The sequence below is a fragment of the Teichococcus rhizosphaerae genome (assembly GCF_002631185.1).
GTDB classification, from domain to species: domain Bacteria; phylum Pseudomonadota; class Alphaproteobacteria; order Acetobacterales; family Acetobacteraceae; genus Pseudoroseomonas; species Pseudoroseomonas rhizosphaerae.
On sequence record NZ_PDNU01000030.1, the window covers coordinates 1 to 54766 of the forward strand.

General features: G+C 72.9%; 51 protein-coding genes and 1 pseudogene (1 of these 52 cut by a window edge). 26 read left to right on the plus strand and 26 right to left on the minus strand.

From position 1 onward, the window contains the following. The first annotated feature begins 561 nt into the window (after window positions 1-561). Entirely contained in the window at window positions 562-1299 is a 738-nt protein-coding gene (locus tag CR162_RS14465; RefSeq protein WP_245870376.1) for a maleate cis-trans isomerase family protein, read from the plus strand. A gap of 134 nt (window positions 1300-1433) precedes the next feature. Beyond that, window positions 1434-2927, plus strand: coding sequence for a DUF4403 family protein (locus CR162_RS14470; protein WP_099096248.1), 1494 nt, complete (start codon window positions 1434-1436; stop codon window positions 2925-2927). A gap of 16 nt (window positions 2928-2943) precedes the next feature. Here the strand turns inward: CR162_RS14470 and CR162_RS14475 are convergent, their stop codons facing one another. The 3 genes from CR162_RS14475 to hydA all read right to left on the minus strand — a co-directional run bounded on the left by CR162_RS14475 (window position 2944) and on the right by hydA (window position 6272). Further along, entirely contained in the window at window positions 2944-3735 is a 792-nt protein-coding gene (locus CR162_RS14475) for a DUF3750 domain-containing protein (RefSeq protein ID WP_099096249.1), read from the minus strand. Between the two features lie 133 nt (window positions 3736-3868). Beyond that, window positions 3869-4684, minus strand: a complete 816-nt coding sequence (locus tag CR162_RS14480) for an SH3 domain-containing protein (RefSeq protein WP_099096250.1) — start codon at window positions 4682-4684, stop codon at window positions 3869-3871. 106 nt (window positions 4685-4790) lie between these two features. After that, window positions 4791-6272, minus strand: a complete 1482-nt coding sequence (gene hydA / locus CR162_RS14485; RefSeq protein WP_099096251.1) for a dihydropyrimidinase — start codon at window positions 6270-6272, stop codon at window positions 4791-4793. Window positions 6273-6462: 190 nt separating this feature from the next. Between hydA and CR162_RS14490 the strand changes: the two genes are divergently transcribed. Then, window positions 6463-7896: a M20 family metallopeptidase gene (locus tag CR162_RS14490; protein WP_099096252.1), complete on the plus strand. Its 1434-nt coding sequence runs from the start codon at window positions 6463-6465 to the stop codon at window positions 7894-7896. A gap of 3 nt (window positions 7897-7899) precedes the next feature. Here the strand turns inward: CR162_RS14490 and CR162_RS14495 are convergent, their stop codons facing one another. From CR162_RS14495 to nikA, 5 genes are read right to left on the minus strand one after another with little or no spacing between them, the layout of a single operon-like run. Continuing rightward, on the minus strand, window positions 7900-8685 hold the full coding sequence (locus tag CR162_RS14495; protein WP_099096253.1) for an ATP-binding cassette domain-containing protein: 786 nt from the start codon (window positions 8683-8685) through the stop codon (window positions 7900-7902). Next, window positions 8682-9464 (minus strand): ATP-binding cassette domain-containing protein, encoded by a 783-nt coding sequence (locus tag CR162_RS14500; protein WP_099096254.1) that lies wholly within the window; start codon window positions 9462-9464, stop codon window positions 8682-8684. The genes CR162_RS14495 and CR162_RS14500 overlap by 4 nt, the downstream gene beginning before the upstream one ends. Before the next feature lie 11 nt (window positions 9465-9475). After that, window positions 9476-10291 (minus strand): nickel ABC transporter permease subunit NikC, encoded by an 816-nt coding sequence (gene nikC, locus CR162_RS14505; protein ID WP_099096255.1) that lies wholly within the window; start codon window positions 10289-10291, stop codon window positions 9476-9478. Further along, complete coding sequence (nikB, locus tag CR162_RS14510; protein ID WP_099096256.1) at window positions 10288-11226, minus strand: nickel ABC transporter permease subunit NikB; 939 nt, start codon at window positions 11224-11226, stop codon at window positions 10288-10290. The genes nikC and nikB overlap by 4 nt, the downstream gene beginning before the upstream one ends. A gap of 6 nt (window positions 11227-11232) precedes the next feature. After that, entirely contained in the window at window positions 11233-12810 is a 1578-nt protein-coding gene (nikA, locus tag CR162_RS14515) for a nickel ABC transporter substrate-binding protein (RefSeq protein WP_099096257.1), read from the minus strand. Window positions 12811-13344: 534 nt separating this feature from the next. On the opposite strand from nikA, the gene CR162_RS14520 reads away from it, so the two are divergent. Genes CR162_RS14520 through CR162_RS14535 form a run of 4 tightly spaced genes read left to right on the plus strand, consistent with a single transcriptional unit; the run spans window position 13345 to window position 21756 of the window. Further along, window positions 13345-16914, plus strand: coding sequence for an indolepyruvate ferredoxin oxidoreductase family protein (locus tag CR162_RS14520; RefSeq protein WP_099096258.1), 3570 nt, complete (start codon window positions 13345-13347; stop codon window positions 16912-16914). Window positions 16915-16938: 24 nt separating this feature from the next. Next, window positions 16939-18099 (plus strand): isovaleryl-CoA dehydrogenase, encoded by a 1161-nt coding sequence (locus tag CR162_RS14525; protein WP_099096259.1) that lies wholly within the window; start codon window positions 16939-16941, stop codon window positions 18097-18099. Between the two features lie 10 nt (window positions 18100-18109). Continuing rightward, window positions 18110-19717, plus strand: coding sequence for a carboxyl transferase domain-containing protein (locus CR162_RS14530; protein ID WP_099096260.1), 1608 nt, complete (start codon window positions 18110-18112; stop codon window positions 19715-19717). Between the two features lie 11 nt (window positions 19718-19728). Continuing rightward, window positions 19729-21756 (plus strand): acetyl/propionyl/methylcrotonyl-CoA carboxylase subunit alpha, encoded by a 2028-nt coding sequence (locus tag CR162_RS14535; protein ID WP_099096261.1) that lies wholly within the window; start codon window positions 19729-19731, stop codon window positions 21754-21756. Here CR162_RS14535 and CR162_RS14540 read toward each other — a convergent pair. After that, window positions 21728-22699 (minus strand): LysR family transcriptional regulator, encoded by a 972-nt coding sequence (locus CR162_RS14540; protein ID WP_099096262.1) that lies wholly within the window; start codon window positions 22697-22699, stop codon window positions 21728-21730. The genes CR162_RS14535 and CR162_RS14540 overlap by 29 nt on opposite strands. 108 nt (window positions 22700-22807) lie before the next feature. Between CR162_RS14540 and CR162_RS14545 the strand changes: the two genes are divergently transcribed. The 7 genes and pseudogenes from CR162_RS14545 (at window position 22808) to CR162_RS14575 (ending at window position 28639) form a co-directional block, all read left to right on the plus strand. Then, the gene (locus CR162_RS14545) at window positions 22808-23215 is read left to right on the plus strand and encodes a cupin domain-containing protein (protein ID WP_099096263.1); all 408 of its coding nucleotides are present in this window, start codon (window positions 22808-22810) and stop codon (window positions 23213-23215) included. Further along, window positions 23212-24249 carry a Bug family tripartite tricarboxylate transporter substrate binding protein gene (locus CR162_RS14550; protein WP_099096264.1) on the plus strand — a complete coding sequence of 346 codons (1038 nt, stop codon included), beginning with the start codon at window positions 23212-23214 and terminating at the stop codon, window positions 24247-24249. Before CR162_RS14545 ends, CR162_RS14550 begins: the two co-directional genes overlap by 4 nt. Before the next feature lie 44 nt (window positions 24250-24293). Next, a pseudogene (locus tag CR162_RS14555) lies at window positions 24294-25354 on the plus strand (CaiB/BaiF CoA transferase family protein). Continuing rightward, window positions 25354-26520 carry an acyl-CoA dehydrogenase family protein gene (locus CR162_RS14560; protein ID WP_099096265.1) on the plus strand — a complete coding sequence of 389 codons (1167 nt, stop codon included), beginning with the start codon at window positions 25354-25356 and terminating at the stop codon, window positions 26518-26520. Before CR162_RS14555 ends, CR162_RS14560 begins: the two are co-directional and overlap by 1 nt. A gap of 18 nt (window positions 26521-26538) precedes the next feature. Next, the gene (locus CR162_RS14565) at window positions 26539-27003 is read left to right on the plus strand and encodes a MaoC family dehydratase (protein ID WP_099096266.1); all 465 of its coding nucleotides are present in this window, start codon (window positions 26539-26541) and stop codon (window positions 27001-27003) included. Then, a complete protein-coding gene (locus CR162_RS14570; protein WP_099096267.1) occupies window positions 27000-27872 on the plus strand; it encodes an HpcH/HpaI aldolase/citrate lyase family protein in 873 nt (290 codons plus the stop codon). Before CR162_RS14565 ends, CR162_RS14570 begins: the two co-directional genes overlap by 4 nt. After that, window positions 27869-28639: an SDR family NAD(P)-dependent oxidoreductase gene (locus tag CR162_RS14575; protein ID WP_099096268.1), complete on the plus strand. Its 771-nt coding sequence runs from the start codon at window positions 27869-27871 to the stop codon at window positions 28637-28639. The genes CR162_RS14570 and CR162_RS14575 overlap by 4 nt, the downstream gene beginning before the upstream one ends. A 63-nt stretch (window positions 28640-28702) precedes the next feature. Here the strand turns inward: CR162_RS14575 and CR162_RS14580 are convergent, their stop codons facing one another. The 4 genes from CR162_RS14580 to CR162_RS14595 all read right to left on the minus strand — a co-directional run bounded on the left by CR162_RS14580 (window position 28703) and on the right by CR162_RS14595 (window position 34326). After that, entirely contained in the window at window positions 28703-29665 is a 963-nt protein-coding gene (locus tag CR162_RS14580) for a tripartite tricarboxylate transporter substrate binding protein (protein WP_099096269.1), read from the minus strand. Window positions 29666-29756: 91 nt separating this feature from the next. Further along, the gene (locus CR162_RS14585) at window positions 29757-30908 is read right to left on the minus strand and encodes a 2-methylaconitate cis-trans isomerase PrpF family protein (protein ID WP_245870378.1); all 1152 of its coding nucleotides are present in this window, start codon (window positions 30906-30908) and stop codon (window positions 29757-29759) included. Further along, a complete protein-coding gene (gene acnA / locus CR162_RS14590; protein ID WP_099096270.1) occupies window positions 30905-33544 on the minus strand; it encodes an aconitate hydratase AcnA in 2640 nt (879 codons plus the stop codon). Before acnA ends, CR162_RS14585 begins: the two co-directional genes overlap by 4 nt. After that, window positions 33541-34326, minus strand: coding sequence for a GntR family transcriptional regulator (locus tag CR162_RS14595; RefSeq protein WP_099096271.1), 786 nt, complete (start codon window positions 34324-34326; stop codon window positions 33541-33543). The genes acnA and CR162_RS14595 overlap by 4 nt, the downstream gene beginning before the upstream one ends. A gap of 192 nt (window positions 34327-34518) precedes the next feature. Here CR162_RS14595 and CR162_RS14600 point away from each other — a divergent pair, with 192 nt between their 5' ends. From CR162_RS14600 to CR162_RS14610, 3 genes are all read left to right on the plus strand, one after another. Next, window positions 34519-35904, plus strand: coding sequence for an ABC transporter substrate-binding protein (locus CR162_RS14600; RefSeq protein WP_245870379.1), 1386 nt, complete (start codon window positions 34519-34521; stop codon window positions 35902-35904). A gap of 65 nt (window positions 35905-35969) precedes the next feature. Further along, complete coding sequence (locus CR162_RS14605; protein ID WP_099096273.1) at window positions 35970-37142, plus strand: CaiB/BaiF CoA transferase family protein; 1173 nt, start codon at window positions 35970-35972, stop codon at window positions 37140-37142. A 231-nt stretch (window positions 37143-37373) separates the two neighbouring features. After that, window positions 37374-38297, plus strand: coding sequence for a dihydrodipicolinate synthase family protein (locus CR162_RS14610; protein ID WP_099096274.1), 924 nt, complete (start codon window positions 37374-37376; stop codon window positions 38295-38297). A 19-nt stretch (window positions 38298-38316) separates the two neighbouring features. Here the strand turns inward: CR162_RS14610 and CR162_RS14615 are convergent, their stop codons facing one another. Together CR162_RS14615 and CR162_RS14620 are read right to left on the minus strand one after the other, a co-directional pair. Then, window positions 38317-38883 carry a Uma2 family endonuclease gene (locus CR162_RS14615; protein WP_099096275.1) on the minus strand — a complete coding sequence of 189 codons (567 nt, stop codon included), beginning with the start codon at window positions 38881-38883 and terminating at the stop codon, window positions 38317-38319. An 84-nt stretch (window positions 38884-38967) separates the two neighbouring features. Beyond that, the gene (locus CR162_RS14620; protein WP_099096276.1) at window positions 38968-40035 is read right to left on the minus strand and encodes an alkene reductase; all 1068 of its coding nucleotides are present in this window, start codon (window positions 40033-40035) and stop codon (window positions 38968-38970) included. Window positions 40036-40129: 94 nt separating this feature from the next. Between CR162_RS14620 and CR162_RS14625 the strand changes: the two genes are divergently transcribed. Beyond that, a complete protein-coding gene (locus CR162_RS14625) occupies window positions 40130-40450 on the plus strand; it encodes an ArsR/SmtB family transcription factor (RefSeq protein WP_099096277.1) in 321 nt (106 codons plus the stop codon). 63 nt (window positions 40451-40513) lie between these two features. On the opposite strand, the gene CR162_RS14630 is transcribed toward CR162_RS14625, so the two are convergent. Beyond that, entirely contained in the window at window positions 40514-40858 is a 345-nt protein-coding gene (locus CR162_RS14630) for a RidA family protein (RefSeq protein ID WP_099096278.1), read from the minus strand. A 310-nt stretch (window positions 40859-41168) separates the two neighbouring features. Between CR162_RS14630 and CR162_RS14635 the strand changes: the two genes are divergently transcribed. Continuing rightward, window positions 41169-42173 carry an MBL fold metallo-hydrolase gene (locus CR162_RS14635; RefSeq protein WP_099096279.1) on the plus strand — a complete coding sequence of 335 codons (1005 nt, stop codon included), beginning with the start codon at window positions 41169-41171 and terminating at the stop codon, window positions 42171-42173. 163 nt (window positions 42174-42336) lie between these two features. Here the strand turns inward: CR162_RS14635 and CR162_RS14640 are convergent, their stop codons facing one another. From CR162_RS14640 to CR162_RS14650, 3 genes are all read right to left on the minus strand, one after another. Further along, the gene (locus tag CR162_RS14640; RefSeq protein WP_099096280.1) at window positions 42337-42999 is read right to left on the minus strand and encodes a 3-oxoacid CoA-transferase subunit B; all 663 of its coding nucleotides are present in this window, start codon (window positions 42997-42999) and stop codon (window positions 42337-42339) included. Then, window positions 42996-43673 carry a 3-oxoacid CoA-transferase subunit A gene (locus CR162_RS14645; protein ID WP_099096281.1) on the minus strand — a complete coding sequence of 226 codons (678 nt, stop codon included), beginning with the start codon at window positions 43671-43673 and terminating at the stop codon, window positions 42996-42998. Before CR162_RS14645 ends, CR162_RS14640 begins: the two co-directional genes overlap by 4 nt. A 61-nt stretch (window positions 43674-43734) precedes the next feature. Next, window positions 43735-44196 (minus strand): PaaI family thioesterase, encoded by a 462-nt coding sequence (locus CR162_RS14650; RefSeq protein WP_176559860.1) that lies wholly within the window; start codon window positions 44194-44196, stop codon window positions 43735-43737. Window positions 44197-44385: 189 nt separating this feature from the next. Between CR162_RS14650 and msrB the strand changes: the two genes are divergently transcribed. Together msrB and CR162_RS14660 are read left to right on the plus strand one after the other, a co-directional pair. Then, window positions 44386-44793 (plus strand): peptide-methionine (R)-S-oxide reductase MsrB, encoded by a 408-nt coding sequence (gene msrB, locus CR162_RS14655; protein ID WP_099096283.1) that lies wholly within the window; start codon window positions 44386-44388, stop codon window positions 44791-44793. Window positions 44794-44876: 83 nt separating this feature from the next. After that, window positions 44877-45842, plus strand: a complete 966-nt coding sequence (locus CR162_RS14660) for a tripartite tricarboxylate transporter substrate binding protein (RefSeq protein ID WP_218014904.1) — start codon at window positions 44877-44879, stop codon at window positions 45840-45842. 173 nt (window positions 45843-46015) lie between these two features. On the opposite strand, the gene CR162_RS14665 is transcribed toward CR162_RS14660, so the two are convergent. Both CR162_RS14665 and CR162_RS14670 read right to left on the minus strand, forming a co-directional pair. Next, entirely contained in the window at window positions 46016-46204 is a 189-nt protein-coding gene (locus CR162_RS14665; RefSeq protein WP_099096285.1) for a hypothetical protein, read from the minus strand. A gap of 228 nt (window positions 46205-46432) precedes the next feature. Continuing rightward, window positions 46433-47224, minus strand: coding sequence for an IclR family transcriptional regulator (locus CR162_RS14670; protein ID WP_099096286.1), 792 nt, complete (start codon window positions 47222-47224; stop codon window positions 46433-46435). A gap of 96 nt (window positions 47225-47320) precedes the next feature. Between CR162_RS14670 and CR162_RS14675 the strand changes: the two genes are divergently transcribed. The 4 genes from CR162_RS14675 (at window position 47321) to CR162_RS14690 (ending at window position 51479) form a co-directional block, all read left to right on the plus strand. Beyond that, complete coding sequence (locus tag CR162_RS14675; RefSeq protein ID WP_099096287.1) at window positions 47321-48085, plus strand: SDR family NAD(P)-dependent oxidoreductase; 765 nt, start codon at window positions 47321-47323, stop codon at window positions 48083-48085. A 64-nt stretch (window positions 48086-48149) separates the two neighbouring features. Then, on the plus strand, window positions 48150-48980 hold the full coding sequence (locus tag CR162_RS14680; protein ID WP_099096288.1) for a polysaccharide deacetylase family protein: 831 nt from the start codon (window positions 48150-48152) through the stop codon (window positions 48978-48980). Beyond that, entirely contained in the window at window positions 48967-50394 is a 1428-nt protein-coding gene (locus CR162_RS14685; protein WP_245870381.1) for an amidase, read from the plus strand. Before CR162_RS14680 ends, CR162_RS14685 begins: the two co-directional genes overlap by 14 nt. Window positions 50395-50489: 95 nt before the next feature. Continuing rightward, the gene (locus CR162_RS14690; protein ID WP_099096289.1) at window positions 50490-51479 is read left to right on the plus strand and encodes a Bug family tripartite tricarboxylate transporter substrate binding protein; all 990 of its coding nucleotides are present in this window, start codon (window positions 50490-50492) and stop codon (window positions 51477-51479) included. Between the two features lie 41 nt (window positions 51480-51520). Here the strand turns inward: CR162_RS14690 and CR162_RS14695 are convergent, their stop codons facing one another. Beyond that, a complete protein-coding gene (locus CR162_RS14695) occupies window positions 51521-52384 on the minus strand; it encodes a fumarylacetoacetate hydrolase family protein (protein ID WP_099096290.1) in 864 nt (287 codons plus the stop codon). A gap of 151 nt (window positions 52385-52535) precedes the next feature. On the opposite strand from CR162_RS14695, the gene CR162_RS14700 reads away from it, so the two are divergent. After that, complete coding sequence (locus CR162_RS14700; protein WP_099096291.1) at window positions 52536-53246, plus strand: metallophosphoesterase; 711 nt, start codon at window positions 52536-52538, stop codon at window positions 53244-53246. Between the two features lie 43 nt (window positions 53247-53289). On the opposite strand, the gene mnhG is transcribed toward CR162_RS14700, so the two are convergent. The 4 genes in view from mnhG to CR162_RS14720 are tightly spaced (each overlapping or abutting the next) and all read right to left on the minus strand, a layout consistent with a single transcriptional unit that may run on beyond the window. Beyond that, a complete protein-coding gene (gene mnhG, locus CR162_RS14705) occupies window positions 53290-53664 on the minus strand; it encodes a monovalent cation/H(+) antiporter subunit G (RefSeq protein ID WP_099096292.1) in 375 nt (124 codons plus the stop codon). Further along, a complete protein-coding gene (locus tag CR162_RS14710; protein ID WP_099096293.1) occupies window positions 53661-53942 on the minus strand; it encodes a K+/H+ antiporter subunit F in 282 nt (93 codons plus the stop codon). Before CR162_RS14710 ends, mnhG begins: the two co-directional genes overlap by 4 nt. Then, the gene (locus CR162_RS14715) at window positions 53939-54424 is read right to left on the minus strand and encodes a Na+/H+ antiporter subunit E (protein ID WP_099096294.1); all 486 of its coding nucleotides are present in this window, start codon (window positions 54422-54424) and stop codon (window positions 53939-53941) included. The genes CR162_RS14710 and CR162_RS14715 overlap by 4 nt, the downstream gene beginning before the upstream one ends. Then, window positions 54421-54766, minus strand: the 3' end of a protein-coding gene (locus CR162_RS14720) for a monovalent cation/H+ antiporter subunit D (protein ID WP_099096327.1). Its footprint extends 1268 nt past the window's final position; only the last 346 of its 1614 coding nucleotides appear in the window; its start codon lies beyond the right edge, outside the window; its stop codon occupies window positions 54421-54423. Before CR162_RS14720 ends, CR162_RS14715 begins: the two co-directional genes overlap by 4 nt.

Below are 54766 nucleotides of genomic sequence, written 5' to 3' on the forward strand. Positions count from 1 at the left end.
ACCAGGCAGCATGCCGCCCTCTCCCAGGCCCTGCTGCCTTACCCTAACTTGGTGCTTTCGTGCTCAGAGCCCGTTTGAGAATGGTATCGCGGCACAAGATGCCGCGCATACTGGCACAGTGGCACCACTATCCCTTGGGCTCTCGGTCTATTCTTAAAAGGTATTTAAGTGTATACAGCTTCTCCGATGATAGGGTTATATTTGGTCTTGGTGTATTTATCGCTCATCTGTCCGTCCTTTACCAAGCGCAGCTTGCCGCCTTCTTTTCATGGCTCCACAAAGGTCTCTGCGGCTCTCCACGCTCAGGTTAACGCCTCATGGAAGATCCTCAATCTCTGATTGAAATCGGGCAGGGGCCAAAACGCTTTCCCCCCGCATGATCCCGCCAATGCGGGTGGTGTCGCGCGGCGGCAGCATGGCGCACCACCTGCCCCGGCTCCGCGCGATGCCGGTCGTCGCGTTCCAGCCTTCCGGTTCCGTCCCCGTGGCCGGAGCAGGGCGGCGGATTGCCAGGGCGCGCTTTGTCCTGTCTTCTGCCGCGACAAGAGCCGGGGACAAGCGATGACGGTGAGCGAGCGCATCCTGCTGGGCATGCTGACGCCTTCCTCCAACACGGTCCTGGAGCCGGTGACGCAGACCATGACCGCCGCACTGCCGGAGGTCTCGGCGCATTTCGGCCGCTTCCGGGTGACGGAGATCGCCCTTTCCGACCAGGCGCTCGGGCAGTTCGACGACAGCGAGATCCTGCGCGCGGCCGAGCTGCTGGCGCAGGCCAGGGTGAACGTCATCGCCTGGAACGGCACCTCCGCCGGCTGGCTCGGCTTCGAGGCGGATGAGCGGCTGTGCCGCCGCATCACCGGGGCCACCGGCATCCCGGCCACCACCTCGATGCTGGCGCTGAACGAGATCCTGGCCCGCACCGGCGTCAGGCGCCTCGGGGTGGTGACGCCGTATCTCGACGACGTGCAGGCACGCATCATCGCGAACTATGAGGGGCTCGGCATCGCCTGCGCGGCGGAGCGGCATCTCGGCCTGCGCGACAATTTCTCCTTCTCCGAGGTTTCCGCCGCCACGCTGCGCGGGATGGTGCGCGAGGTGGCGGCCGCCGGTCCGGAGGCGATCGCCGTGGTCTGCACCAACCTGCGCGCCGCGCCGCTGGTGGCGGAGTGGGAGGCGGAGACAGGCCTGCCCGTCTACGACACCATTGCAACCGTGGTCTGGAAGAGCCTGGTCATGGCGGGTGCAGATCCGGGCCGGGTGCAGGGCTGGGGCCGGCTGTTCCAGGCATTGCGGGATTGAGCGGGGGCGGGGGCAGGGGCGTGCCTCGCCGCGCCCATGCGAAGCCCTCCCGCATTGCGCCGGCCGCGCGGCTTTCCTAAGGAGGCGCGCGCCGGGGGCGGGGCCAGAGGCCTGAAGCAGGGAGGCGAGAGGGAATGGCGAAGGCCCGGCGGAGGCTCGGGGCCGTGCGGGCGGGGGTGGCCGTGCTGCTCGGGGCGCTGGGGCTGGGCGCGGCCGGCATGGGCGTGCTCTGGGTGCAGGAGCGCGAAAGGCTGCTCGGCGAGGAGCCGCCGCGCCGCTCCTCCACCCTGGCCCTGCCGGAGCGCGAGAGCCGCGTCGTGCTTCGGCTCGACCTGCCCTTCGCCCTGCTGCGGCGGGCGGCGCTGGAGGCGGTGCCGGAGAGTTTCACCCAGCGCAGCCCGCCCGGCGCCGCCACGCGGCACGAGGTGACCATCCGCCGGGTGGGCGACCTCGCCCTCTCGGCCGCCGGGAACCGCCTGCGGGTGACGGCCGCCCTCGCCGTGGAGGGCGATGTGGGGCTGGGCGGCGCGCTGGCCGACCTGCTCTCGCTCGGCCGCAAGAACATCGACGCGGCGGCCGAGGTGCAGGCCGATCTCGGACTGACGCTGGACGATGGCTGGTGCCCGGCCTGGAGCGTCGCGGTCACCTATCGCTGGCTGCGCATGCCGCGGCTGGAGGTGATCGGCGGCGTCTGGGTGGGCATCGAGGAGCAGGTGCGGGCCCAGGCGGAGGCGGCGCTGCGCGACCTGCCGGCGCAGCTCGCCGCCCTGCTGCCCTGCCGGACGGTGCGGGAGCAGGCGCTGGCGCTGTGGCAGCCGCGCAGCGTCGCGGTGCAGCTTCCCGCCGCGCCGCCGCTGCACCTGACGGTGCGGCCGCAATCCATCGGCCTGTCCGAGATCGCCGCGGCGCCCGGCGCGCTGAACGTGATGCTCGGCCTGCGCGCCGTCACCGCCATCACCTCGCGACGCCCGCCGGAGGCGCCGCCCGCCTTCCTGCCGCCGCTGCACGCCCTGCCCGAGCGCTGGCAGGAGCGGGACGGGCGGCTGCGCGTGGCCATTCCCGTCCGCGCCGGCTACGACATGATCCGCGACTGGCTGATGCGGGAGTTCGGCGGGCGGGACATGCCCTTCGAGACGCCGCTCGGGACGGTGCGCCTGCGGGTGCGGGAGATCTTTCTCTATCCCAGCGATCCGGCGCTGGCGATGGCCGTCACCTTCGATGCCAGCCTGCCCGGCCTGCTGCCCGACACCACGGGGCGGGTGGTGTTCTCCGCCCGGCCGGTGCTGGGCGCCGGTGGCACCAGGGTCGGGCTGGAGGATCTGCGTTTCGTGCGCGACCTGGACAGCCGGGTCTGGTCGCTGGCGACGCTGGTGTTCGAGCGGCAGATCCGCGAATGGCTGGAGGGCATCGCTGTCTATGACCTGCGCGAGGTGATGGACGGGGCGCTGGAGGCGCTGCGCGAGCTTGCCGCCGACCCCGCCAACACCGGCGGGCTGCGCGTCACGCTCACGCGCCCGGAGCTGCGGCTGGAGCGGCTGGTGCCGGAGCTGGACGCGCTGGCCGTGCTGGGCAGCGCCGAGGCCGGCGTGGAGGCCGAGCTGACCTCGCTGCCGCTGCCGCTGCCCTGACCGGCAGGCAGGCGCCTCAGCCGGCCGCGGCCGTCCGGTGCGGCGCGGCCGGCGTTTCCAGCGTCTGGCCCGGCATGCCGAAGCGCCCGAGCCCCGGCAGCTTGATGGCCGGCCGGCGCAGGTCCAGCCCCGCCACGGCGCCTAGCAGGTTCAACTCGATCCCTTCCACCCAGCCCAGGGTGATCCCCGCATAGCCGCCCAGCGTCAGGGAAACGCCGGTGCCCGAGCCCGTGCGGCGCAGCCAGCGCCCGTCCCAGGGAAAGTCCTTGCCGATGGCGGTGGGCGGCAGCACCACCCCCAGCCCCGGCACCGCGCCCATCACCGCCGAGACGAAGGTGTTGGAATTGGGCCCCGGCCAGGCGCGGTAGTGGCCGCGCTCGCGCCAGGCATAGCCGGCGATGGCCTGTTGCAGCGCCGGGATCATCGCCGCCGCCTCCGCGCCATCAAGCGCGAACACCGTCTCGGGCGCATGGCCGAACCAGCGGCCATCGGCCTCGAAGCCGTTCATGCGGATGGGCTCGCCCCAGGCGGTGTAGTCGTAGCGGGTGTAGCCGGCGGCGCCTTCCGGCTTGAAGACGATCCAGCAATGGGTGGCGAAGATGCCGCGCCAGCGCACCGTCTGGGCGGCGAAGACGCGCACCAGGGCGGGGCGGTGCGTGGCGGCGGGCGGCAGCAGGCCGGCGCTGGAGCGGTCGGCGATGCGCCAGCCGGCGCCGCTGCCGCTGCTGAGGTAGAGGGCTGCCGAGATGGCCAGCGGCAGAAGATAAGCCAGGAGGAAGAACCACAGGAAGACACGAAGGGCGAGCATGGAGGGTCCCTGCCGGGGCCCCCGCCGGCGCGGGGACCAAGCCACAAAGAGCAAGGGATGGGGGCGCCGCCCGCCTCCCGCAAGGCTTCGCCGCCGGACGCGGCGGGGAGGCCCGCCCCGCTCGCTGCCTGGCTCAGCGGCCCAGCACGGATTGGTGCACCCAGCCAAGGGGGGTGTCCTCGCCCACCTGGAGCCAGCCGCCCGGCGCCTCGTCGAAGACGCGCAGCGCGGTGGACCTGGGGACCACCCGCACCACCGCCCCCCCGCCGCCCGGGTGGCTGCGGATGTTGACGGGATGCGCCGGGGTGGTGGTGACGGTGCGGCCGGGCGCCTGCGCCGCGGGGGGGCGGGAAGCGGGCGGCGCTTGCGGGCCTGGTGCCGCCGCGGGCGGTGCGGCCGCGAGGGGCGCCGCCGGGGCGGGTTCCCCTGCTGGCATGGGCTGCCCCGGCGCCGCCGGCATGGGGGCGGGGCCGGACTGCCGCATCAGCGCCGTGTCGGAGGGCAGCGGGGGCAGGGCGCCCAGCGACTGGCCCTGGCCGGGGCGGGGCCCGCCGCCCTCGAAGCAGCGCTCGGTGCTCTCGATGTAGACGCGGCTGGCCTCGACATTGGACAGGCCGATGACGAGGTCGGCGCGGAGGGGCTTGCCCTCCTGCGCCGTCACCACCGAGACCCAGGGGATGTAGGGGTCGCTCAACGCGCCGGTCGGGTTCACCTGGCCGCAAACGGCATAGGTGCCGGCGACCTGCTGGCCATAGACCTGAACGGCGCGCAGCCGCATCTCGCCCGTGGCGCGCAGCCGGGCGCGCACCTGTTCCTCGGCGGCGCCGCGCAGGGCGGCGAGGTTGGCGTCCTGGCCGGCGGATGCCTCGCTCGCCTTCTGGTCGCTGTCGTCGCAGCCGGCGAGGCCGAGCAGGGCAAGGAATGGAAGCGGGGCGAGGAGCTTAAGCATCACAGCATCTTACCATGCGCGGCGCGTCCGACGAAGCGATGCGCGACGGCGCCCGGGCCGGCATGCCGGCCGGGCGCGCGCCGCGTGGAGGCGCGGCGGCTTCCGCTCAGGCCAGGGCGGCGTCGAAGCCGTCCGGCACCACGCCACGGCCCCTGGCCAGCGCATAGGGCCCGCGCGGGAGGAACCGGCCGGAGCCGGGCGGCGCCAGCACCTCGCCCTCCCGCACCGCCACCTCGCCACGGCGGATGGTGACGCTTGGCCAGCCCTTCACCGGCATCCCTTTCCAGGGCGTGTAGTCGATGGCGTGGTGCAACCCGTCATTGCGGATGACCCGCTCCGCGTCCGGGTCCCACAGCACGAGGTCCGCGTCGGCGCCGGGGGCGAGGCTGCCCTTGCGGCCGGCGAGGCCGAACAGCGCCGCCGCGTTGGCCGAGGAAAGCCGCACAAAGGCCGGCAGGTCGATGCGGCCCTTCGAGACACCCTCGGAGAACAGCACGGGAAGCCGCGTCTCGATGCCGGGCACGCCGTTGGGGATGGCGTTGAAGGCCGGCATGCCGTCCGGCCGCCGCACCGCCGCGCCGGTGCCATAGGCGCTGCCGCCGGCCACCCGCTTCTGCGTGGCGAAGGAGAAGCCGCAATGGTCGGAGGTGACGACATCCAGCGTGCCGTCCTGGATGCGGCGCCAGATGCGCGCATTCTCGCCCGCCTCGCGCAGGGCGGGGGAGCAGACCGCCTTGGCGCCGGCGAAATCCGCGCCCGTCAGGTCCTCGTGGCTGAGGGTGAAGTATTGCGGGCAGGTCTCGCCCCACACCTTCAGGCCGCGCGCCCTGGCGCGCGCGATCTCGGCCGCCGCCTCCTCGCAGGAGACGTGGAACACCTGGATCGGCTGGTCCACCAGCTCGGCCAGCGCGATGGCGCGGTGCGTTGCCTCGCGCTCCACCACGGGCGGGCGGGACCAGGCATGCTGCAGCGGGTCGGTCAGCCCCGCCTTCAGCAGCGCCTGGATGCGCCAGCCGATGGCGTCGTAATTCTCGCAATGGACGGTGACAAAGGCGTCGAGGCGCCTCGCGGATGCCAGCACCTCGAGGAACTGCGCGTCGGTCAGGCGCAGCGGGTCGTAGGTGAGGAAAACCTTCAGGCTGCGGATGCCGCGCGCGACAAGGGCGGGCAGCTCCTTCTCCATCACCTCCGGCGTCGGGTCGGTGATGATCTGGTGGAAGGAGTAGTCGGCGCGGGAGGCGGCGGCGCGCGCCTCGTAGCCGGGCGCCGAGGCGGCCAGGCTGTGCCCCTTCCATTGCGGCAGGAAGCAGATGAAGGAGGTGGTGCCGCCCGCCAGCGCCGCCGCCGAGCCGCTGGCGAAGCTTTCCTCGTGCACCGTGCCGTCCTGGCCCATCTCCTCCAGGTGGCAATGGGAGTCGAGGCCGCCGGGCGTCACGATCATGCCCTTGGCCGGGATCTCCTCGCGCCCCCGGCCGAGGCCATGGCCGAGCGCGGCGATACGCCCGCCCCGGATGCCGATATCGGCCTCGAACACTTCCGCCGCGCTGGCCAGGGTGCCGCCACGCACCACCAGGTCGAATTCTTCCATCTGTCTTTCCTTCCGCGCCGGCTGGCGGGCTCCACGGCGTGGCCCTGGCCAGGCGGCGCTCACGGGTGAAAATCTGCGGCCGCCGCCGCGATCCGTCCATGGCGATGACGCGTGGCCCTTCCGCTTCCGCGCGATCCAGGGGAAGGATGCGGGCCAGCACTCCCTCCACGACCGAGAGGCCCCGCACCCCATGACACGAGACGCCGCCATCGCCGCCGCCCGCCAGACGCTGGAGGACGGCTCCCTGCTGGAGACCCTGGCGCGCCGCGTGGCCTTCCCCACCGCCAGCCAGGACCCGGCGAGCGGCCCGCACCTGTGGGGCTATCTGGAGCGGGAGATCGCCCCGGACCTGGAGCGGATGGGCTTCTCCTGCGCGATCCACCCCAACCCCGCCGGGGAGGGCGGCCCCTTCCTGATCGGCCGCCGCATCGAGGATCCGGCCCTGCCGACGCTGCTCACCTATGGCCATGGCGACACGGTGCTGGGCATGGAGGGGCAATGGCTGGAGGGCCTTTCCCCTTGGGTGCTGACGCAGCGCGGGGAGCGGCTCTACGGGCGCGGTATCGTCGACAACAAGGGCCAGTTCACCAGCAACCTGGTGGCGCTCGACGCGGTGCGCCGGGTGCGCGGGCGCCTCGGCTTCAACGTGGTGGTGCTGCTGGAAACCAGCGAGGAGGTGGGCTCCCCCGGCATCGACGCGTTCTGCCGCGCGCATCGCGAGGCGCTGGCGGCGGATGTGCTGATCGCCTCGGACGGGCCGCGCCTGGTGCCGGAGGTGCCGACGCTGAGCCTCGGCACGCGCGGCGCCATCAGCTTCGACCTGCGGGTGCGCTACCGCGAGGGCGGCCACCATTCCGGCAACTGGGGCGGCATCCTGGCCAATCCGGGCGTGCGGCTGGCGCATGCGCTGGCCAGCATCATCGACCGCGACGGCAAGGTGCTGGTGCGCGAGCTGGTACCGGAGGGCATCTCCGACAGCATCCGCCGCGCCCTGGCCAAATGCCGCGTCGATGGCGGGCCGACGGGGCCGAAGGTCGACCCCTGGTGGGGCGAGCCGGGCCTCTCGGCGGCGGAGAAGGTGTTCAGCTGGAACACCTTCGAGGTGCTGGCCTTCAGCACCGGCAACCCGCTGGCGCCCGTCAACGCCGTGCCGCCCGAGGCCTTCGCCCGCTGCCAGATCCGCTACACGGTGGACCGGCCGGTGGAAAGCTTCGTGCCCGCCATCCGCCGCCACCTCGCCGCCCAGGGCTTCGACGACGTGGTGGTGGAGGAGGTGAAGGAAGGCGCCGACTGGGCCGCCACCCGCATGGACCCCGAGGGACCCTGGCCCACCCTCGTCGCCGCCTCGGTGGAGCGCAGCCTGGGCAAGGCGCCGATGATCGTCCCCAATGCCGGCGGCTCGCTGCCGAATGACAGCTTCGCCCTCACGCTGGGCCTGCCCACGGTCTACATCCCGCATTCCTACAGCGGCTGCTCGCAGCACGCGCCGAACGAGCACGCGCTGCTGCCGCTGATGCGCGAGGCGCTGGAGATCGGCGCCGGGCTGTTCTGGGACCTGGGCGAGCAGCCCTGGCCGGGGCGGCGGGGGGCGCTGCCGGCCTTCGCGCCGGAAGGGGCGGGCTGAGCCTCAGCCCGGGCGCCACGCCGGCCGGGCGGGCAGGATGGCATCGCGCAGCGCCGCCATGGCGGGCGGCAGCGGGCCATCCCCGAACGGCTCCGCCACCTCCACCGGCCGGCGGTCCTGCATCACGTAGCAGCGGCCGGCGAAGCCGCGCACCAGCCGCAGGTCGTGGGTGACGAACAGGTAGGCCACGCCCGTCTCCCGCCGCAGCCGGGCCAGCAGCGCCAGGATGCGCGCCTGTGTCTCGAGGTCCAGGCTGTTCACCGCCTCGTCCAGCAGCACGAGGCGCGGGCCGGGTGCGAGGGCGCGGGCGATGCAGAGGCGCTGCAACTGCCCGCCGCTCATCCGGTGCGCCAGGCGGTCCATGACGGCGGGATCGAGCCCCACCGCCCGCATCAGGCCAGCGACGCGCGCACGCAGGGCCTCGCGCGGCAGGCGCGCGGCCAGCAGCGGCTCGGCCATCACCGCGAAGGCGGACAGGCGCGGGCTGGTGGCACCGAACGGGTCCTGGAACACCGCCTGGATGGCCCGCCGGTCGGCCGGCGCCACGCGGCCGCGCGCATCGCGCAGGGGGCGGCCCTCGAACAGCACCGTGCCGGCATCGGGCGCCTCCAGGCCCAGCATCAGGCGGCCCAGCGTGCTCTTGCCCGAGCCGGTGGGCCCGAGCAGCGCCACGCATTCGCCCGCCTCGATGCGGAGCGCCGCCGCCTCCAGCACCGGCAGGCGGCGGCGGGCGAGCAGGCCGCCCTGGCGATAGGCGTGGTGGATGCCCTCCATGCGCAGCAGGCTCATGCCGGCGCCGCCTCGCCGTAGAGGGCGAAGTGCGTGGCCAGCAGGTTCTGGCTGTGCGGGTGGCGCGGGGCGTCGAAGAAGTCGTGCACCGGCTGCTCCTCGACCACGCGGCCCGCCTGCATCACCGCCACCCGCCCGGCCAGCCGCGCCACCACGGAAAGGTCGTGCGTCACCAGCAGCAGGCCGAGGCCGCGCCGCGCCACCAGCCGCTCCAGCAGGCCGAGGATCTGCGCCTGGACGATGAGGTCGAGATCGGTGGTGGGCTCGTCGACCAGCAGGAAGCCAGGGTCCCGCGCAAGGGCCAGGGCCAGCATGGCCCGCTGCAGCATGCCGCCGCTGAGCTGGGAGGGGTAGAGGCCGAGCAGGGCGGCGGGCTCGGCGAAGCCCACCTCCCGCAGCAGGCTTTCGGCCCTGGCCGTGGCGGCGCCGCCGCGCAGCCCGTCGCAGGCCAGCGTCTCGCGGAAATGCCGGCCGATGCTGACCAGCGGGTTGAAGCCGCCGCGCGGCGCCTGCTGCACGAAGCCGATGCGCCGGCCGCGCAGCGCCGCCTGCCCGGCGGCATCCAGCACCGCGCCATCCAGCCGCAGCACGCCGGCCGCGCGCCGCACCCCCGCCGGCAGCAGGCCGAGCAGCGCCAGCGCCGTCAGGCTCTTGCCGCCGCCGCTGGTGCCGACGAGGCCCAGCACCTCGCCCCGGCGCAGCGCCAGCGAGACGCCATCGACCAGCACCCGGCCGCCGGCTTCCAGCCGCAGCCCCTCCAGGGCCAGCCCTCCCGCCATGAACCCGGCGCTCAATGCGCGTGCCCCCGCAGCGCCGGGTCCAGCCGGTCGCGCAGCGCGTCGCCCAGCAGGTTGAAGGCCATGACGGTGAGCAGGATGGCGGCCCCCGGCAGCAGCACCAGCATCGGCGCCGTGCGGAAGAAGGGCCGGGCGTCGTTGATCATGATGCCCCATTCCGGCGCGGGCGGCGCGAGGCCAAGGCCAAGGAAGGAAAGCCCCGCCAGGTGCAGCATCCAGTGGCCGAGGTCGAGGCTGGCCAGCACGGCGAGCTGCCCGGCCAGCACCGGCAGCACGTGCCGCCGCAGGATGGCGAGGCGCGACAGCCCCGCCACGCGGGCGGCGAGGATGTGCTCCCGCTGGCGCAGCGACAGGGTGAGGCCGCGCACCAGCCGCGCATACCAGGCCCAGTGGGACAGGGCGATGGCCACCACCACATTGGCAATCCCCGTGCCCAGCGCGCCGATCATGAACAGCGCCAGCACCAGGGTGGGGACGGTCATGAAGGCGTCGCAGACGCGCATCAGCACGGCGTCCACCACGCCGCCCGCCATGCCGGCCAGGGTGCCCACGGCGCAGCCCAGCGCCAGCACCAGCACCAGGATGGCGGCCACGGCGCCGAAGGAGGCGCGCGCGCCCCAGAGCAGGCGGGACAGCAGGTCCCGCCCCAGATGGTCCGTGCCGAGCCAGTTGCCGGCGGAGGGGGGCAGGAGGCGGCGGGCGATGTCGGTGGCCTCGGGGTCGTTCGGGGCGATCCAGGGCGCCAGCAGCGCGGCGCCCAGCAGCAGCGCAACCAGCGCCACGGCCAGCGGCAGCAGGATGCGCCTCACGCCGCGCGCTCCAGCCGGATGCGCGGATCGAGCCAGGCATAGGCGAGATCGACCAGCAGGTTGCCGAGCACGAACACCAGGGTCAGCACCATGACGAAGCCCTGCAGCACCGGGTAGTCGCGGTTGGCGATGGCCAGCAGCGCCCAGCGGCCGAGGCCGGGCCAGCCGAACACCGTCTCCACCACCATGGCGCCGCCGATCAGCTCGCCCAGGTGCAGCCCCATGGCCGTGAGCGGCGGCAGCATGGCGTTCAGCACCACATGCCGGCCGAGCAGTGTGCGGCGCGGCAGGCCGCGCGCGGCGGCGAAGCGCAGATGCGGCTCCCCCAGCGCGCCGAGCACCGAGGCGCGCACCAGCCGCAGCATGACGCAGGCCGACATGGCGGCGGTGGCCAGCGCCGGCAGCACCAGGCTCGCCGGCCCCTCGCGACCCATCGCCGGCAGCCAGCCCAGCGTGACGGCGAAGAGCAGCACCAGCAGGAAGGCGAGCCAGAAATTCGGCACCGAGACGCCCAGGAAGGCGATCAGCCGCGTCGCGTGGTCCGGCCAGCGGTCGCGCCGCAGCGCCGCCCACAGGCCGAGCGGGATGCCAAGCGCCAGCGTCACCAGCATGGCGGTGCCGGCCAGTTGCAGCGTGGCCGGCAGGAACTGCGCGATCTCCTCCGCCACGGGGCGGCGGGTGAACCAGGAGGTGCCGAGATCGAGCCGCAGGGCATCCCACAGCCAGGCGCCGTACTGCGCCAGCAGCGGCCGGTCGAGCCCCAGCTCGGCGCGGGCGGCGGCGAAGGCGGCATCGGTGGGCGGGACCTGGGCGAGGCGGAGGTAGTCCAGCGCCGGGTCGCCCCGCCCCAGCCGCAGCATGGCGAAGAAGCCGAAGGACACCGCCAGCAGCAGCGGCGGCAGCGACAGCAGGCGGCGCAGCGCGAAACCCGTCATCGTGCCTCAGCCGTGCGGCCGGATACGGTCGAAGGGAATCTCGTAGCGCGTGCCGCCAAAAGGTACGGCACCCAGATCCGCGCGGTGGACGAGCTTGTTGGTGAGGAAGGAGATGGGGAAATACACCGCCTGCTCGTGCAGGGTGGTCAGCAGCCAGCGATATTCCGCGGCGCGCTTCTCCTCGTCGGTGGTGGCCAGCACGGCGCCGATGCGGCGGTCGACCTCGTCCTTCATCGGCAGGCCGCGCTGTGCCTGGTAGTCGGCATGGGCGGGCTGGCGCATGGAGCCCAGAAAGGCGTGCGGGTCGTAGGGCGCGCCCCAGGTGTCGGCGAAGATCATGCCGAACTCGCCGGATTTCTGGCGGCCGAGATAAGTGGCGCTGTCCTCGCCCAGCAGCCGCGCCCCGATGCCGATGCGCGCGAGATCGCCCTGCATGGCCTCGGCCAGCGCCTTCTGCAGGGCGTCGCCGCCGGTGAAGCAGAGGTCGAGGACCAGCTCGCGCCCTTCCCGCTGGCGCAGCCGCGCCCCGGGAGGCAGGTGCCAGCCGGCCTGCTCCAGCAGCGCCACGGCCGCCGCGCGGTCAAAGGCGGGGGCGCGGAGGCCGAGGCCGGTATAGGGGAAGTTCTCGGCGAACAGCGTTCCGGCCGCCGGCTCGGTGTCCAGCAGCACATGCCGCACCAGCGCCGCCCGGTCTATGCCGTGGGCGATGGCGCGGCGCACCGCGGGATCGTCGGTCGGGAAGCGCGCCGAGTTCAGCGCCACCAGCCGCGTGGCGAGTGGCGGCGAGATGGCGGTGGTGAAGCGGCGGTCGGCGGCGAAGCGGCGGAAGGTGTCGGCATCGAGCTGGTCGGTGCCGTAGACGAGGTCGATCTCGCCGGCTTCCAGCGCCAGGGCGCGCGTGTTGCTGTCGCTCACCACCCGCACCATGACCTGCTCCAGCGCCGGCGGCTCGCCCCAGTAGCCGGGATTGCGGCGGAACAGGTCGTGCTGCCCGGGGTGCGTCTCGGCCAGCAGCCAGGGGCCGGTGCCGATGGGAGCGTCGACGCCGCCATCCGGCCGCAGCACCGCCGGCGAGGCGAAGCGGAGCGGCCGGATCAGCGCCAGCTCCATCAGCGCCGGGTGATAGGGGCCGCGCAGCCGGAGGCGCACCGTGCCGGGATCGACGGCCTCGACATCCTCGATCTGCGCCACCAGCTCCAGCCAGTTGTGCCGGCTGGGCTGCGCCAGCAGGGCGCGGATATTGGCCACCACCGCCGCGGCATCGAAAGGTGCCCCATCCGTGAAGCGCAGGCCGGGGCGCAGGGTGAACACGTAGCCCCGCCCGTCATCCTCGCGCTCCCAGGCGGTGGCCAGGGCGGGGGCGAGCCGGCCGCCCTCCATGTAGCGGACCAGCGGCTCGTAGAGCATGGCCTGGGCATACATCTGGTTCGGCGCGTAGCGGTGCGGGTGCAGGGGGCCGGCATTGCCGGCCCAGGAGAAGCGCAGCGTGCGGGGCAGGGGCCTGGACGCCGCCGCCGCGGGGCGCGGCAGGACTGGCAATCCGGACAGCGCGGGCAGGGCCCGCAGCAGGGAGCGGCGTCGCATCGGGCCGGCCTCGCAGCATGGGTGTATGAGATTTCCGTGAAATCCTCATACGATCGCGGGGCCGGGGCTGTCCAGTGCGGGGGCGGAGGAAGGAGCGCGTCCCGCCCGGCCGGCCGCCTCCGGGTGCCTCGTGCCTGGCACGGGGTTGCCGAGATCACCGTGGCGCGGAAGATTGTTTCGGAGCCGGGCGGTGTTCCGGAACGGAAATGCGCCGGGGGCGGTGGCCGCGCAGCAAAATGCGCCCTGTCGTTTTCCGCGTGATTTCGCCGGAAAGCTGGTGGAAGCTTTCCGTGCAGGACCGGAAAACCGGCCTGGAAGGCGCGTGCGGCATGGCGCGCGCCCAGGGAAGGAGGGACGCGCATGGGCCAGCCGGCAGCACCGCATTCCACGCAGCGGCACTGCGTGCCGCCTTCCGCCGGCGGTGCCGCGGCACCGCCCGCAACGGGTGGGAGCTGACGCGCCGCCGGGCCCGTCCTCCCGCTTGCCGCCATCGCCTCATGAGCAGCGCCGCGGGCGCTGACGGAGCCGCTCGCCATGGCCAACCCCATTCTGGTGCATGCTGAGTCGAACCGCTTCTTCCTGACGGGCATCCAGGCGCTGGTGCATCTGCCCATGCTGCAGCGGATGCGCGATGCCAGGGCCGGGCTGAACACCGCCGGCTTCATCTCGGGCTACCGGGGATCGCCGCTCGGCAGCCTCGACCAATCGCTGTGGCGGGCGCAGGCACGCCTGGCCGAGCACCGCATCCACTTCGAGCCCGGCGTGAACGAGGAGCTCGCCGCCACGGCGGTCTGGGGCACGCAGCAGAACAGCCTCGACCCGGCCAGCAGGTATGACGGCGTCTTCGCCCTATGGTACGGCAAGGGCCCCGGCGCCGACCGCAGCCTCGATGCCTTCAAGCACGCCAACGCCGCCGGCACGGCCCGGCATGGCGGCGTGCTCGTGGTGGTGGGCGACGACCACGGCGCGAAATCCTCCTCCCTGCCGCACCAGAGCGACCACATCTTCACCGCGGCGATGATCCCGGTGCTCAATCCGGCCACCGTGGCGGAGCTGCTCGATTTCGGCCTGCATGGCTGGGCCATGTCGCGCTACTCGGGCTGCTGGGTGGCGATGCGCGCCATCGCCGACACGGTGGAGACATCCTCCGCCGTGGCGCTCGACCCGTTCCGCGTCGAGACGCGCCTGCCGGACGACTTCACCCTGCCGCCGGGCGGCCTTTCCATCCGCTGGCCGGACCCGCCGCTGGAGCAGGAGTGGCGGTTGCAGCGCTACAAGGTCTATGCCGCCATGGCCTATGCGCGGGCCAACGGCCTCAACCGCGTGGTGATGGACAGCCCGCGCGCGCGGCTCGGCATCGTCACCACCGGCAAGTCGTATCTGGATGTCCGGCAGGCGCTGGACGCGCTCGGCATCGACGAGGGCTGCGCCGCGCGCATCGGGCTGCGGCTGCTCAAGATCGGCATGACCTGGCCGCTGGACGCGGATTGCGTCCGCCACTTCGCCGAGGGGCTGGAGGAGATCCTGGTCGTCGAGGAGAAGCGGCAGAACATCGAGTACCAGCTCAAGGAACAGCTCTACAACTGGAACGAGAACGTCCGCCCGCGCGTGACGGGGAAATACGACGAGACGGGGGAATGGGACCACCCCGACCACGACTGGCAACTGCCTGCCGCCGGGGAGCTGAACCCGGCGCTGATCGCCCGCGTGCTGGCGCGCCGCATCGGCCGCTTCCACCAGAGCGAGCGCATCGGGGCGCGGCTGGCGCTGCTGGAAGCGCGCGAGGGCGCCGCGGCCGCGCCGGGCGCCGGCACGCCGCAGCGGCTGCCGCATTACTGCCCGGGCTGCCCGCACAACACCTCCACCCGCGTGCCCGAGGGCAGCCGCGCCCTGGCCGGCATCGGCTGCCACTACATGGCGCTGTGGCTGAACCCCGAGCAGACGCGCACCTTCAGCCAGATGGGCGGGGAAGGCGTGGCCTGGGTGGGGCAGGCGCCGTTCACTGCCACCCGCCACGTCTTCGCCAATCTCGGCGACGGCACCTACGCGCATTCCGGCCTGCTGGCCATCCGCCAAGCCGTGGCGGCGCGGGTGCCCATCACCTACAAGATCCTGTTCAACGACGCGGTCGCCATGACGGGCGGGCAGCCCGTGGAGGGCGCGCTCACCGTGCCGCAGATCGCCCGCCAGGTGGCGGCGGAAGGCGTTTCGCGCATCGTCGTCGTCACCGACGATCCGGCGCGCCATCCGCCCGGCACGCTGCCCGAGGGCGTGCCGGTGCATCACCGCCGCGCGCTCGACGCGGTGCAGCGGGAGCTGCGCGACCATCCGGGCGTTTCCGTGCTGATCTACGACCAGACCTGCGCCGCCGAGAAGCGCCGCCGCCGCAAGCGCGGCGCCATGCCGGACCCGGCCCGGCGCGTCTTCATCAACGACCGCGTCTGCGAGGGCTGCGGCGATTGCAGTGCCAAGTCGAACTGCATGTCCGTGGTGCCGGTGGAAACCGAGTTCGGGCGCAAGCGGGAGATCGACCAATCCTCCTGCAACAAGGACTTCTCCTGCCTGGAGGGCTTCTGCCCCAGCTTCGTGACGGTGGAGGGCGGCAGGCCGCGCCAGGCGAGGGCGCTGGCCGGCGCAGCGGCGGAGGACGAGGCGCTGCTGCCGGAGCCGCCCCTCGTCGCGCTCGACGCGCCCTATGGCATCCTGGTGGCCGGCGTCGGCGGCACCGGCGTGGTGACGATCGGCGCCCTGCTCGGCACGGCGGCGGCGCTGGAGGGCAAGGGCGTCACCGCCCTCGACATGGCCGGGCTGGCGCAGAAGGGCGGGCCGGTCTGGTCGCATGTCCGCATCGGCGCGCGGCAGGAGGAGCTGCACGCGGCGCGCATCGCGACGGGCGAGGCGGGGCTCCTGCTGGGCTGCGACATGGTGGTGGCCGTGGCGCGGGACTCGCTGTCCAAGCTGCGGCCCGGGCATTCCCATGCCGTGGTCAACCGCGACGTCTCCGTCACCAGCGATGCCGTCCGCCGCTTCGCCGCCCAGGCGCGGACGGGCGACGCGGCGCGGCTCGCCGATCCGCTGTTCCCCATCGGCGCGATGGAGACGCGGATCGCCGATGGCACCGGCCCGGGCCGCGCGCATTTCGTGGCGGCCACCCGGCTGGCAACCGCGCTGCTGGGCGATTCCATCGCCGCCAACCTCTTCCTCGTGGGCTATGCCGCGCAGAAGGGGCTCCTGCCCGTCTCGCCGGCCTCCATCCTCCGCACCATCGAGCTGAACGGCGCGGCGGTCGAGCTGAACCGGCGCGCCTTCACCTGGGGCCGCCGCTGCGCGCTGGACCCGGAGGCGGTCGGGCGGCTCGCCCTGCCGCCGGAGGCGGAGCCGGCCCATCGCCGGCTGTCCACGACTCTTGAGGCGGTGATCGAGCGGCGTGCGGCGGAGCTGGCCGCCTATCAGGACGCCGCCTATGCGGAGCGCTACCTGCGCATGGTGCGGCGCATCCGCGAGGCCGAGGCGGCGGTGCTGCCGGGCTCTGCCTCGCTGACGGAGGCCGTGGCGCGCGGCTACCACAAGCTGCTGGCGGTCAAGGACGAGTACGAGGTGGCCCGCCTCCACGCGGAGACCGACTTCCTGCCGCGCCTGAGGCAGCGCTTCGAGGGCGATTTCCGCCTGGTCTTCCACTTCGCGCCGCCCCTCTGGTCGCGGCCCGACCCGCGCACGGGGGAGCCGGCGAAGCGGGCCTTCGACGGGCGCTGGGTCATGCCGGCGCTGCGGCTCCTGGCGCGGCTGCGCGGCCTGCGCGGCACTTGGCTCGATCCCTTCCGCTTCTCCGAGGACCGCCGGCTGGATCGGCGCCTGCTCGCCGACTACGAGGCCGCGCTCGAGGAAATCCTGGCGGTTCTCGATGCCGCCAACCATGCCGAGGCGGTGGAGCTTGCCGCCCTGCCGGAGCTGATCCGCGGCTACGGCCCGGTGCGGAAGCGGCATGCCGAGCACGCCACACGCCGCCGCGCCACCTTGCTGGAGGCGCTGCGCGGCCATGCGGCGCCTCCTGGCGCGCAGGGCGCGCAGGGCGCGGCGGCGCCGGCCGGCGCCATGGCGCATTGAGGAAGTGGGGCAGGGAAGGGGCAGATGATGACCGGACTGGATTTCGGCCTGGGCGAGACGGCGGACGCGCTGCGCGAGCAGGTCGTGGCCTTCGCCGCCGCGGAGGTCGCCCCGCGTGCCGCGGAGATCGACCGCGGCAACGCGTTCCCGATGGATCTCTGGCGCAAGATGGGCGCGCTGGGGCTGCTCGGCATCACCGCGCCGGAGGAATATGGCGGCGCCGCCATGGGCTATCTGGAGCATTGCGTGGCGATGGAGGAGCTGAGCCGCGCCTCGGCCAGCGTGGCGCTGTCCTATGGCGCGCATTCCAACCTCTGCGTCAACCAGATCAGCCGGAACGGCAGCGAGGCGCAGAAGCGCCGCTACCTGCCGCGCCTGATCGCGGGCGAGCATGTCGGCGCGCTGGCGATGAGCGAGCCGGAGGCGGGCTCGGACGTGGTGGGCATGCGCTGCCGCGCCCGGCGCCAGGGAGACCGCTACATCCTCGATGGCCGGAAGATGTGGATCACCAACGGGCCGGATGCCGACGTGCTGGTGGTCTATGCCAGGACGGAGCCCGAGGCCGGGCCGCGCGGCATCACCGCCTTCCTTGTCGAGAAGGGCTTCGCCGGCTTCTCCACGGGGCGGAAGCTGGACAAGCTCGGCATGCGCGGCTCCAACACCTGCGAGCTGGTCTTCGAGGATTGCGCGGTGCCGGCGGAGAACGTGCTGGGCGCCGAGGGACGGGGCGTGAACGTGCTGATGAGCGGCCTCGACTACGAGCGCGCCGTGCTGGCCGCCGGCCCCACCGGCATCATGCGCGCCTGCCTCGACGTCGTGCTGCCCTATGTGCATGACCGGCGCCAGTTCGGCCGCCCGATCGGCGAGTTCCAGCTCATGCAGGGCAAGCTGGCCGACATGTACACGGTGACGAATGCCGCCCGCGCCTATGTCTATGCCGTGGCGCGCGCCTGCGACCAGGGCCGGACCACGCGCAAGGACGCCGCCGGCGCCATCCTCTTCGCCGCCGAGCGCGCGACCTGGATGGCGCTGGAGGCGATCCAGTGCCTCGGCGGCAATGGCTACATCAACGACTATCCCACGGGGCGGCTGCTGCGGGACGCCAAGCTCTACGAGATCGGCGCCGGCACCAGCGAGATCCGCCGCATGCTGATCGGCCGCGAATTGTTCGCCGAGACGGCCTGAGGGCGCCGCCATGCCGATCCTCGAGACGGAGCTGGACCTCCGCGCGCCCGACGCGCTGCGCAACGCCGAGGCCTCGCGCGCCCTGGTGGCCGATCTGCGGGCGACCGTGGAGCGGATACGCCAGGGCGGCGGCGAGGCGGCGCGCGCACGGCACCTCGCGCGCGGCAAGCTGCTGCCGCGCGACCGCGTCCGCGCGCTGCTGGACCCGCTTTCGCCCTTCCTGGAGATCGGCCAGCTCGCGGCGCATGGCCTGTATGGCGGCGAGGTCCCGGCGGCCGGGCTCGTCGCCGGCATCGGCCGCGTGGCGGGGCGCGAATGCATGGTCGTGGCCAACGACGCCACGGTGAAGGGCGGCACCTACTTCCCCCTGACGGTGCAGAAGCACCTGCGGGCGCAGGAGATCGCGGAAGCGAACCGCCTGCCCTGCCTGTACCTCGTGGATTCGGGCGGCGCCCACCTGCCGAGCCAGGACGAGGTGTTTCCCGGGCGTGACCATTTCGGACGCATCTTCTACAACCAGGCCAACATGTCGGCGCAGGGCATCGCGCAGATTGCCGTGGTCATGGGCTCCTGCACCGCGGGCGGCGCCTATGTGCCGGCGATGTGCGACGAGAGCATCATCGTGCGTGGGCAGGGCACCATCTTCCTCGCCGGCCCGCCGCTGGTGAAGGCGGCCACGGGCGAGGTGGTCTCCGCCGAGGAGCTGGGGGGCGCCGAGCTGCACAGCCGCGTCTCCGGCGTGACCGACCACCTGGCGGAGAACGACGCGCATGCGCTGGGCATCGCCCGCCGGATCGTCGCCGGCCTCGGCCACGCGCCGCGCGCGCCGCTGCCGCTGCGCACGCCCCTGCCGCCGCGCCATGCGGCGGAGGAGCTCCACGCCCTGGTCCCCGCCGACCGCCGCACGCCCTTCGAGGTGCGCGAGGTGATCGCGCGGCTGGTGGACGACAGCGCCTTCGACGAGTTCAAGCGGCTCCATGGCCCCACCCTGGTCTGCGGCTTCGCGCATCTCTGGGGATATCCGGTGGGCATCGTCGCCAACAACGGCATCCTGTTCTCGGAAAGCGCGCGCAAGGGCGCGCATTTCATCGAGTTGTGCGCGCAGCGCGGCATCCCGCTCATCTTCCTGCAGAACATCACCGGCTTCATGGTCGGGCGGAAATACGAGGCGGGCGGCATCGCCAGGGACGGCGCCAAGATGGTCACCGCCGTGGCCACGGCGGCGGTGCCGAAATTCACCGTCATCATCGGCGGCAGCTTCGGCGCCGGCAATTACGGCATGTGCGGCCGCGCCTATTCGCCCCGCTTCCTGTGGATGTGGCCCAATGCCCGCATCGGCGTCATGGGCGGCGAGCAGGCGGCGGCCGTGCTGGCCACGGTGCGGCGCGACGGCATCGAGGCCCGGGGCGGCCAGTGGACGGCGGGGGAGGAGGAGGCCTTCAAGGCGCCCATCCGCGAGCGCTACGAGGCGCAGGGCCATCCCTACTACGCCAGCGCCCGGCTCTGGGACGACGGGGTGATCGACCCGGCCGACACGCGGCGCGTCCTGGCGCTGGCCCTGTCCGCCAGCCTGAACGCGCCCATTCCGCCGACGCGCTTCGGCCTGTTCCGGATGTGAGGGAAGGGCCGATGGACGCCACCCCGCCATTCCGCAAGATCCTCGTCGCCAACCGGGGCGAGATCGCCTGCCGCGTCATGGCCACCGCCCGGCGCATGGGCATCGCCACCGTGGCCGTCTATTCCGAGGCCGATGCCCGGGCGCGGCACGTGTCAATGGCCGACGAGGCCTGGCCGGTCGGTGCCGCGCCGGCGCGGGAGAGCTACCTTTCCGTGCCGGCGATCCTCGACGCCGCCCGGCGCTCCGGCGCCGAGGCGGTGCATCCCGGCTATGGCTTCCTGTCGGAGAACGCCGACTTCGCGGCGGCCTGCGCGGCGGCGGGCCTCGTCTTCATCGGCCCGCCGGCCGCGGCCATCCGCGCCATGGGTTCCAAGGCCGGGGCCAAGGCGCTGATGGGACGGGCGGGGGTGCCGCTGGTGCCCGGCTATCACGGAGCGGACCAGTCGCTGGAGCGGCTGGCGGCGGCGGCGGCGGAGATCGGCTACCCCGTGCTGGTCAAGGCCTCGGCCGGCGGCGGCGGCAAGGGGATGCGGGTGGTGGAGGCGCCGGAGGGGCTGGCCGATGCCCTCGGCGGCGCGAGGCGGGAGGCCCTGGCCGCCTTCGGCGACGGCCGGCTGCTGATCGAGAGATACCTCTCCCGCCCCCGCCACATCGAGATCCAGGTCTTCGCCGACCGGCACGGCAACACCGTCTCCCTGTTCGAGCGCGACTGCTCGATCCAGCGGCGCCACCAGAAGGTGATCGAGGAGGCGCCGGCGCCCGGCATGGACCCGGCGCGCCGGCAGGCCATGGGCGAGGCCGCCATCGCCGCCGCGCGGGCGGTGGGCTATGTCGGCGCCGGCACGGTGGAGTTCATCGCCGAGGACGGGGCCTTCTTCTTCATGGAGATGAACACCCGCCTGCAGGTCGAGCACCCGGTGACGGAGATGGTCACGGGGCTCGACCTGGTGGAGTGGCAGATCCGCGTGGCGTCCGGCGAGCCCCTGCCCGCCATGCGGCCCGGCCTGCGGGGCCACGCCATCGAGGCGCGGCTTTACGCCGAGGACCCCGCGCGGGGCTTCCTGCCCGCCACGGGCGTGCTGCGGCACCTGCGGCAGCCCGTGCCGGTGCCCGGGCGCGTGCGGGTGGACACGGGCGTGCGGGAGGGCGACGCCATCACCCCGCATTACGACCCGATGATCGCCAAGCTGGTCGTCTGGGGCGAGGACCGCGCGGCCGCCCTGCGGCAGCTCCGGGCCGCCCTGGCGGAATACGAGGTGTCCGGGCCGCGGACCAATCTCGGCCTGTTGCGCGCCATCGCCGCGCATCCCGCCTTCGCCGCCGCGGCGCTGGATACGGGCTTCATCGCCCGCCACGCCGCCGCGCTGCTGCCCGCGGCCGAGGAGGAGGCGGGCCCCGCCATCTGGGCCGCCGCCGCCCTCGCGGTGCTGCGGGCGCTGGAGGAGGAGGCCGCCGCGCAGGCGCGCGCCTCGGCCGATCCCTGCTCGCCCTGGGCGGTGGCCGATGCGTGGCGGATGAACGGCACGGGGGAACAGGCGCTGATCCTGCGGGCGGGGGAAGGGCCGCCCGCCACGGTGCGGGCGGCGCCGCTGCCGGAGGGGGGCTTCCGCCTCCTCCTGCCCGTGGGCGGAAGCGTCCGGGCCGCGCTGGCGGAGGATGCGGAGGCGGGCCAGCGCCTGCTGATGGACGGGGTGTGGCGGCGCCTGCGGGTGCTGCGCCAGGACCGGGCGCTCACCGTGACGCTGGACGGGCGCGACCACCGGCTGAGCTGGGAGGACCCGCTGGCCGCGCCGCGCGCGGAGGGCGGGGCCCAGGACCATCTCCGCGCGCCCATCCCGGGCCGGGTGGCGCAGCTCCTCGCGCGGCCGGGCGAGCGGGTGGCGAAGGGCGCGCCACTGGCGGTGATCGAGGCGATGAAGATGGAGCTGGTGCTGCGCGCCCCGCTGGATGGCGTGGTGGAGGCGGTGCGCTGCGCGGTGGGCGAGATGGTGGAGGAAGGGGCGGAGCTCGTCAGCCTGCGCGGCGCGGAGGCGGGCTGAGCCGGGCGGCGCGGCGGAGCGGCGGGTTGGGAGGGCGGCGGGGCGGCGGCGCGAGCAGGGCGGCCTCGGCCCGGAGCGCCTCCGCCAGCGCCTCGGCCGCCGGCGGCAGGGAGCGGCCGCCGCGCCGCACCAGCCCCACCATGCGGTGGATGCCGGGCGGCCCCAGGGGCCGTGCCGCGAGTTCCGGCGCCATGCGCAGCTCGGCCGCGGTGGAGGGCAGCAGGGCGATGCCGAGGCCGGCCTGCGCCATGCCCACCAGCGTGCCGCTGTGCACCGCCTCCTGCGCGGGCGTGACCATCCGGCCCTCGCGGGCGAAGGCGTCGTCCACCAGGCGGCGGATGCTGCTGTCGGGCTCCAGCAGCAGCAGCCGCTCGCCCGCCAGCAGCGCCAGCGGTATGGCCTTCCGCTCCGCCAGCGGATGATCGGGCGGCAGCAGGGCGAGGATCTGGTCGCGGAACAGCGGGTCCACGGTCAGCTCCCCGCCCGGCTTCAGGTCGGTCGCGATGCCGAGATCCACCTGCCCGGCGCGCACCATCTCGTAGATCTGCCCGGTCACCGCCTCGTGCAGCCGCACATGCAGCTCGGGATGGGTGGCGCGCAGCCGCGCCATGGCGGGCGGCAGCAGGCCCGAGGCCACGGAAGGCAGCGCCGCCAGCCGCGCCGCGCCGCGCCGGCGCGCGGCCAGGTCCTGCAGGCTGCTCACCGTCTGGTCCAGCTCGCGCAGCAGCGGCTCCAGGCTGCGCGCCAGCTCCCGCCCGGCGGCGGTGGGCTCGGCGCCATGCGGCGTGCGGTCCAGCAGGCGCAGGCCGAGCGCCGCCTCGAGCTGGCGGATCTGCACCGTCAGCGCCGGCTGGGTGATGTGCAGCAACCCGGCCGCCCGGGTGAAGCTGCCGAGGCGCGCCACGCTGCTGAAGGCGCGGAGGCCCTTCAGGGTCACGGTCATAAGGATCCACTATCGGGGTCGCAAAAAATTTCAATTGATTTATGGGCGGCGCGGGTCCGCAATTTCGGCCACAGCAGCCGGCGGCAAGCCCGGCGCCAGGAGGAAGCGATGTCCGAGATCCAGCAGCGCAGCTATTTCGTGCGGCCGGAGGATGTGCCCGGCTACAGCCCCGCCAACCACACCGGCACGCTGAACCGCCGGCTGATCTGCCCCGAGACGGTGGGCGCCACGACGATGGAGGTGCTGCTCGGCACCATCGAGGGCGGGCAGGGCGCGCTGCCGCACGCGCATCCGGGCATGGAGCAGGCCTGCTACATCCTGGCGGGCCGCGCCCGCGCCGAGGTGGGCGGCCAGAGCCGCGAGATCGGGCCGGGCGAGATGTGCTTCTTTCCCGCCGGCGCCGAGCACGTCTTCACCGTGGTGAGCGAGGAGCCGGTGAAGGTTCTGGTGATCTATTCGCCGCCCTATGGCGAGGACCCGGCCAAGGTGGTCCGCCACGCGGGGGGGCACGCATGAGCGGCGCGCCCGCGACGGGTTGCCCCAAGGCAGGCCGCTCCAAGGCAGGCCGCCCCCAAACCGGCCGGCGGGGGCTGCTCGCAGCCGCTGCGGCGCTGCCCCTGCTGCCCGCCCTCCTGCGCCCCGCCCGGGCGGCGGAATGGAAGCCGCCCCGCCCGGTCACGCTGGTGGTCCCCTTCGCCGGCGGCAGCGGCACCGATGCCGTGGCGCGCATCCTGGCCGAGCTGCTGGGGCCGGTGCTGGAGGTGCCGGTGATGGTGGACAACCGCGCCGGCGCCAACGGTACCCTGGCCGCCATGGTGGCAGCGCGCGCCGCGCCGGACGGCACCACGCTGTTCATGACCACCAACACCACCCATTCCGCCAATCCCTCGCTGATGAAGCGGATCGACTACGATCCGGTGGCCGACTTCACGCCCATCGCGCGCATGGGCAACCTGCCCTTCATGCTGGTGGTGGGGGAGCAGGTGCCGGCCCGCAGCGTGAAGGAGCTGCTGGAGCTGGCGCGGCGCCAGCCCGGCCAGCTCTCCTATGCCAGCGGCAACAGCACCGGCATCGTCGCCGGCGCCACCATGGCGCGAATGGGGGGCGTGGAGATGCTGCACGTCCCCTACCGCAGCACGCCCACCGCCATGACGGACGTGATGGCCGGCCGCGTCACCGGCATGTTCGTCGATCTCGCGGCCGGGCTGCCGCATGTGCAGTCCGGCAAGCTGCGCGCGCTGGCGATGAGCACCCGGGAGCGCTCGGCGCTGATGCCTGGCATCCCCTCCATGGCGGAAGCCGGGCTGGAGGGCTTCGACATCACCTCCTGGAACGGCGTGTTCGGCCCAGCGGGGTTGCCGGGGCCGGTGGTGGCCACCCTCAACGCCGCCATCCGCGGCGTGCTGGCGCGGCCGGAGGTGCAGCGCCGCTTCGCCGCCATCGGCTTCGAGGCCTTCTCCGGCCCGCCCGAGACGCTCGACGCCTTTGTGCGCGCCGAGCTGGTGAAGTGGCGCGAGATGATCGAGGCGGCGGGGATCGAGAAGGAATGACGGCTCTCGCCGGGCTCCGGGTGCTGGATGCCAGCACCGTGGTGATGGGGCCCTATGCCACGCGGCTGCTGGCCGATCTCGGCGCCGAGGTGCTGAAGGTCGAGCCGCCGGAAGGCGACGTGCTGCGCCGCGCGGGGCAGGGGGCGCCATGTTCGCCCACCTGAACCGCGGCAAGCGCGGCGTGGTGCTGGACCTGAAGTCGGCCGCGGGCAGGGCGACGCTGCGCGACCTGGCGGCGCTCAACCCCCGCCTGATCGTCGCCTGCGCCTGCGCCTGCGCCTGCGCCTGCGCCTGCGCCTGCGCCTATGGCTATGGCGCGGGCGGCCCCTATGCCGCGCGCCCGGCCTATGACGACCTGATCCAGGCGGCGGGTGGGCTCGCCGCCACCATCGGCGCGGCGCGCGGGGGAGACCCGGCCTATGTGCCGCTGACCCTGGCGGACCGCGTGGTGGGCGCGCACCTCGCCTTCGCCGTGATGGCGGCGCTGAACTGCCGCGAGCGCACCGGCATCGCCCAGGAGGTCGAGGTGCCGATGTTCGAGACATTCGCCGACCTCGTGGCGGGCGACCATCTGGGCGGGCTGAGCTTCGACCCGCCCGAGGGCGGCCCGCATTACGCGCGCCTGATGTCGCCGCAGCGCCGCCCCTACCGCACCGCCGACGGGTGGATCGCGGTGCTGCTCTACACCGATGCCCACTGGCGCCGCTTCTTCGCCCTGCTGGGGCGCGAGGCGGAGCTGGCGGAGGACCCGCGCCTCGCCACCCCGGCGGCGCGGCAGGCCCATATCGACCACGCCTATGGCCGGGTGGCCGAGGCGCTGCGCGAGGGCGGCACGGCGGAATGGATGGAGCGCCTGTCCGCCGCCGACATTCCCGCCGCGCCGGTCAACGACATCGAGGGCCTGCTGGCGGACCCGCATCTGGAGGCCACCGGCTTCTGGCGGCGCGTGGACATGCCGGACGGGCGGGTGCTGCGCAGCCCCGCGCCGCTCGGCCGCTGGTCGGAAACGCCGCCCCGCGCGCCCGGCCCGCCGCCGCCCTTGGACCCCGCGGCGCCCGCCGCCTGGCTGCATCCCGCCCCGAATCCGCCAAGAAAGGCTGAGTGATGGACTTCAATCTGACCGAGGCGCAGGAGGCGGTGCGCGATGCCGTCGCCCGCATCTGCGCCGGCTTCGGCGACGAATACTGGCTGAGGCATGACCGCGAGGGCGGCTTCCCGCAGGAATTCTACGAGGCCATGGCGCGGGATGGCTGGCTCGGCATCTGCATGCCGGAGGAATATGGCGGCGCCGGCCTCGGCATCACCGAGGCGGCCATCATGATGCAGGCCATCTCGCAATCCGGCGCCGGCATGAGCGGCGCCTCGGCCGTGCACATGAACATCTTCGGCCTCAACCCGGTGGTGGTGTTCGGCACGGAAGCGCAGAAGCGGCGCATGCTGCCGCCGCTGATCGCGGGCCGGGAGCGGGCCTGCTTCGCCGTCACCGAGCCGGATGCGGGGCTCGACACCACCCGCCTGCGCACCCGCGCCGAGCGCCGGGGCGACCGCTACGTCATCCATGGCCAGAAGATCTGGATTTCCACCGCGCAGGTGGCGGAGAAGGCGCTGATCCTGGCCCGTACCACGCCGATCGAGCAGGTGAAGCGGCGCACCGAGGGCTTGAGCCTGTTCTACACCACGCTCGACCGCGCCCGCGTCTCGGTGCGCGAGATCGAGAAGATGGGCCGCAAGGCGGTGGACTCCAACGAGGTGTTCTTCGACGGGCTGGAAGTGCCGGAGGAGGACCGCATCGGCGAGGAAGGGCGCGGCTTCGAGTACATCCTGCACGGGCTGAACCCGGAGCGCATCCTGATCGCGGCGGAGGCGGTGGGCCTCGGCCTCGTCGCGCTGGAGCGCGCCACGGCCTATGCGCGGGAGCGGAAGGTGTTCGGCCGGCCGATCGGGCAGAACCAGGCCATCCAGCACCCGCTGGCGGCGAACTGGATGGAGCTCCAGGCGGCGCGGCTGATGATCCTGCAGGCCGCCTGGCGCTACGATCAGGGCCTCTCCTGCGGCGCCGAGGCCAACGCCGCCAAGTACCTCGCCGCCGAGGCCGGCTTCAAGGCCTGCCAGCAGGCGGTGATGACCCATGGCGGCTTCGGCTACGCCCGCGAATACCATGTGGAGCGCTACCTGCGGGAGGTGATGATCCCGCGCATCGCGCCCGTCAGCCCGCAGCTCATCCTCTGCTTCATCGCCGAGAAGGTGCTGGGGCTGCCGAAATCCTATTGACGCGCAGGGAGCATACCGATGAGCGGATTGTGGTTCGAGGAGCTGACCGAGGGGCTGGAGATCGACGCCGGCTGGCGGCGCACCCTGACGGATGCGGACAACGTGCTGTTCTGCGGCATGACGATGAACGTGGCGCGGCTGCACCTGGACGCCGAGTACATGAAGGACAGCGAGTTCGGCCGGCCGCTGATGAACTCGCTGCTGACGCTCGGGCTGATGATCGGCATGAGCGTGCACAACACCACCAACGGCACCGCCATCGCCAATCTCGGCATGACGGATGTGCGCTTCCCCGTGCCGGTCTTCGCGGGCGACACGCTCGGGGTGCGCAGCGTGGTGGTTTCCGCCCGCCCCAGCCGCTCGCGCGACGATGCCGGCATCGTCACGCTGCGCCACGAGGCCTACAACCAGCGCGGCGAGGTGGTGGCGAGCTGCGAGCGCGCCGCGCTGATGCGCCGCCGCCCGGCGGAGGGCGCGGCATGAGGCTGCGCAGCCTGCTCTTCGCCCCCGGCGATTCACCCCGCAAGGTCGCCAAGGCGCTGGAAGGCCCGGCCGATGGCGTGGTGCTGGACCTGGAGGACGCCGTCGCCCCCGAGGCGAAGGAAGGCGCCCGCGCCGCCATCGCCGGGATGCTGCCGGAACTGGCGGGCCGGCCGGTGGTGGTGCGGGTGAATGCGCGCGGCACGCCCTGGTACCTGCCTGACCTCGCGGCGGTGGTGCGCGGCGCTCCCGCCGCCATCATGCTGCCGAAATGCGCCGGCCCGGCCGACATCGCGGCGCTCGACCACCATCTGGAGGCGCTGGAGGTGGCCGCGGGCCAGCCGCCCGGCCGCACCGCCGTGCTGGCGCTGGTGACGGAAACGGCGGCCTCGCTGCACGGGCTCGATTATCGTGGCGCCTCGCCCAGGCTGCGGGCGCTGTGCTTCGGCGCGGAGGACCTGTCTTCCGACATCGGCGTCACCCCGCGCGACGCGGCGGGCGGCTATGCGGCGCCGGTGCGGCAGGCGCGGGCGGCGATGCTGCTGGCCGCCGCCGCCGCCGGCCTGCCGGCGCTGGACACCCCCCACCCCGACCCGCGCGACGCCGAGGGGCTGGCGCGCGAGGCGGCCGAGGCGGCGCGCGACGGCTTCGCCGGCAAGCTCTGCATCCATCCGGCGCAGATCGCACCGGTCAACGCCGCCTTCACGCCCGATGCCGGGCGGCAGCGCTGGGCCCGCGCGGTGGTGGAGGCCTTCGCGGCAAACCCTGGCCAGGGCGTGCTTTCGCTGGAAGGGCGGATGGTGGAAGGGCTGCACCTGCGGCTGGCGCAGCGCATCCTGCAAAGCGTGGAGGGGCCGGAGCGAACGCCGTGACGCGCAACGCCATCTATCCTGACCTGAGAGGCCGCAGCGTCTTCATCACCGGCGGCGGCAGCGGCATCGGCGCGGCGCTGACCGAGGCCTTCGCGCTGCAGGGCTGCCGCGTCGCCTTCGTCGACATCGCGGAAAGGGAAAGCCGCGCCCTGGCGGAAAGGGTGGCCTCGCTGGACGGCGCCGCGCCGCCGCTGTTCCTGCCCTGCGACATCCGCGACATCGCCGCGCTGCGCGCCGCCATCGCGCGCGCGGCGGAGGCGCATGGCGACATCACGGTGCTGCTGAACAACGCCGCCAACGACGAGCGCCACAGCCCGGAGGAGGTGACGCCGGAATACTGGGACGACCGCATGGCCATCAACCAGCGGCCGCTCTTCTTCGCGGCGCAGGCCATCCTGCCGCAGATGCGCCGGGCGGGCGGCGGCTCCATCGTCAATTTCGGCTCGGTGAGCTGGAAGCTGCGGCAGGGCGGCATGCCCGCCTACACCATGGCCAAGGCCTCGGTGCACGGGCTGACGCGCGGCCTGGCGCGGGACTATGGCAAGCAGGGCATCCGCGTGAACACGCTGGTGCCGGGCTGGGTGATGACGGAGCGGCAGCTCGCCCTCTGGGTGACGCCGGAGGCGGAGCGCGAGATCGAGGCCGGGCAGGTGCTGGCCGGCCGCGTGCGGCCGGCGCATGTCGCGGACATGGCGCTGTTCCTGGCCTCGGCGGCCTCGGCCATGTGCTCGGCGCAGGAATTCGTCGTCGATGGCGGCTGGAGCTGAGGGGAGGCCGGAACTGAGGGCGGGCTCGTGGCGGGGCAGGCGCGCCGGCCCCGCCCGCGCGCCTCAGGCGAGGCCCAGCGCCTTCAGCACGCCCTCCGTGTCCGCCTGGTCCTTGGCGATGAAGGCCGAGAAGGCCTCGCCGGTGAGGAAGGCATCGTCCCAGCCGCGCTTGCGCAGCGTCTCGGTCCAGGCCGGCGTGGCGTGCAGCGCCTCGGCGAAGGCCACCAGGCGCCGCCGCGCCTCCTCGGCCACGCCGGGAGCGGCGAACAGGCCGCGCCAGTTGGTGGCGGTGACGTCGTAGCCGCTTTCGCGGAGCGTCGGCACGTCCGGGTGCAGGCGGCGCGCGCCCGTGGTGGCCAGCGCCCGCACCCGGCCCGCCGCCACCTGCTCGGAGAACTCGCCCCAGCCGGCGACCGCGGCCTTCACCTGCGCGCCGATCACCGCCGACTGGGTGGCGCCGCCGCCGGGGAAGGACACGAACTGCGCCTCCAGCGGCTTGCGCCCCAGCGCCTGGAGCAGCAGGCCGAGCGCCACATGGTCCACCGTGCCGCCGCCGGCCCCCGCGATCGGGATGCCGCGCGGCTCCTGCCGCAGCGCCTCGGCGAAGTGGCGGATGTCGCGGAACTCGCTGCTGGCGGGCACCACGATCACGGCGGCCTCCTCGGTCAGCCGCGCCACGGGCACCACGTCCTTCAGGCTGACCGGCGACTTGCTGGCGATGGCCGAGCCCACCACGCTGGCGCCGCAGACGAACAGGCTGTCCGCGCGGCCGCGCCGGCTGGTGATGAAGCGCGCGAGCCCCACCGTGCCGGCGCCGCCCGGCAGGTTCTCGAACTGGCAGCGCCCGACCAGCCCGGCCCCGACGCCGACATGCTCGATGGCGCGGCCCAGCCCGTCCCATCCGCCGCCCGGCGCGGCGGGGATGAACATGGCGAGGCTGGGGATGACCTCGGCGGCATGGGCGCGGGCGCCCAGGCCCAGGAAGGGCAGGGCGGCCGCTGCGGCCAGCAGGGGGCGGCGTTGCATGACGGGACGTTCCTTGTTTGCCGGGGCCTTCGGCGGCCCCTGTTGCGTGGGCTCTGTTGTGCGGGCTCTGTTGTGCGGGCTGGCGCGCCCCTCAGCCGGAGGCGGGGTAGAGCACCGTCCCCTCCATCAGCCGGCGCGCGGTGCGGTAGACGACCGTCTCCTCCGCCACCAGCGCGCCATCCTCCATCCGCGTCCGCGCCGTCACCGGCAGGATACCGGAGGGGTGCGCCACGCGCAGGTCCTCCGCCGCGCCGCGCGGGCGGGCCAGGCGGTGGGGCAGGCTGCCGGGAATGCGCGCCGCCACGGCCAGGCACATGGCGCCGGTGAGCGGCGTGGCCTTGTGCGGCTGCCCGGCCGAGACCATGCGCACCAGCAGGTCCATCCCGCCGGCCGGCAGGATGGTGCCGTCGGCGGCGGGGGCGTCGCGCGGCGCGGCGAGGAGGGCCACCTGCGGCAGGTTGCGCAGCCGGGTGCGCGCCTCCTCCAGATCGTGCACCAGGCCCATGGCCAGGGCGGCGGCGGCGCGGATCGCCTCGAAGCGCGCGATGTGGTGGGGCGTGGAAAGGGCGGCGGGGCGTTCCGTCCCCTCCAGCCCGAGCGCCTCGGCGGCGACGAACACCACGGGGTTGGCGGCATCCACCAGCGAGGCTTCCAGCGCGCCGAGGCCGGGCACCTCCAGCCGGTCCAGCGCCTGCCCGGTGGGCAGCAGCTTTCCCGTGGCGGCGCCCCCCGGCGCGGTGAAGGCGAGGCGGATGGGCGCCGCCGTGCCGGCCACGCCCTGCAGCGCGAAATCGCCCTCCAGCCTCGGCAGCCCGTCCTCCAGCGGAAAGCTGGCGACGATGATCTTGCCGGTGTTGGTGTTGTGGATGCGCACCGTGGCTTCGCCGCCCGTGGCGGGCACCAGCCCTTCCTCCACCGCGAAGGGGCCGACGGCGGAGGAGATGTTGCCGCAATTGCCGCGATAGCCCACCACCGGCGCATCCACCTGCACCTGGGCGAAGGTGTAGTCCACATCGGCGTCCGGCCGGCTGGAAGGCCCGACCACCGCGACCTTGGAGAGCGAGGAGATGCCGCCGCCCATGCCGTCGAGCTGCCGCCCGCCGGGGTCCGGGCTGCCGAGGGCGGCGAGGAAGATGGCGTCCCAGGCGGCGCGGTCGGCCGGCAGGTCGCGCTGGTGGAAGAACAGGGCGCGGCTGGTGCCGCCGCGCATGTAGACGGCCGGCAGGCGCGCCAGGCGCCTCACGCCGCCACCCCCCGCGCCACCAGGGCACGCAGCATGAAGGGCAATATGCCGCCCGCCCGCCAGACCCGGCGGTCGTAGGCGCTGTCCAGCCGGCAGCGCAGCGGCAGGATCTCCGTCCGGCCGTCGGCGCGGTGCAGCGTGGCGCGCAGCAGGGCACCGGGCTGCGCCTGCTCGTCCAGCGCCTCGATGTCGAAGCGCTCCGTGCCGTCCAGCCCCAGGCTGAGGCGCGTGGCGCCGCCGGTGAACTCCAGCGGCAGGATACCCATGCTGACGAGGTTGGAGCGGTGGATGCGCTCGAAGCTCTCGGCGATGACGGCGCGCACGCCGAGCAGCGCCGGCCCCTTCGCCGCCCAGTCGCGCGAGGAGCCGGCGCCGTAGTCGCGCCCCGCCACCACCACAAGCGGCACGCCCTCCTCGCGGTAGCGCAGCGCGGCGTCATGGACGCTCAGCACCGCGCCGCTCGGCGCGTGGCGGGTCAGGCCGCCCTCCTGGCCCGGCAGCATCTCGTTGCGGAGGCGGATGTTGGCGAAGGCGCCGCGCATCATCACCTCGTGGTTGGCGCGGCGCGCGCCATAGGCGTTGAACTCGCCCGGCGGCACCTGGTGCGCCGCCAGGAATTCCCCGGCGGGCGAGTGCGGCGGAATGGCGCTGACCGGCGAGATGTGGTCGGTGGTGATGCCATCCCCCAGGATCAGCAGCGGGCGCGCGCCGGCGAGGCGCGGCGCGGCCTCGGCGGCGGGCAGCGCGTCGAAATAGGGGGGCCGGCGGATATAGGTGCTGCCAGCATCCCAGGCGAAGCGGGTCTCGGCCGGGCCGGGCAGGGCGGACCAGTCGGCATCGGCCGCGAACAGCGTGGCGTATTCGGCCCGGTAGGTTCCGGGCGAGACGGCCTCGCGCAGCACGGCCTCGATCTCCGCCGCTTCCGGCCACAACTCGTGCAGGAAGACGGCGCGGCCCTCCCGGTCCCGGCCCAGCGGCTCCCGCGTCAGGTCCCGCGTCACGCGGCCGGCGAGCGCGTAGGCCACCACCAGCGGCGGCGACATCAGGTAGCCGGCCCGCGCCTGCGGGTGGATGCGGCCCTCGAAGTTGCGGTTGCCGGACAGCACGGCGCAGGCCACCAGCCCCTTGTCGCGGATGCGCGCCGCCACCTCCCCGGCCAGGGCGCCGGAATTGCCGCCGCAGCTGCCGCAGCCGAAGCCGGTGAGGTGGAAGCCCAGCGCGTCGAGATCCCGTTGCAGCCCGCTGCTTTCCAGGTAGCGCGCGACGACGCGCGAGCCGGGGGTGAGGGAGGTCTTCACCCAGCCCGGCACCGTGAGGCCGCGCGCCACGGCGCGGCGCGCCAGCAGCCCGGCGCCCACCATCAGCGCCGGGTTGGAGGTGTTGGTGCAGGAGGTGATGGCGGCCAGCACCACCGCGCCATCGCCGAAGCCGTCCTCCCAGCCATGCTCCGCCGCGCGGTCCGAGAAGGCGGCGAGGCTGGCGGGAATGGCGGGCAGCGCCACGCGGTCCTGCGGGCGGCGCGGGCCGGCGGCGCAGGGCTCCACCGTGCCGAGGTCGAACTCCACCAGCGTCGCGAAGCGCGGCTCCGGCGCCTCCGGGTCGCGCCACAGCCCCTGCGCCTTGCAGCAGGCCTCCACCAGCGCGAGCTGCGCCGCGTCCCGTCCCGTGGCGGCGAGGTAGTCCATGGTCACGCGGTCCACGGGGAAGAAGCCGCAGGTGGAGCCGTATTCGGGCGCCATGTTGGCGATGGTGGCGCGGTCGGCGAGCGTCAGCGCGCCCTCCAGCGCCGGGCCGGTGAACTCGACGAACTTCTCCACCACGCCCAGGGCGCGCAGCCGCTCCGTCAGCGCCAGCACGAGGTCGGTGGCCGTGGTGCCGGCGGGCAGGCGGCCGGAAAGGCGCACCCCCACCACCTCCGACAGGCGGAACACCAGCGGCTGGCCCAGCATGGCCGCCTCCGCCTCGATGCCGCCCACGCCCCAGCCCAGCACGCCGAGCGCGTTGACCATGGTGGTGTGGCTGTCCGTGCCCACCAGCGTGTCCGGATAGGCGAGGGTGCGGCCCGCCTCCTCCCGCGTCCAGACCACGCGGGCCAGGTGCTCCAGGTTCACCTGGTGCAGGATGCCGCCCCCCGGCGGCGCCACGCGCAGATTGGCGAAGGCCCCCTGCGCCCAGCGGAGAAAAGCGTAGCGCTCGGCATTGCGGCGGTATTCGTTGGCCACGTTGCGCGCCATGGCGTCCGGCGCCCCCGCGTGGTCGACGATCAGCGAGTGGTCCACGATCAGGTCCACGGGGATGCCGGGGTTCACCTGCCGCGGGTCGCCGCCGCGCGCCGCAAAGACATCGCGCAGCGCGGCGAGGTCCACCAGGCCGGGAATGCCGGTGAAGTCCTGCATCAGCACGCGGGCGGGGCGGAAGGCGATGTCGGCCGGGCGCGCCTCGCCATCGGCCGCGGCCAGCACGGCGTCGATCTCGGCCGTGGTGACGGTGTCGCCATCCTCGTGGCGCAGCAGGTTCTCCAGCAGCACGCGCAGGCTGTAGGGCAGGGCGCGCAGCCTCGCCTCGCCCACCCGGCCCACCAGGTCGACATACTCATGGGCGCGGCCGTCCGCGTGGAGGGTGCGGTAGGGGGTCATCGCGAGGGGTCCTCAGGCGCGGAAGGGGCGGCGGGGGCCGGAGTGAAGGGGGCCGGGGCGGTGTTGGCAGGCGCGGTGTTGGCAGGCGGGGGGCCGAGCAGCGGCGCCAGCGCGGCATAGGAGGCGGCGATGTGGCGGCGCATCTGCATCTCGGCCATCTCCGCGTCGCGGTCCTCGATGGCGTCGAGGATGCGGCGGTGCTCGGTGACGGCGCGGCGCCCGCGCCCCGCCACCTTGCGGAGCTGCGAGCGGTAAAGGCGGAGCTGCTGGTAGAGGTCGCCGCACAGCAGGCCGATCAGCAGCCCGTTGCCGGCCGCGCGGGCGATGGCGGCGTGGAAATCCTCGTCCATGCTCCCCAGCGCGTTGGGGGCGTGCCCGGCGCCGGCATCGAGGCTGGCCTCCTGGCGGGCGAGGATGGCGCGCAGCCGGGCGAGGTCCGCCTCGCCCATGGCCAGGGCGGCGCCGCGCGCGGCCAGGCCCTCCAGTGCCTCGCGCACGCCATAGATCTGGCGGAAGGTCTCGGCCGAGAGGCTGACCACGCGGGCGCCGAGCCGGGGCGTGCGCTCCACCAGCCGGCGCTCCTCCAGCCGGTTCAGGGCCTCGCGCAGCGGGCCGCGGCTGACGCCGTATTGCCGGGAAAGCGCCGGCTCGCTCAGCTTGGCGCCGAGGGGGATCTCGCCGCGGATGATCGCCTCGCTGAGGCGCTGGAACAGCGACCGGGCCAGCGCCCCTTCCGTCAGGGGCGGCGCGCCCTCCGCCAATGTGTCGACAAAACCGGCCATTTCCGGCCGATCATGGCACGATGGGCCGGCCTGTCACAGATGAAATGCGCGTTGTGTCGACACTTCAGGCTAGCCCTGACGGTCCGCCCCCAGCTCCCCGTGCGGCCGCGCCATCCGATGGACCGCAGGGCGGATTGATGCCAGTCTGTCGCGGTAGAGCCATCAAACGGCCGAACCCGGAGGATATCGTTCATGAGGAAATCGCCTGACCGGACGGACTTTGTCCCGGCTACCGCCGCTGGCGCGGCCCCTCTGGCCGCCCCGCTTTCCCGGCGCGGCATGCTGCTGGGCGGGCTCGGCATCGGCGGCCTGGCGCTGGCCGGCCGCCCCGTCCATGCCCAGGGCGCCGCGCAGAAGCCGGCGGAGATCAAGCTCGGCATCGCCACCTACCTGTCGGGCCCGGCCAGCGTGTTCGGCGTTCCGGCGCGCCAGGCGGCCGACATGCTGTTCGACGAGCTGAACGCCGCGGGCGGCATCGCCGGCGTGAAGGTGCGGCCGATCTTCGTCGATGAGGGGCCGGGCGTCGATCACTTCGTCGGCGAGTACCGGCGGCTGGTGCAGAGCGAGGGCGTGCAGATGATCTTCGCCGGCATCTCGTCGGCGGACTGCCTCGCCTGCGCGCCGCTCGCCGACGAGCTGAAGCGCCCGACCCTGCTGTGGGACTGCGGCACCCAGCGCATCTTCGAGGATGGCAGCTACAGCTACGCCTACCGCCCCCAGGCCAACGCCACGCCGGAAGTTCTGGCGGCGCTGCTCTACCTGCTGAAGATGAAGCCGGACTTCCGCAGCCTCGCGGTGGTGAACCAGGACTATGCCTGGGGCCGCGATTCCTGGGAGATCTGGCGCACCGGCATGAACACGCTGAAGCCCGGCGTGCGCGTCTCGGCCGAGCTGTTCCCGCGCTTCGGCGCGACGGACTTCTCCAGCGAGATCACCCGCCTGCTGGCGCTACGGCCGGACGTGATCTTCTCCACCTCCTGGGGCGGCGACCTCGACACCTTCATCCGCCAGGCGGCGGACCGGAAGCTGTTCGAGCGCAGCACCTTCGTGCTGCCGCTGGCCGAATCCTCGCTGGAGCGCGTGGGCAAGACGCTGCCCGCCGGCCACATCATCGGCGCGCGCGGCGACCACTGGTTCCTGCACCCCTCGCCGGCGGATGCGGAGAAGCTCAAGAACTTCACCGAGAACTACCGCAAGCGGTTCAACAGCTACCCGATCTACGCCACGCACCACATGGCGCAGGCGGTCAGCGCCATGAAGGCCGGCTACGAGAAGGCGATCGCCGCCAAGGGCGGCCAGTGGCCGACCGATGCCGAGCTGACCGCCGCCTTCCGCGGCCTCACCTTCCCCTCGCTCACCGGCAGCGTCACCATCCGCGAGGACGGGCAGGGGCTGGAGGACCAGCTCATCGGCACCACCACGCACAGCGACCGCTACCCCTTCGCGGTGATGACCGACATGGTGGTCTTCCCCGCCGCCTCGGTGACGACGCCGGTGGGGCAGAAGAGCACCGACTGGCTGAAGGGGCTGAAGCCCGACGTGCTGGAGAAGATGCCGCAGCCCGTCGCCTTCCGCTGAGGCAGCACCGGGGGCGCGGCGCGCCCCCGGAACCGTTCGAGACAACAGCAGGAACCCTCCCCGTCATGACTGCACAGACCGCACCCGACCGCGCCTCCTCACGCAAGCCCCTCGAGGGCCTGCTGGTGGTGACGCTGGAGCAGGCGGTGGCCGCCCCCTATTGCAGCTCCCGCCTCGCCGATGCGGGGGCGCGGGTGATCAAGATCGAGCGGCCGGAGGGCGATTTCGCGCGCGGCTACGACGCGGCCGTGCATGGCCTGTCGAGCTACTTCGTGTGGCTCAACCGCGGCAAGCAGAGCCTCGTGGCCGACATCAAGGCCGCCGACGACGCGGCGCTGCTGCACCGGATGCTGGAAAAGGCGGATGTGTTCATCCAGAACCTCGCCCCCGGCGCCGCCGCCCGCGCGGGCTTCGGCTCGGAGGAGCTGCGGCGGCGCTACCCGCGCCTCGTCACAGTGGACATCTCCGGCTACGGCACCGGCAACGCCTATGCCAACATGAAGGCCTATGACCTGCTGGTGCAGGCGGAAAGCGGGCTCGCCGCCATCACCGGCCATCCGGCCGGGCCCGGCCGCGTCGGCGTCTCGGCCTGCGACATCGCCTGCGGCATGTCGGCCTATGCGGCGGTGCTGGAGGCGCTGATCGCCCGCTCCATCACCGGCGAGGGGCGGCGGCTGGAGGTCAGCCTGTTCGACGGCATGGCGGACTGGATGAACGTGCCGCTGCTGTATTTCGAGGGCACCGGCAAGGCGCCGAAGCGCGTGGGCCTCGCCCACCCCTCCATCTGCCCCTATGGCGCCTTCGAGACGGCCGACAACGCCCTGGTGCTCTTCTCCATCCAGAACGAGCGCGAATGGCAGAAATTCTGCGCCACGGTGATGCAGGAGCCGGAGCTGCCGAAGCAGCCGGGCTATGAGAGCAACAATGCCCGCGTGGCCAACCGCGAGGCGGTGGACGGGCGCGTCGCCGCCGTGTTCCGGCAGCTCACCCGTGCCGAGGTGGCGGCGCGGCTGGATGCCGCCGGCACCGCCTATGGCTTCGTCAACGAGGTGGCGGACCTGGTGAACCATCCGGCGCTGCGCCGGATCGAGGTGGGCACGCCGGGCGGCATGGCCTCCATCGTCGCGCCGCCCGCCATCCATGACGGGGTGACCAGCCCCAGCTTCGGCCCCGTGCCGGCCATCGGCGAGCACACGGCCGCGATCCGCGCCGAGTTCGGGGTGGCGCAGCCGGCCTGAGCGGCCGCCTGCACCCGGCGGCAACGGCAGGCACGCCCTGCCGCCGGTGGGCCGCGGGCCCTGCGCGCCCTCGTCGGAGCATGTGCCCCGGCCCGGCCAGAGCGCCGCTCCTCGGCTTCCTGGCTGGCAGGGGCGGCGTCCCGTTCCGCTCGGCAACCAGTGGCAGGAAAAAGACGGGGGGGGTCCGGGAGAAGCTCCTTCTCCGCCCCTCCCGACAGGGAGAAAGACAAGATGCCCCAGCCCCCGCGCTATCGCGGCGTGTTCCCCGTCGTTCCCACCATCTTCGACGAGGCCGGCGCGCTGGACCTGCCCGGCCAGCTCCGCGCCGTCGATTTCATGATCGACGCGGGCTCGGACGGGCTGTGCATCCTGGCCAACTTCTCCGAGCAGTTCGTGCTGTCCGACGAGGAGCGCGAGGTGCTGACGGCGGCGATCCTGGCGCATGTGGCGGGGCGCGTGCCGGTCATCGTCACCACCACGCATTTCAGCTCCCGTGTCTGCGCCGAGCGCAGCCGCCGCGCCGAGGCGCAGGGGGCCGCTATGGTGATGGTGATGCCGCCCTACCACGGCGCCACCATCCGCGTGGGCGAGGCGGGCATCGAGGCGTTCTTCCGCGCCGTCTCGGACGCCATCGGCATCCCCATCATGATCCAGGACGCGCCGGTGGCCGGCACGCCGCTTTCCGCGCCCTTCCTGGCGAGGATGGCGCGGGAGATCGAGCAGGTCTCCTACTTCAAGATCGAGACCACCGGCGCCGCCTCCAAGCTGCGCGAGCTGATCGCCCTCGGCGGCGACGCCATCGAGGGTCCGTGGGACGGGGAGGAGGCCATCACCCTCTTTCCCGACCTGGAGGCGGGGGCCACGGGCAGCATGACGGGCGGCGGCTACCCGGACGGCATCCGCCCCATCCTGGAGGATTACCGCGCCGGGCGGCGCGAGGCGGCGATGGCCGGCTATGCCCGCTGGCTGCCGCTGATCAACTACGAGAACCGGCAGGCGGGGCTGCTGGCGGCCAAGGCGCTGATGCGGGCCGGCGGCATCATCGCCTGCGACGCGCCCCGCCATCCGGTGGCGCCCATGCACCCTGCGGTGCGCGAGGGCCTGCTGGAGACGGCGCGGGCGCTGGACCCGCTGGTGCTGCGCTGGGGCCGCTGAGCGCGCGGGGAGGGGATTGCTACGCCTCCTCCGCCTCCCCGAAGCTGAGCCCCTCGTAAAGCTCGGCCAGCGGCACGGAGATGCCGATCTCGGGCATCTCCAGCACCGCGTCCTCCCGCAGCACATGGCCGACCCAGTCGCCCTCCACGCGGGCGAAGACGGTCGCGGCGACGCGGTCCTGCTCCAGCATCACATAGCGCCGGATGGAGGGGGTGGCGGCGTATTCGTGGTTCTTGGTGATGCGGTCCGTGCCGGCGGTGCTGTTGCTCAGCACCTCGAACACCACCACCGGGTCGCGCACCAGGGTGCTGTCGTTGGGCCCCGGCGTGCAGACCACCAGCCCGTCCGGGTAGCGGATGCTGCCGGCCACCAGCACCTTGAGGTCCGAGCCCGCGAACTGGCAGGGGCCGCCGCGCAGCCGCCCGCCCACCGAGATGGCCAGGTTGCGCTGGATGAAGGCATGCGCCCGCGTGCCGCCCACCATGGCCACGGGGCGGGCGCCGTCGAACTCGAAGCGCGGTTCCTGCCCTTCCTCCCAGGCCAGGAACTCCGCCAGGCTCATCGGCTTGCGAAAGGCGAGGTTCATGGCGGGCAGCCTAGCACGGACGGGTGGCGGGGGTTCCAGCACGGAGATGGGCCGGGGGGGATCTCCCCGCCGGCCCGGCTTCGCTCAGGCCGCCGCCCTGTCGGAAAGGGCGGGGTAGTCCACATAGCCCTCGGCCCCGCCGGCATAGAGGGTCTCGCGCTTCACCTCGTTCAGCGGCGCGCCCTGGCGCAGCCGCTCCGGCAGGTCGGGGTTAGCGATGAACTTCAGGCCGAAGCTGATGGCATCCGCCCGGCCCTCGGCCAGGTCCGCCGCCGCCTGCTCGGGCGAGAAGCGCTCATTGGCGATGAAGGGGCCGCCAAAGGCCTCGCGCAGCTGAGGCCCGATGCGGTCCGCCGCCTCGTGCTCGCGTGCGAAGATGAAGGCGATCTTCCGCCGGCCAAGCTCCCGGGCCACATGGCTGAAGGTGCCCAGCCGGTCGCTGTCGCCCATGTCGTGGCTGTCGCCGCGCGGGGCGAGATGCATGCCCACCCGGTCGGCGCCCCAGACGGCGATGGCGGCATCCGTCACCTCCAGCAGCAGCCGGGCGCGGTTCTCCACCGGGCCACCATATTCGTCCGTGCGGCGGTTGGTGGAATCCTGCAGGAACTGGTCGAGCAGGTAGCCATTGGCGCCGTGGATCTCCACGCCGTCGAAGCCCGCCTTCTGCGCGTTCTCGGCGCCCTTGCGGAAGGCGGAGACGACGCCGGGGATCTCGTCCGTCTCCAGGGCGCGGGGCGTCACATAGGGGCGCTGGGGCCGCAGCAGGCTGACATGGCCCTTGGGCGCGATGGCGCTGGGCGCCACGGGCAGCGCGCCGTCCAGGAAGAAGGGGTCCGAGATGCGGCCGACATGCCAGAGCTGCAGCATGATCCGCCCGCCGGCCGCGTGCACGGCATCGGTGATGGTCTTCCATGCCGCCACCTGCTCGTCCGACCAGATGCCGGGCGTGTTGGCATAGCCCACGCCCATCGGCGTGACGGAGGTGGCCTCGCTGAGGATCAGCCCGGCGGAGGCGCGCTGCGCGTAGTAGTCGCGCATCAGGGGCGTCGGCACCCGGTCCGGCGTGGCGCGGGAACGGGTGAGGGGGGCCATGATGATGCGGTTGGGCGCCTCGATGGCGCCGAGACGGATGGGGTCGAACAGGGTCGGCATTGCGCTATATCTCGTTCCAGGCTGGCGGGGGCCGGAAGAACCCCCGTTGTTCGATGATCGTCGAATATCGAACAGCTAGGAGGAGACAGGCCGGATGCAAGACCCCTATCCGCATCCCGAGATCGAGGCGGTGCCGTTGACCGAGGTGCTCCACGCCCTGAGCGACCCGCTGCGGCTGCGCATCCTCGCCACCCTGGCGGCGGATGGGGAGCGGGGCTGGGGCGCGTTCGCGGCGGGGGTCTCGCCTTCCACCCTCTCGCATCACATGAAGGTGCTGCGCCAGGCCGGGCTGGTGCGGCACCGGCGGGAAGGCACGCGCTGTGTGGTGACGCTGCGCGACGAGATCGGAGCGCGCTTCCCCGGCCTGCTCGACACGGTGCTGGCGCTGGAGGCGCAGGCCGAGCCGGCTTCCTGACCGGCAAGGATGGCGGGGAAGGGTGGCCTGCCCGGGGAGGCCGCTCCTCCCCGGCCTTCCCGCTCAGCGCGCCGCGGTGAACACCACCTCGATCAGCGTGCCCGGCCCGAGATCGGCGACGCCGATGGTGGCGCGGGTCGGCAGGTCCTTGCCGAAGAAGGCCGTCCAGGCCGCGTTCATCTCGTCCTTCAGCGCCATGTCGGTGATGTAGATGGTGGCGGCGAGGACCTTGCTCCTGTCGCCGCCCACCTCGGCCAGCAGCTTCTCGAAGCGGGCCAGCACCTGTTCGGTCTGGCTCCTCATGCCCTGGCTGCGGTCCTCCGCCACCAGCCCGCCGACATAAAGGACGCCGTTGTGCTCGACGAAGCGGTGCATGATGGGGGTGCGGCCATGGCGCTGGATGGTCATTCCTCGGTCTCCTGGAGTGTGGGCATGAAGCCTCGGCCCGCGCGGTGGCCCGGGCCCGGCGGGCATTCTGCGGCGGCGCGGCGTGCCCGGCCAGGGGCTGGCCGGGAAGGCGGGAGGGCAGCCTTGCAGGCCCTGGTCAGCGCCGGATGAATTCGATACGCTTCCGGTGCGGCGCCGGTTCCTGTCTCGCGCCTCGCTCCTCCGCGCCCTGCGACAGGCCCGCGGCGTGCGCGGCCCGGTGCCTCGCAAGGCATACATGCCTCGCAAGACGAACATGCCTCGGCATCAAGAACACCGGAGGATTACGACCATGACGCTGGACCGCCGCACCCTGTTGCGCGCCGCCACGGGTTTCGCCGCCGGCGCGGCGCTGCTGCCCGCCACAGCCCGGCAAGCCGGGGCGGCCGCGCCGTTCCGCAACGACGTGCCGCCCGCATGGTACCGCTTCCGCCTCGGCGGCTACGAGGCCACGGTGATCTCCGACGGACGGCTGCCGCTCGGCAAGCCGGAGCCCGCCTTTCCCGCCTCGCCCCCGGAGGAGATCGTGGGGCTGCTGCGCGGCAACTTCCTTCCCCCCGACGCGGCCACGCTGGAACAGAACGTGCTGGTGCTGAACACCGGCCGCCAGCTCATCCTGTTCGACACGGGCATGGGCGAGAGCATGGGCGCGGACAGCAAGATGTTCGGTCCCACCACCGGGCGGATGCTGGCCAACATGCGCGCCGCCGGCATCCAGCCCGAGCAGATCGACCTTGTGGTGCTAAGCCACGCGCATTGCGACCATTGCTGGGGCCTGGTCGATGCCGCCGGCAACCGCGTCTTCCCCAACGCGCAGGTGGCGCTGAGCGAGGCCGACCTCCGCTACTGGACCGATGACGGCAACAAGCGTGGCCCGGCCTTCATGACCAGCTTCATCGATGGCGCGAAGAAGAACCTGTCCGCCTACCAGGACCGCATGGTGATGGTGCGGGACGGTGCGGATGTGGCGCCCGGCGTCACCGCCATCTCCACGCCCGGCCACACGGTGGGCCATACCTGCTACACCATCGAGAGCGATGGCAGGAGCATGGTCTACACGGGCGACCTGGCGCACCACCACATCCTGCTCTTGCAGCGGCCGATGTGGGAGTTCTCCTTCGACACCGACCCCAAGCTTTCCGCCCAGACCCGCAGCCGCATGCTCGACCGGCTGGCGGCGGACCGGCAGGCGGTGCTCTCCTACCACTTCCCCTGGCCGGGCCATGGCCACGTCGCCAAGGCGGGGCAGGGCTATGTGTGGGTGCCGGAGCCGATGGACCTGACCAGCGCGGGCTGAGGCGCGCCTGCCCCGGAGCGGAGGCGGCTCCGGGGCGCCGCCACTGGCCTATGCCATCGCGCCATGACGTATAAGCAGGATTATGACAAAAATAAGCGTCGGCACGGGATGGAAGGCGCGCCGCCATGTGGCACACGCGCCCTCCACCACTGCCGGCTATCCCTCAGGCCTCCAGCGGCCGCATGGCCCCAGGCCGCAGCGTGGCATCGGTGCTGGCCTGCAGCGCCTCCAGGCTGAGCCCGGGCAGGATCTCCTCCACCTCCAGCCCCTCCGGCCGCACCGCGATCACCGCCATGTTGGTGAAGATGCGCTTCACCACGCCGGTGGCCGTCAGCGGGTAGCTGCACTGGCGCAGGATGCGCGGGCGGCCGTCGCGCGCGGTGTGCTCCATCATCACCCAGATCTGCTTCGCGCCGACGGCGAGGTCCATCGCGCCCCCCACCGCCGGCACGCCCTCGCCGAGGCCGGTGGACCAGTTCGCCAGGTCGCCCGCCTCGGAAACCTGGAACGCGCCCAGCACCGAGACGTCGAGATGCCCGCCCCGCATCATCGCGAAGCTCAGCGCGCTGTCGAAGAAGCTGCCGCCCGTGCGCAGGCTCACCGGCTGCTTGCCGGCGTTGATCAGGTCCCAGTCCTCCCGCCCCGCCGGCGGGCGCGGCCCGACATGCAGGATGCCGTTCTCGCTGTGCAGGAAGATCTCGTTCCCGGCCGGGATGTGGTCCGGCACCATGTCCGGCAGGCCGATGCCGAGATTGACGAAGGCACCGTCCGGAATGGCGCGGGCCACGCGGCGGGCCATCTGCTCGCGGCTCAGTGGCGTGCTCATTGCGGCGCCCCCTTCTGCACCACGCGATCGACGAAGATGCCCGGCGTCACCACCGTTTCCGGGTCCAGCGCGCCAAGCTCGACGAACTCCTCCACCTCGGCCACCACCAGCTTCGCGGCGGTGGCCATCACGGGGGCGAAGTTGCGGGCGGTCTTGTTGTAGGTGAGGTTGCCCAGCCGGTCCGCCTGCCGGCCGCGCAGCAGCGCCACATCGGCCGAGAGCGGCATCTCCAGCACATGCTCGCGGCCGTTGATCATCCGCGTCTCCTTGCCCTCCGCCAGCGCGGTGCCCGCGCCCACCGGGGTGTAGAAGCCGCCGAGCCCCGCGCCCGCGCAGCGCATCCGCTCCACCAGCGTGCCCTGCGGCACCAGCTCCAGCTCGATCTTGCCGGCCAGGTAGAGGGTGGTGAAGCTCGCGGTGGTGTGCAGCTTGGACTTCGGATAGGAGCAGACCAGCTTGCGCACCTGCCCGGCCTCCAGCCAGATGCGCAGGTCCGGCTCGGCGCTGCCGCCATTGTTGGCGATCACCGTCAGGTCGCGCAGCCCCGCGCGGTGCACCGCGGCGACGAGGCCGAGCGGCGTGCCGGCGCCGCCGAAGCCGCCCAGCATGATGGTGGCGCCATGGCCGATGCCGGCGATGGCCTCCGTGAACGATGCGACGCGCCTGTCCAGCATTGCGCTGCCAATCCTCCCCTTGTTCGCGGCCCCGATAGCCGTCTTCTGGTCCGGCCGCCGCTCAGCGCGGGCCGAGCAGCTTCCAGATGCCGTCCGCCGCCAGCACCATCCGGCCTCCCGCCATCAGCGTGCCGCGCACGAACATCACCGAGCGGCCCCGCCGCATCACCTCGCCCCGCGCCTCGACGAACTCGCCCGGATGCGCGGCGGACAGGAAGTGGGTGTTGAGCTGCATCGTCACCGCCGACTGGCCGCCGGACGCCTCGTGCACGACCAGGCCCAGCGCGTTGTCGGCGAGCGTCACCAGCATGCCGCCATGGACGATGCCATGGGCATTGGTGTGCTGCGGCCCGGCCAGGAAGCCATAGGCCCAGCTCTCGCCCTCGCGCCGCGCCCAGAGCGGCCCCACCAGGCTGGAGAAGCTCGAATTGCCCCGCGGCTTCCAGCCAGCGGCGGCGGGATCGAAGGCGTCCGCGTCAATGGCGGAAGCCGGCATGGAGATGTCGGCGCCCGGAGGGGGCATGGGATCGTTCCTCTTGGCGCTGAAATTCCGCTGAACGGAATTACGTTCCATTTTATTGACGACCGAGTATGCGCCCCCCGTGTGGTCCGTCAAGCCATGCGGGGGCCCCTCGACAGCAACCGGGCGCATCCCGATATCCGGCGCGATGGCCTGGCCCTTCGGGCCGCCCGCATTCGAGGGAGACGCTGCATGGATACCATCGCCCCCACCTATCCGGTGACGCGGACCGAGGCGGAGTGGCGCGCCCGCCTGACGCCCGAGCAGTACCGCGTGATGCGTGGCCATGGCACCGAGCGCCCGGGCAGCTGCGCCCTGCTGCACGAGAAGCGCGCCGGCACCTTCACCTGCGCGGGCTGCGACCAGCCGCTGTTCAGCACGGAGGGCAAGTTCGAGAGCGGCACCGGCTGGCCGAGCTTCGGCGCGCCGCTGGAAGGCGCCGTGGGCACCAGCCGCGACACCAGCCATGGCATGATCCGCACCGAGGTGCATTGCGCGCGGTGCGGCAGCCACCTCGGCCATGTCTTCCCCGATGGGCCGCCCCCCACGCATCTGCGCTACTGCATCAACGGCGTGGCGATGGATTTCCATCCCGCCTGAGGCGCAGGCTTGCGTCCCTCCCCCATGGGCGGAATGATGGGCCGGCAGGGTGCCGGCACAGGCGCCGCGAGGGAGGTTCAAGCATGCAGCACTGGTCGAGACGCGCGGTGATGGGCGTGCTGGCGGCATTGCCCGCCATGCGCGCATCCGCCGAAAGCTGGCCCACCGGCCCCATCCGCATCGTCGTGCCCTTCGCGCCCGGCGGCTCGACCGATGCCGTGGCGCGGCTGGCGGCGCCCGGGCTGCAGCAGCGCCTGGGCGTGCCGATCGTGGTGGAGAACCGCAGCGGCGCGGCGGGCAGCATCGGCACCGACGCCGCCGCCAAGGCGCGGCCCGACGGCCAGACCTGGCTGCTCACCTTCGATTCCCACGCGGTGATGCCGGTGCTGGTGCCGAACCTGCCCTTCGACATCCAGCGCGACCTCGCCCCCGTCACGCAGATCGGCCACGCGCCCTATGTCGTCGCCTGCCAGCCGGGCAAGCCCTATCGCAACCTGGCCGACGTGCTGGCGGCGGCGAAGCGCGGCGGCGTCACCTTCGGCTCCACCGGCAACGGCACCATCGGCCATCTCGCCATGCTGATGCTGTCCGGCCGCGCCGGCGTGACCATGACCCACCTGCCCTATCGCGGCGGCGGGCTCGCGGTGAACGACGCCGTGGCCGGCCATATCGACATGATGATCGGCAGCAGCGCCCTGCTCGCCCCGCACATCGCCGCGGGCTCGCTGCGGCCGCTGCTGCAACTGGGCGAGCAGCGCCTGGCCGGGCTGCCCGAGGTTCCCACCGCGGCGGAGGCGGGCTTTCCTGGCCTGACGGCCGTGGCCTGGTGGGGCGTGTTCGCGCCCGCCGGCACGCCGGCGCCGGTCATCGAGCGCTTCCGTGCCGCGCTGGTCGAAACCTACCGCGAGCCGCGCATCGCGACGCAGTTCGCCGAGGTGAACCAGGCGGAGCTGGTGCTCTCCGAGCCGGCGGCGCTGGCCCGCTTCGTGAGCGGCCAGATCGACAGCTGGGGTAAGGCGGCGCGCGACAACAACGTCCGGCCGGATTGAAGGACGGGCGCCAGGGCGTCCGTCCCTGGCGCCACGCTGCCTGCCCTGCGCGAGCGGCTGGTGCCGCGAAGTGCGGCGCGGGCTGTTCAAGGGGGGCTAGGCTGGCCGAGGAGGGGCTCAACCCATAGGATCGCCGCTGCCGTGGAGGCGCGGGAGGCTTCCGAAGCGTTCCCTCAGAAGGTGACGAAGAAGCCGATCACGGCCGCCCAGATCAGGAAGGAGAAAAGAAAGCCGATCATCAATCCCCGCGCCGGCGAAAGCTTCTCGGGATTGGCGACGCGCAGCCTCTTCAGCCGGACGGGAAGGATTCCCCGGCGAGGATCAGGAAGATCGTTCGGGTGAATGTTTGTCCGAGATTCCATCTCTCTGACCCGGCTCTAGGCGTTCAGGTTGGCGGCGAAGCCTTTTGTGAGCTTCATTTGCAGGACCGACATTGTTCTTCGATCTGTTCTGAAATCTCACAATTAGGTTATATGCTTTTTGGCATTGAGGAAAGAGGGTAAATCTATCTCCAGTGTCTGCCCTTCTCCCCTGACAACCTGAAATTGCGGCTCGGGTTCCCGAATCGCCCCCTCGTGAAGTGGCGCCGCTCAACCGCTGAGTGCGCGTGCCGCCTCCATTGCCAGCGGCGCCATGCGGCGGCGGAAGGATGCCTCGTCCCAGTCCGACAGCGAGGCGGCGATGTGGATGGCGGCCACCGGCTGTCCGTCCCGGTCGCGAATGGCCGCCGCCAGCACGATCTCCCCGAGCAGACCTTCCTCGCAGGCCAGGGCATGACCATCCGCCCGCGCTTCCGCGATCTTCGCCCGCAGGCCCGGCAGGTCCGTGACGGTGCGGGGCGTGAGCGGCCGGCGGTCGGAGCGCGCCAGGATGTCCTCCACCGCCTCATCCGCCATCAGCGCCATCATCGCGCGGCCTCCGGAGGAGCAGAAGGCGGGCAGGCGGCGGCCCACCAGCGTGGCGAAGAAGGTTTCCCGCTTGCTCTGCAGCCGCACCGCATAGACGATGCTGAGGTCGTCCAGCAGGCTGAGGTCCACACGCTCCTGCGTGGCGCGGCGCAGCTCCATCAGCGCCGGCGTGGCGCGCTCCACCAGCGGGTGCATGCGCAGGAAATCGAAGGAGCGGTCCATCAGCCGCAGGCCCGGGCGCAGCCCCCGCCCGCGCGGATCGGCCTCCAGGTATCCGAGGTGGCGCAGGGTGTGGCACAGGCGCTGCGCCGCGCTTTTGTCCACCCCGGCATGATGCGCGATCTCCGCCAGGGAGAGCGGCTGCGGGTTGCGGCCGAAGGCCTCCAGCACGCGGAAGGCCCGCTCCACCGCCTGGATGTAGAGCCGCTGATCCGGCCCTGCGGCCTGTGCCGGCGCCGCCTTTGCCTTTGACATGGCCGGAAAACTCCCCTTAGCTTTTCGACATAATTCGGTCGTATCGTTAACCAATACGGAGGCGGCGGCAATGGCAGGATGTTCGGGCGTTCCGGCATGAGCGCCGGCCGCTTCGCGGGGCGCATCGGCGTCGTCACCGGGGCTGCCTCCGGGCTGGGCCGCGCCACGGCCGAGGCCCTTGCCCGCGAGGGCGCGCGCCTGCTCCTGTTCGACCGCGACGGGGATGGCGTCGCCCGCACCGCCGCCTCCTGCCCTGGCGCCGAATGGATGACGGGGGACGTGACCCGCGCCGCCGATCAGCAGGCCCTGGCCGGGCGGGCCCGGGCGCTCGGGCCGGTCACGCTGGTGGCCACCGCCGCCGGCATGCTGGGCCCCACCAGGCCGGTGACCGAGCTGGAGGAGGCGGAGTGGGACCAGCTCTTCGACGTGAACGTGAAGGGCACCTGGCTCACCCTGCGCGGCCTGCTGCCGCTGCTGCGGGAAGCGGGGGGCGGCGCCGTCGTCACCTTCGCCTCCGCCGCCGGTCTCACGGGCTCCGCCACCATGCCCGCCTACTCCGCCAGCAAGGGCGCGGTGGTGATGATGAGCCGCAGCATGGCCCTGGCCCATGCGGCGGAAGGCATCCGCGTCAATTGCGTCTGTCCCGGCTCGATCGAGACGCCGATGCTGGAGCGCACCTTCGCCGGCGCCGGCACGTCCGAGGCCCGTGCCCGGCGCGAGGCCGAGTTCCGCGCCCGCCACCCGCTGGGCCGCTTCGGCCGGGCGGAGGAGGTGGCGGAAAGCGTGCTGTTCCTGCTCAGCGACGCGGCCAGCTTCACCACCGGCGTGTGCCTGCCCGTCGATGGGGGCCGGCTGGCCTGAGCCGGCGGATGGGCGGCCGGGCGGCCGCGCGCCACCGGGCAACGGAAAACGAGAGGAAACCGGCATGATCGACAAATCCGTCCGCTGGCCTGGCGGCGCGCGCATCGCCGTGATGCTGACCTTCGACTTCGACGCGGAAACGCTGTGGCTCTCGCGCGACCCGGCCAATGCGCGGCGCCCCGGCACGCTGAGCCAGGGCACCTATGGCGCCAAGGTGGGCGTGCCGAAGATCCTCGAGCTGCTGCGCGACGAGGAGGTCAGGGGCACCTTCTTCGTCCCCGGCTGGACGGCCGAGCACCATGCCGGCCGCGCCGAGATGATCGTCGCCGGCGGGCACGAGGTGGCGCACCATTCCTATTCCCACGCCTGGATCGATCCCGACTTCCCCGAGAAGGAGGTCGAGGAGATGGAGAAGGGGCTGGAGGCGCTGAAGCGCGTGCTCGGCGTGGTGCCGCGCGGCTACCGCTCGCCCGCGGGCGAGTCCAGCGACAACATGCTGAACCTGCTCCAGAAGCACAACTTCCTCTACGACAGCTCGCTGCTCGACGACGTGGTGCCCTACCGCCTCACCCTGCCCGGCGGCGGCAGCGGGCCGGTGGAGCTGCCCTGGCACTGGAGCACGGACGACGCGCCGCACGCGCTGTTCTCCATCAAGTCGCCGCGCCCGATCTTTCCCAACAGCCACCTGCTGGAGATCTTCCAGGACGAGTTCCGCGAGATCCACCGCTGGGGCGGGCTGTTCAACCTGGTCATGCACCCGCAGATCATCGGCCGCCCCAGCCGCATCGCCCTGCTGCGCGAGATGATCGGCTGGATCAAGGGCTTCCCCGATGTGTGGTTCGCCACCGGCACCGAGGTGGCCGAGGCCTGGATCGCCGCGCATGACGCCGCCTGACACCAACCGCGAGACCGCCATGACCGCCTCCACCTACGACCCCGCCACCTTCCGGCCGATGACCTTCCACGATGCCGTGCCGGGCTTCCTGGAAGGCCGCGACACCCCGCGTGCCTATCTGGAGCGCTGCCTGGAGGTGATCGCCGCGCGCGAGCCGGTGGTGCGCGCCTGGGTGACGCTGAACGAGGAAGGCGCCCGCGCCGCCGCCGATGCCGCCACGGCGCGCTACAAGGCCGGCCGTGCCCTTTCGCCGATCGACGGCATGCCCGTCGGCATCAAGGACATGCTGCAGACGAAGGACATGCCGACCGAGCAGGGCACCCCCCTGTTCAAGGGCGCGCAGACGAAGATGGACAGCGCCAGCGTCGTGGCGCTGCGGCAGGCGGGCGCGGTGGTCCTGGGCAAGACGGTGACGACGGAACTGGGCATGTCCCATCCCGGCCCCACCACCAACCCCTTCAACCCCGACCACACGCCGGGCGGCTCCTCCTCCGGCTCGGCCGCGGTGATCGGCGCGGCGATGGTGCCGGCGGCGCTGGGCACGCAGGTGGTGGGCTCCATCATCCGCCCCGCCGGCTTCTGCGCCAACACCGCCATCAAGCCGACCTTCGGCGCCATCCACCGTGGCGAGCGGCTGGCCTTCAGCCAGAGCCATATCGGCGTGCATGCCGGCTGCCTGGAGGACATGTGGCGCGTCACCTACGAGATGGCGCAGCGCTCGGGCGGCGATCCGGGGCATCCGGGCCTGTTCGGCGAGGCGGCGCCGCGCCCGCCGCTGAAGCCCGGCCGGCTCATCGTCATGGAAAGCGAGGGCTGGGCGCAGACCGACCCGCGCACCGCCGAGGCCTTCGACCGCGTGCTGCGCCAGCTGCGCGATGCCGGCGTGACGCTGCTGCGCCGCCAGGACAGCCCGCTGATCGAGGCCTTCGAGCAGGCGATCGGCGACAGCCTCGCCCTGTGCCGCGACCTTTGCGGCTATGAGCTGCGCTGGACGCTGGAGAACCTTGTCGAGCGCTTCCCCACCGGCCTCAGCGACAGCATGATGTCGCGGCTGGAGCTGGCGCGCGGCATGACGATCGACGACTACCGCCTGGCCCTCCAGAAGCGCGAGATGGCGCAGCAGGCCTTCGCCGCCCTCGCGCCGCTGGCCGACGGGCTGGTCAGCCTCAGCTCCGTGGGCCCCGCGCCGCTGATGGAGAACAAGGCGAAGGATTCCGGCGTCACCCACACCACCGGGCTGCCGGCCTACAACGCCGCCACCTCGGTGCTGGGCTCGCCGGCCATCACCCTGCCGCTCATCGCGCTGGACGGGCTGCCGGTGGGCGTGCAGGTGATCGGCCAGCGCCACGCCGATGCCGTGCTGACCGCGCTCGCCCAATGGGTGACCGCGCAGATCCGCCCCGTGGCGATCTGACGCTTGGGGCGGCGGAAGCCCCCTTGCCTCCGCCGCCCCTCCCGTGACAATGCGGCCGCAAGGCCCGCCAGCAACGGGCCGCGAGGAAACGACCGATGTTCACGCGCCGCGCTCTCGGCAGGGCCACGCTCGCCCTGTCCCTTCCTTCCCTTGCCGCCCCGCGCCTGACGGCCGCCCAGGAAAGCGCCAGCTTTCCCGCCCATGCGGTGACGATGGTGGTGCCCTGGGCGGCGGGCGGCTCCACCGACGCGGTGGCCCGCATCCTGGCGGCACGCCTCACCCAGGACACGGGCCGGAGCTTCGTCATCGACAACCGCGCCGGCGCCAACGGCACGATCGGCTTCTCCTCCGTGGCCCGCGCCCGCCCGGACGGGTACACGCTGCTGGTCGGCACCATCAGCACCTATGCCATGGCGCCGCATCTCTACAGCCTGCCCTATGACCACGAGCAGGCCTTCGCCGGCATCGGGCTGATCGCCGCGCAGCCGATGATCCTGGTGGTGCCGAAGACCTCCCCGGCGCGCAGCCTCGCCGAGTTCGTGGCGCTGGCCAGGCAGCCGGGCAGCACCATGACCTACGCCAATTCCGGCACCGGCAGCTCCACCCACCTGGCCACCGAGCTGTTCCTGCAGGCGGCCGGGCTGCGGCTGGGCGATGTCGGCTACCGCTCCGGCGCCCAGGCGGTGCAGGGCACCCTGCAGGGCGAGGTTTCCATGGTCATCCAGGCCGCCTCCGGCCTGCTGCCGCTGATCCAGGCCGGGGAGCTGCGGCCGCTCGCCATTTCCTCCGCCGGGCGCAGCGCCGTGGCGCCGGAGATCCCCACCTTCCGCGAGCAGGGCTTCCCGGATTACGAGGCGGTGGAGCACATCGCGCTGCTCGCGCCCGCCGGCACGCCGCCCGAGATCGTGTCGCGCCTGCATGCCCTGACCCGCGCTGCCATGACCGCGCCCGAGACGCGCGAGCGCCTGGCCGCGCTTGCCGTGACGCCGGAAACCCAGACCCCGGCGGAATGGCCCGCTTATCATGCCGCCGAGAACGCCAAGTGGCGCGCGGTGATCAGGAGCCGCAACATCACCGTGCAGTAAGGGGGCCGCCGCCGCGCCTCGCTGGCGCGGCGGCGCCGGGCTCAGGCCTCGTCCTCGACGGTGTTGACCAGGGTGCCGATGCCCTCGATCTCGATCTCCACCCGGTCCCCGCCCTTCATGAAGACGGGCGGCTTGCGGGCGTAGCCCACGCCGCTCGGCGTTCCCGTGGCGATCACGTCGCCCGGCTCCAGCGTCATCGCCTCGGACAGGATGGCGATGATGCGGGGGACGGGGAAGATCATGTCCGAGGTGTTGCTGTCCTGCATGGTCTCGCCATTGAGGCGGGCGGTGATGCGCAGCGCGTTCGGCCCTTGCGGCAGCTCGTCCGGCGTGACGATCTCGGGGCCGAGGCCGCCGGTGCGGTCGAAGTTCTTGCCCATGCCCCACTGGGTGGATTTGCGCTGGTAGTCGCGCACCGAGCCCTCGTTCATGCAGCTGTAGCCGGCGACGCAGGACAGCGCCTCGGCCTCGCCCAGATGCCGCGCCCGCCGGCCGATGACGACGGCGAGTTCCGCCTCGTAGTCGAACTTCTCCGACACGCGCGACCGCAGCAGCGCCTGCCCGTGCGCGGCGAGCGAGGTCGGGCCGCGGAAGAACACCGCCGGGTAGTCGGGGATGGGATTGTTCCCTTCCTTGGCGTGCAGCGCGTAGTTGAGGCCGATGCAGATGATCTTGCCGGGGCGCGGCACCGCCGGCAGCAGCCTCATGCCGGCCAGCGGGCGGCGGGGCGCGCCGTGCAGCCGGGCGGCCAGGGCGGGCGCGCCTTCCGGCAGGCCGAGCGCGGCCAGGGCCAGCAGCGGGTCCCGCGGCAGGCCCGGCACCGCATCGGCCAGCAGCACCACATCCTCTCCCAGCCGGGCGCCCAGCGCCGGGCCGCCCTCATGCTCGATTGCCACCAGGCGCATCCCGCTCTTCCTTCCTGCCGCCGGGCCGAGCTTTCATCGGCGCGCCCCCGCCGTCAACTCGGCCGCTCGCCCGGAGGGGCGCTTGCGCCCCGCTTCGCGATGGCCATGATGCGGGTGCCATGCACATCACCGCTCCCCCGCCCCGCGCGCCATGATCCCGTTCCAGCCCGCCCCGGCGCGGCTTCCCCCCGGCGAGCGCATCTACGCGGTGGGCGACGTTCATGGCTGCGCCGAGCGGCTGCAAAGGCTGCACGCGCTGGTGGCCGAGGATCTGGCTGCCCGCCCCCCGGCGCGGGCGGTGCTGCTGCACCTCGGCGACTATGTGGACAAGGGCGAGGACAGCGCCGGCGTGCTCGACTGGATGAGCCGGCCCAACCCCCTGCCCGCCGCGCGGATCGACCTGGCCGGCAACCACGAGGCGGCGATGCTGGCGGCGCTGGACGGCGCCCCGGGCGACGTGGCGGACTGGCTGTGGTGTGGCGGCCGCCCCACCCTTGCCAGCTACGGGCTGCCGGCCGAGGCGGGGGCGGAAGCCTGGCGCGCCGCCATCCCGCCCGCGCATCTGGGGTGGATGCGCGGCCTCGCGCGCTTCCACCAGGCGGGGGGATACCTGTTCGTGCATGCCGGCATCCGGCCCGGCCTGCCGCTGGAGGCGCAGGCGCCGGAGGACCTGATCCGCATCCGGCAGCCCTTCCTGTCCAGCGAGGCGGCGCATGGCGCGGTGGTGGTGCATGGCCACACCGCGCGGGCGGAGCCCGAGATCCGCCACAACCGCATCAACCTGGACACCGCCGCCTGGTCCGGCGGCCCCCTCACCTGCGCCGTGCTGGAAGAGGACCGCATCGGCTTCCTGCGCGCCTGAGCCACCGCCACGGGGCCGGGTGCCTCCAGGCGCGGCGCGCCCGCTATTCCGCCGGCTCCTCCGCCGGTTCCGGCCGGGCGGCGCGCGGCACCGCCGGGCTCTTCTCCAGCCTGTCGCGGTGCAGGGCGGCGCGCGCCACCAGCATCAGCGTCACGGGCGTGGTCAGCACCACCAGCGCGCCCACCAGCAGCTCATGGATCACCAGCCGCGACTGCAGCGCGGTGAACACCAGCATGGAGGCCAACAGCACGCAGCTGATGCCCATGGAGGTGGCGATGGTGGGCGCGTGCAGCCGGTCGTAGAAGGTGCGCATCCGCAGCAGGCCGAAGGAGCCGGCCAGCGACAGGAACGCCCCCGCCAGGACCAGCGCGGCGGCCAGCAGGGCCAGGGGCGCGGGAAGCTCCGCCAGGTGGGTCATTCGATCACCTCGCCGCGCATCAGGAACTTGGCGAAGGCGCCCGTGCTGACGAAGCCCAGCAGCGCCACCACCAGCGCCGCCTCGAAATAGAGGTCGGTGCCGGTGCGGATGCCGAAGGTCAGCAGCAGCAGCATGCCGTTGAGGTAGAGGATGTCGAGCGCCACCACCCTGTCCTGCGCGCGCGGCCCGTGCAGCACGCGCCAGGCGGTGCAGCCGAAGGCGAGGGCCAGCATGACCTGCGCGATCAGCAGCGACCAGCTCAGCACCGCAAGGCTCATCGGAAGATCTCCAGCAACGGCGCCTCGTAGCGCTCCTTGACGATACGCACCCATTCCTCCTCGTCGATCAGGTCGAGGACATGGATCAGCAGCCAGCCCTCCTCCGCGTCGAACTCCAGCCATGCGGTGCCGGGCGTGGCGGTGAGGATGCAGGCCAGCACGGCCAGGGCGTGCGGCTCGCGCAGCGCCAGCGGGATGTGCAGGAAGCCCGTCCGCCGCGGCAGGCGCCGGCTGAGCACGATGCGCGCCACGGCCAGGTTCGAGCGGATGATGTCCACGAACACCCGCCCCGCCAGCTGCAGGATCAGCCCGGGGCGGCGGATGCGCACCTTGGGCGGGTCGAGCAGCGTCAGCGCCCAGCCGCCCAGCAGCGCGATGATGGCGCCCACCAGCATCGGCCCCGGCGCGACGCTGCGGCTGGCCATCAGCCAGAAGGCGAGCAGGCCGGCCGAGATGACCGGATGCGGCAGAAGCCACCTCATGGCCGGGCCTCCGTCTGGCCGCTCACATCCACCACGCTGCCGACATAGCTGGGGGCGGCGTGCAGGGCGCTGGCGGTGGACTGCATGTAGCGCAGCACCGGCCCCGCCCCCGCCGTCATGCCGATGCAGAGGCCAAGCAGCAGCAGCACCGGCGCGATCTCCACCACGCCGACGCGCGGCACCGAGCGGTCCGTGGCCGCCCACAGGCTGCGGATGCCGGCGCGCGTCATCGCCAGCACCGTGGCGAGGCCCGAGAGGATCAGCGCCGCCAGCAGGGCCCAGCCGCCGGGCGGCACGGCGGAAGGGCTCCGCCCCAGCCCGGCCGGGTTGAGGATGCCATCC

Coding starts and splice junctions, on each gene's coding strand:
- CR162_RS14465 (WP_245870376.1), top strand. CDS start 562: ATGACGGTGAGCGAGCGCATCCTGCTGGGCATGCTGACGCCTTCCTCC.
- CR162_RS14470 (WP_099096248.1), top strand. CDS start 1,434: ATGGCGAAGGCCCGGCGGAGGCTCGGGGCCGTGCGGGCGGGGGTGGCC.
- CR162_RS14475 (WP_099096249.1), bottom strand. CDS start 3,735: ATGCTCGCCCTTCGTGTCTTCCTGTGGTTCTTCCTCCTGGCTTATCTT.
- CR162_RS14480 (WP_099096250.1), bottom strand. CDS start 4,684: ATGCTTAAGCTCCTCGCCCCGCTTCCATTCCTTGCCCTGCTCGGCCTC.
- hydA (WP_099096251.1), bottom strand. CDS start 6,272: ATGGAAGAATTCGACCTGGTGGTGCGTGGCGGCACCCTGGCCAGCGCG.
- CR162_RS14490 (WP_099096252.1), top strand. CDS start 6,463: ATGACACGAGACGCCGCCATCGCCGCCGCCCGCCAGACGCTGGAGGAC.
- CR162_RS14495 (WP_099096253.1), bottom strand. CDS start 8,685: ATGAGCCTGCTGCGCATGGAGGGCATCCACCACGCCTATCGCCAGGGC.
- CR162_RS14500 (WP_099096254.1), bottom strand. CDS start 9,464: ATGGCGGGAGGGCTGGCCCTGGAGGGGCTGCGGCTGGAAGCCGGCGGC.
- nikB (WP_099096256.1), bottom strand. CDS start 11,226: ATGACGGGTTTCGCGCTGCGCCGCCTGCTGTCGCTGCCGCCGCTGCTG.
- nikA (WP_099096257.1), bottom strand. CDS start 12,810: ATGCGACGCCGCTCCCTGCTGCGGGCCCTGCCCGCGCTGTCCGGATTG.
- CR162_RS14520 (WP_099096258.1), top strand. CDS start 13,345: ATGGCCAACCCCATTCTGGTGCATGCTGAGTCGAACCGCTTCTTCCTG.
- CR162_RS14525 (WP_099096259.1), top strand. CDS start 16,939: ATGATGACCGGACTGGATTTCGGCCTGGGCGAGACGGCGGACGCGCTG.
- CR162_RS14530 (WP_099096260.1), top strand. CDS start 18,110: ATGCCGATCCTCGAGACGGAGCTGGACCTCCGCGCGCCCGACGCGCTG.
- CR162_RS14535 (WP_099096261.1), top strand. CDS start 19,729: ATGGACGCCACCCCGCCATTCCGCAAGATCCTCGTCGCCAACCGGGGC.
- CR162_RS14540 (WP_099096262.1), bottom strand. CDS start 22,699: ATGACCGTGACCCTGAAGGGCCTCCGCGCCTTCAGCAGCGTGGCGCGC.
- CR162_RS14545 (WP_099096263.1), top strand. CDS start 22,808: ATGTCCGAGATCCAGCAGCGCAGCTATTTCGTGCGGCCGGAGGATGTG.
- CR162_RS14550 (WP_099096264.1), top strand. CDS start 23,212: ATGAGCGGCGCGCCCGCGACGGGTTGCCCCAAGGCAGGCCGCTCCAAG.
- CR162_RS14560 (WP_099096265.1), top strand. CDS start 25,354: ATGGACTTCAATCTGACCGAGGCGCAGGAGGCGGTGCGCGATGCCGTC.
- CR162_RS14565 (WP_099096266.1), top strand. CDS start 26,539: ATGAGCGGATTGTGGTTCGAGGAGCTGACCGAGGGGCTGGAGATCGAC.
- CR162_RS14570 (WP_099096267.1), top strand. CDS start 27,000: ATGAGGCTGCGCAGCCTGCTCTTCGCCCCCGGCGATTCACCCCGCAAG.
- CR162_RS14580 (WP_099096269.1), bottom strand. CDS start 29,665: ATGCAACGCCGCCCCCTGCTGGCCGCAGCGGCCGCCCTGCCCTTCCTG.
- acnA (WP_099096270.1), bottom strand. CDS start 33,544: ATGACCCCCTACCGCACCCTCCACGCGGACGGCCGCGCCCATGAGTAT.
- CR162_RS14595 (WP_099096271.1), bottom strand. CDS start 34,326: ATGGCCGGTTTTGTCGACACATTGGCGGAGGGCGCGCCGCCCCTGACG.
- CR162_RS14600 (WP_245870379.1), top strand. CDS start 34,519: ATGAGGAAATCGCCTGACCGGACGGACTTTGTCCCGGCTACCGCCGCT.
- CR162_RS14605 (WP_099096273.1), top strand. CDS start 35,970: ATGACTGCACAGACCGCACCCGACCGCGCCTCCTCACGCAAGCCCCTC.
- CR162_RS14610 (WP_099096274.1), top strand. CDS start 37,374: ATGCCCCAGCCCCCGCGCTATCGCGGCGTGTTCCCCGTCGTTCCCACC.
- CR162_RS14615 (WP_099096275.1), bottom strand. CDS start 38,883: ATGAACCTCGCCTTTCGCAAGCCGATGAGCCTGGCGGAGTTCCTGGCC.
- CR162_RS14620 (WP_099096276.1), bottom strand. CDS start 40,035: ATGCCGACCCTGTTCGACCCCATCCGTCTCGGCGCCATCGAGGCGCCC.
- CR162_RS14625 (WP_099096277.1), top strand. CDS start 40,130: ATGCAAGACCCCTATCCGCATCCCGAGATCGAGGCGGTGCCGTTGACC.
- CR162_RS14630 (WP_099096278.1), bottom strand. CDS start 40,858: ATGACCATCCAGCGCCATGGCCGCACCCCCATCATGCACCGCTTCGTC.
- CR162_RS14635 (WP_099096279.1), top strand. CDS start 41,169: ATGACGCTGGACCGCCGCACCCTGTTGCGCGCCGCCACGGGTTTCGCC.
- CR162_RS14640 (WP_099096280.1), bottom strand. CDS start 42,999: ATGAGCACGCCACTGAGCCGCGAGCAGATGGCCCGCCGCGTGGCCCGC.
- CR162_RS14645 (WP_099096281.1), bottom strand. CDS start 43,673: ATGCTGGACAGGCGCGTCGCATCGTTCACGGAGGCCATCGCCGGCATC.
- CR162_RS14650 (WP_176559860.1), bottom strand. CDS start 44,196: ATGCCCCCTCCGGGCGCCGACATCTCCATGCCGGCTTCCGCCATTGAC.
- msrB (WP_099096283.1), top strand. CDS start 44,386: ATGGATACCATCGCCCCCACCTATCCGGTGACGCGGACCGAGGCGGAG.
- CR162_RS14660 (WP_218014904.1), top strand. CDS start 44,877: ATGCAGCACTGGTCGAGACGCGCGGTGATGGGCGTGCTGGCGGCATTG.
- CR162_RS14665 (WP_099096285.1), bottom strand. CDS start 46,204: ATGGAATCTCGGACAAACATTCACCCGAACGATCTTCCTGATCCTCGC.
- CR162_RS14670 (WP_099096286.1), bottom strand. CDS start 47,224: ATGTCAAAGGCAAAGGCGGCGCCGGCACAGGCCGCAGGGCCGGATCAG.
- CR162_RS14675 (WP_099096287.1), top strand. CDS start 47,321: ATGAGCGCCGGCCGCTTCGCGGGGCGCATCGGCGTCGTCACCGGGGCT.
- CR162_RS14680 (WP_099096288.1), top strand. CDS start 48,150: ATGATCGACAAATCCGTCCGCTGGCCTGGCGGCGCGCGCATCGCCGTG.
- CR162_RS14685 (WP_245870381.1), top strand. CDS start 48,967: ATGACGCCGCCTGACACCAACCGCGAGACCGCCATGACCGCCTCCACC.
- CR162_RS14690 (WP_099096289.1), top strand. CDS start 50,490: ATGTTCACGCGCCGCGCTCTCGGCAGGGCCACGCTCGCCCTGTCCCTT.
- CR162_RS14695 (WP_099096290.1), bottom strand. CDS start 52,384: ATGCGCCTGGTGGCAATCGAGCATGAGGGCGGCCCGGCGCTGGGCGCC.
- CR162_RS14700 (WP_099096291.1), top strand. CDS start 52,536: ATGATCCCGTTCCAGCCCGCCCCGGCGCGGCTTCCCCCCGGCGAGCGC.
- mnhG (WP_099096292.1), bottom strand. CDS start 53,664: ATGACCCACCTGGCGGAGCTTCCCGCGCCCCTGGCCCTGCTGGCCGCC.
- CR162_RS14710 (WP_099096293.1), bottom strand. CDS start 53,942: ATGAGCCTTGCGGTGCTGAGCTGGTCGCTGCTGATCGCGCAGGTCATG.
- CR162_RS14715 (WP_099096294.1), bottom strand. CDS start 54,424: ATGAGGTGGCTTCTGCCGCATCCGGTCATCTCGGCCGGCCTGCTCGCC.